This window comes from Pseudomonas sp. SDO52101_S400 (assembly GCF_054071635.1).
The window spans coordinates 1-43,471 of record NZ_JBSVWF010000055.1 but is presented as its reverse complement, the minus strand read 5'-3'; the positions used below and the strand labels follow the sequence as shown (position 1 = coordinate 43,471).

42 protein-coding genes and 1 pseudogene are annotated in these 43,471 nt (G+C 60.8%); 25 read left to right on the top strand and 18 right to left on the bottom strand.

Annotation, left to right across the window (positions count from 1 at the left end; genetic code table 11):
* Positions 1-116: 116 nt before the first annotated feature.
* The 6 genes from ACW9HX_RS23435 to ACW9HX_RS23410 form a co-directional block, all read right to left on the bottom strand.
* Positions 117-857 carry a hypothetical protein gene (locus tag ACW9HX_RS23435; RefSeq protein WP_457382422.1) on the bottom strand — a complete coding sequence of 247 codons (741 nt, stop codon included), beginning with the start codon at positions 855-857 and terminating at the stop codon, positions 117-119.
* Between the two features lie 72 nt (positions 858-929).
* The gene (locus ACW9HX_RS23430) at positions 930-1,310 is read right to left on the bottom strand and encodes a RidA family protein (protein WP_457382421.1); all 381 of its coding nucleotides are present in this window, start codon (positions 1,308-1,310) and stop codon (positions 930-932) included.
* Between the two features lie 24 nt (positions 1,311-1,334).
* On the bottom strand, positions 1,335-3,440 hold the full coding sequence (gene spoT, locus ACW9HX_RS23425) for a bifunctional GTP diphosphokinase/guanosine-3',5'-bis pyrophosphate 3'-pyrophosphohydrolase (RefSeq protein ID WP_007954439.1): 2,106 nt from the start codon (positions 3,438-3,440) through the stop codon (positions 1,335-1,337).
* A 57-nt stretch (positions 3,441-3,497) separates the two neighbouring features.
* On the bottom strand, positions 3,498-3,761 hold the full coding sequence (rpoZ, locus tag ACW9HX_RS23420; protein WP_003229503.1) for a DNA-directed RNA polymerase subunit omega: 264 nt from the start codon (positions 3,759-3,761) through the stop codon (positions 3,498-3,500).
* A gap of 168 nt (positions 3,762-3,929) precedes the next feature.
* Positions 3,930-4,550, bottom strand: a complete 621-nt coding sequence (gene gmk / locus ACW9HX_RS23415; protein WP_003229498.1) for a guanylate kinase — start codon at positions 4,548-4,550, stop codon at positions 3,930-3,932.
* A 10-nt stretch (positions 4,551-4,560) separates the two neighbouring features.
* On the bottom strand, positions 4,561-5,424 hold the full coding sequence (locus ACW9HX_RS23410; protein ID WP_457382420.1) for a YicC/YloC family endoribonuclease: 864 nt from the start codon (positions 5,422-5,424) through the stop codon (positions 4,561-4,563).
* Positions 5,425-5,694: 270 nt separating this feature from the next.
* Between ACW9HX_RS23410 and rph the strand changes: the two genes are divergently transcribed.
* The 3 genes from rph to gltS all read left to right on the top strand — a co-directional run bounded on the left by rph (position 5,695) and on the right by gltS (position 8,409).
* Positions 5,695-6,417, top strand: coding sequence for a ribonuclease PH (gene rph, locus ACW9HX_RS23405; protein ID WP_457382419.1), 723 nt, complete (start codon positions 5,695-5,697; stop codon positions 6,415-6,417).
* 28 nt (positions 6,418-6,445) lie between these two features.
* Positions 6,446-6,814 (top strand): DUF4870 domain-containing protein, encoded by a 369-nt coding sequence (locus tag ACW9HX_RS23400; protein WP_085731380.1) that lies wholly within the window; start codon positions 6,446-6,448, stop codon positions 6,812-6,814.
* 386 nt (positions 6,815-7,200) lie between these two features.
* Complete coding sequence (gene gltS, locus ACW9HX_RS23395) at positions 7,201-8,409, top strand: sodium/glutamate symporter (protein ID WP_457382418.1); 1,209 nt, start codon at positions 7,201-7,203, stop codon at positions 8,407-8,409.
* A gap of 65 nt (positions 8,410-8,474) precedes the next feature.
* Here gltS and ACW9HX_RS23390 read toward each other — a convergent pair whose 3' ends face one another.
* Complete coding sequence (locus tag ACW9HX_RS23390) at positions 8,475-9,254, bottom strand: exodeoxyribonuclease III (RefSeq protein ID WP_007920349.1); 780 nt, start codon at positions 9,252-9,254, stop codon at positions 8,475-8,477.
* 82 nt (positions 9,255-9,336) lie between these two features.
* Here ACW9HX_RS23390 and pyrE point away from each other — a divergent pair, with 82 nt between their 5' ends.
* Positions 9,337-9,981, top strand: a complete 645-nt coding sequence (pyrE, locus tag ACW9HX_RS23385; protein WP_008047079.1) for an orotate phosphoribosyltransferase — start codon at positions 9,337-9,339, stop codon at positions 9,979-9,981.
* A 70-nt stretch (positions 9,982-10,051) separates the two neighbouring features.
* On the opposite strand, the gene argB is transcribed toward pyrE, so the two are convergent.
* From argB to coaBC, 4 genes and pseudogenes are all read right to left on the bottom strand, one after another.
* The gene (gene argB / locus ACW9HX_RS23380) at positions 10,052-10,957 is read right to left on the bottom strand and encodes an acetylglutamate kinase (protein WP_003229488.1); all 906 of its coding nucleotides are present in this window, start codon (positions 10,955-10,957) and stop codon (positions 10,052-10,054) included.
* Positions 10,958-10,981: 24 nt separating this feature from the next.
* A pseudogene (locus tag ACW9HX_RS23375) lies at positions 10,982-12,358 on the bottom strand (phosphomannomutase/phosphoglucomutase); the annotation flags it as partial.
* Between the two features lie 263 nt (positions 12,359-12,621).
* Positions 12,622-13,077 (bottom strand): dUTP diphosphatase, encoded by a 456-nt coding sequence (gene dut, locus ACW9HX_RS23370; RefSeq protein WP_065258173.1) that lies wholly within the window; start codon positions 13,075-13,077, stop codon positions 12,622-12,624.
* Between the two features lie 5 nt (positions 13,078-13,082).
* Positions 13,083-14,291 (bottom strand): bifunctional phosphopantothenoylcysteine decarboxylase/phosphopantothenate--cysteine ligase CoaBC, encoded by a 1,209-nt coding sequence (gene coaBC, locus ACW9HX_RS23365; RefSeq protein ID WP_085708873.1) that lies wholly within the window; start codon positions 14,289-14,291, stop codon positions 13,083-13,085.
* A 135-nt stretch (positions 14,292-14,426) separates the two neighbouring features.
* Here coaBC and radC point away from each other — a divergent pair, with 135 nt between their 5' ends.
* Positions 14,427-15,101, top strand: coding sequence for a RadC family protein (radC, locus tag ACW9HX_RS23360; protein ID WP_457382417.1), 675 nt, complete (start codon positions 14,427-14,429; stop codon positions 15,099-15,101).
* Positions 15,102-15,231: 130 nt separating this feature from the next.
* Here radC and ACW9HX_RS23355 read toward each other — a convergent pair whose 3' ends face one another.
* Positions 15,232-16,818, bottom strand: a complete 1,587-nt coding sequence (locus tag ACW9HX_RS23355; protein ID WP_457382416.1) for an ABC transporter substrate-binding protein — start codon at positions 16,816-16,818, stop codon at positions 15,232-15,234.
* Between the two features lie 446 nt (positions 16,819-17,264).
* On the opposite strand from ACW9HX_RS23355, the gene rpmB reads away from it, so the two are divergent.
* Both rpmB and rpmG read left to right on the top strand, forming a co-directional pair.
* The gene (gene rpmB, locus ACW9HX_RS23350) at positions 17,265-17,498 is read left to right on the top strand and encodes a 50S ribosomal protein L28 (protein ID WP_003177273.1); all 234 of its coding nucleotides are present in this window, start codon (positions 17,265-17,267) and stop codon (positions 17,496-17,498) included.
* 11 nt (positions 17,499-17,509) lie between these two features.
* A complete protein-coding gene (gene rpmG, locus ACW9HX_RS23345; protein WP_003177274.1) occupies positions 17,510-17,665 on the top strand; it encodes a 50S ribosomal protein L33 in 156 nt (51 codons plus the stop codon).
* A 157-nt stretch (positions 17,666-17,822) separates the two neighbouring features.
* Here the strand turns inward: rpmG and ACW9HX_RS23340 are convergent, their stop codons facing one another.
* Both ACW9HX_RS23340 and ACW9HX_RS23335 read right to left on the bottom strand, forming a co-directional pair.
* Positions 17,823-18,029, bottom strand: coding sequence for a hypothetical protein (locus tag ACW9HX_RS23340; protein ID WP_457382415.1), 207 nt, complete (start codon positions 18,027-18,029; stop codon positions 17,823-17,825).
* Between the two features lie 84 nt (positions 18,030-18,113).
* Positions 18,114-18,473 (bottom strand): cupin domain-containing protein, encoded by a 360-nt coding sequence (locus tag ACW9HX_RS23335; RefSeq protein ID WP_457382414.1) that lies wholly within the window; start codon positions 18,471-18,473, stop codon positions 18,114-18,116.
* Between the two features lie 234 nt (positions 18,474-18,707).
* On the opposite strand from ACW9HX_RS23335, the gene ACW9HX_RS23330 reads away from it, so the two are divergent.
* Both ACW9HX_RS23330 and ACW9HX_RS23325 read left to right on the top strand, forming a co-directional pair.
* Complete coding sequence (locus tag ACW9HX_RS23330; RefSeq protein ID WP_085708877.1) at positions 18,708-20,201, top strand: aldehyde dehydrogenase; 1,494 nt, start codon at positions 18,708-18,710, stop codon at positions 20,199-20,201.
* A gap of 187 nt (positions 20,202-20,388) precedes the next feature.
* The gene (locus tag ACW9HX_RS23325; RefSeq protein WP_457382413.1) at positions 20,389-21,534 is read left to right on the top strand and encodes an MFS transporter; all 1,146 of its coding nucleotides are present in this window, start codon (positions 20,389-20,391) and stop codon (positions 21,532-21,534) included.
* A 21-nt stretch (positions 21,535-21,555) separates the two neighbouring features.
* Here ACW9HX_RS23325 and ACW9HX_RS23320 read toward each other — a convergent pair whose 3' ends face one another.
* Complete coding sequence (locus ACW9HX_RS23320; protein ID WP_457382412.1) at positions 21,556-23,124, bottom strand: phospholipase D family protein; 1,569 nt, start codon at positions 23,122-23,124, stop codon at positions 21,556-21,558.
* Between the two features lie 344 nt (positions 23,125-23,468).
* Here ACW9HX_RS23320 and ACW9HX_RS23315 point away from each other — a divergent pair, with 344 nt between their 5' ends.
* The 8 genes from ACW9HX_RS23315 (at position 23,469) to ACW9HX_RS23280 (ending at position 32,624) form a co-directional block, all read left to right on the top strand.
* Entirely contained in the window at positions 23,469-24,131 is a 663-nt protein-coding gene (locus tag ACW9HX_RS23315) for a DUF1120 domain-containing protein (protein WP_457382411.1), read from the top strand.
* A gap of 158 nt (positions 24,132-24,289) precedes the next feature.
* Positions 24,290-24,997 (top strand): fimbria/pilus chaperone family protein, encoded by a 708-nt coding sequence (locus tag ACW9HX_RS23310; protein ID WP_457382410.1) that lies wholly within the window; start codon positions 24,290-24,292, stop codon positions 24,995-24,997.
* A complete protein-coding gene (locus tag ACW9HX_RS23305; protein WP_457382409.1) occupies positions 24,997-27,420 on the top strand; it encodes a fimbria/pilus outer membrane usher protein in 2,424 nt (807 codons plus the stop codon). The genes ACW9HX_RS23310 and ACW9HX_RS23305 overlap by 1 nt, the downstream gene beginning before the upstream one ends.
* 13 nt (positions 27,421-27,433) lie before the next feature.
* Positions 27,434-27,976 carry a hypothetical protein gene (locus ACW9HX_RS23300; RefSeq protein WP_457382408.1) on the top strand — a complete coding sequence of 181 codons (543 nt, stop codon included), beginning with the start codon at positions 27,434-27,436 and terminating at the stop codon, positions 27,974-27,976.
* A 220-nt stretch (positions 27,977-28,196) separates the two neighbouring features.
* Positions 28,197-28,847, top strand: a complete 651-nt coding sequence (locus ACW9HX_RS23295; RefSeq protein WP_457382407.1) for a DUF1120 domain-containing protein — start codon at positions 28,197-28,199, stop codon at positions 28,845-28,847.
* A 102-nt stretch (positions 28,848-28,949) separates the two neighbouring features.
* A complete protein-coding gene (locus ACW9HX_RS23290) occupies positions 28,950-29,660 on the top strand; it encodes a fimbria/pilus chaperone family protein (protein ID WP_457382406.1) in 711 nt (236 codons plus the stop codon).
* Positions 29,660-32,083, top strand: coding sequence for a fimbria/pilus outer membrane usher protein (locus ACW9HX_RS23285; RefSeq protein WP_457382405.1), 2,424 nt, complete (start codon positions 29,660-29,662; stop codon positions 32,081-32,083). The genes ACW9HX_RS23290 and ACW9HX_RS23285 overlap by 1 nt, the downstream gene beginning before the upstream one ends.
* A 13-nt stretch (positions 32,084-32,096) precedes the next feature.
* Entirely contained in the window at positions 32,097-32,624 is a 528-nt protein-coding gene (locus ACW9HX_RS23280) for a hypothetical protein (RefSeq protein ID WP_457382404.1), read from the top strand.
* Here the strand turns inward: ACW9HX_RS23280 and ACW9HX_RS23275 are convergent.
* Positions 32,621-34,042 (bottom strand): aminotransferase-like domain-containing protein, encoded by a 1,422-nt coding sequence (locus ACW9HX_RS23275; protein WP_457382403.1) that lies wholly within the window; start codon positions 34,040-34,042, stop codon positions 32,621-32,623. The two genes, ACW9HX_RS23280 and ACW9HX_RS23275, sit on opposite strands and share 4 nt — an antisense overlap.
* Before the next feature lie 179 nt (positions 34,043-34,221).
* Between ACW9HX_RS23275 and ACW9HX_RS23270 the strand changes: the two genes are divergently transcribed.
* The gene (locus ACW9HX_RS23270; RefSeq protein ID WP_457382402.1) at positions 34,222-34,467 is read left to right on the top strand and encodes a DUF1127 domain-containing protein; all 246 of its coding nucleotides are present in this window, start codon (positions 34,222-34,224) and stop codon (positions 34,465-34,467) included.
* 134 nt (positions 34,468-34,601) lie between these two features.
* Here ACW9HX_RS23270 and ACW9HX_RS23265 read toward each other — a convergent pair whose 3' ends face one another.
* Positions 34,602-35,912, bottom strand: a complete 1,311-nt coding sequence (locus tag ACW9HX_RS23265) for an NAD(P)/FAD-dependent oxidoreductase (protein WP_457382401.1) — start codon at positions 35,910-35,912, stop codon at positions 34,602-34,604.
* Positions 35,913-36,057: 145 nt separating this feature from the next.
* Between ACW9HX_RS23265 and ACW9HX_RS23260 the strand changes: the two genes are divergently transcribed.
* Positions 36,058-36,411: a YkgJ family cysteine cluster protein gene (locus ACW9HX_RS23260; protein WP_457382400.1), complete on the top strand. Its 354-nt coding sequence runs from the start codon at positions 36,058-36,060 to the stop codon at positions 36,409-36,411.
* Between the two features lie 4 nt (positions 36,412-36,415).
* Here the strand turns inward: ACW9HX_RS23260 and ACW9HX_RS23255 are convergent, their stop codons facing one another.
* Positions 36,416-36,904 (bottom strand): Lrp/AsnC ligand binding domain-containing protein, encoded by a 489-nt coding sequence (locus ACW9HX_RS23255; RefSeq protein ID WP_003177284.1) that lies wholly within the window; start codon positions 36,902-36,904, stop codon positions 36,416-36,418.
* A 154-nt stretch (positions 36,905-37,058) separates the two neighbouring features.
* Between ACW9HX_RS23255 and dadA the strand changes: the two genes are divergently transcribed.
* From dadA to ACW9HX_RS23225, 6 genes are all read left to right on the top strand, one after another.
* Positions 37,059-38,363, top strand: a complete 1,305-nt coding sequence (gene dadA / locus ACW9HX_RS23250) for a D-amino acid dehydrogenase (RefSeq protein WP_085731396.1) — start codon at positions 37,059-37,061, stop codon at positions 38,361-38,363.
* The gene (locus ACW9HX_RS23245) at positions 38,335-38,688 is read left to right on the top strand and encodes a RidA family protein (RefSeq protein ID WP_457382399.1); all 354 of its coding nucleotides are present in this window, start codon (positions 38,335-38,337) and stop codon (positions 38,686-38,688) included. Before dadA ends, ACW9HX_RS23245 begins: the two co-directional genes overlap by 29 nt.
* Before the next feature lie 95 nt (positions 38,689-38,783).
* On the top strand, positions 38,784-39,857 hold the full coding sequence (alr, locus tag ACW9HX_RS23240; protein WP_457382424.1) for an alanine racemase: 1,074 nt from the start codon (positions 38,784-38,786) through the stop codon (positions 39,855-39,857).
* Positions 39,858-39,946: 89 nt separating this feature from the next.
* Positions 39,947-40,495 carry a cupin domain-containing protein gene (locus tag ACW9HX_RS23235; protein ID WP_166221791.1) on the top strand — a complete coding sequence of 183 codons (549 nt, stop codon included), beginning with the start codon at positions 39,947-39,949 and terminating at the stop codon, positions 40,493-40,495.
* A gap of 182 nt (positions 40,496-40,677) precedes the next feature.
* Positions 40,678-41,091 carry a c-type cytochrome gene (locus tag ACW9HX_RS23230; protein WP_457382423.1) on the top strand — a complete coding sequence of 138 codons (414 nt, stop codon included), beginning with the start codon at positions 40,678-40,680 and terminating at the stop codon, positions 41,089-41,091.
* 363 nt (positions 41,092-41,454) lie between these two features.
* On the top strand, positions 41,455-43,377 hold the full coding sequence (locus ACW9HX_RS23225) for an acetyl-CoA hydrolase/transferase C-terminal domain-containing protein (RefSeq protein WP_457382398.1): 1,923 nt from the start codon (positions 41,455-41,457) through the stop codon (positions 43,375-43,377).
* The last annotated feature ends 94 nt before the right edge of the window (positions 43,378-43,471 follow it).

Sequence of the window (43,471 nt, the reverse complement as noted above, 5' to 3'; positions counted from 1 at the left end):
GGGGAGCGTTTTTGCTCGCGAGGGTGGTGTTGAAGGATACCTTTGGGTTCCCGAACAGCCCTTATTCACGAAAAACCCCGCTCCCACCTTCGATCTACTGTAGTTTCAACGGTGGGTTACTGCTTTTCGAGTAGCCACTTGCGTTCGCCGGGGCTGAACTGCGGTTGTTCATCCGCCAGCGCTGTGTTCACGGCCTGCAGAATTTCCAGTTCCTTGCCCTTGCGCACAAAGATCCAGTTGTTGCCCTGGCCGTTCTGCTGCAGCCACATGCTGTCGTTGCCGCTGCTCATCGAGGCGCAGTCGCCCGCCAGACACAAGGCATAACGGTCGGCGCCAGGCAGGCCGGAGACTTGTCCGTCAGCCTGGAACTGTACGGTGGCACCTTCACCCTGGCCGCTGGCGATCTTCCAGTTGCCGCCCAGGTAGGCCGCGTACAGGGCGCGTTCGAAGCTGGCGCCGATCGGAGCGCCTTCCGGCACGGGGATCTGGGCGCGGTCGAAGACCTGCTGCGGTTCGTTTTCGCTCGCAGCCTGGTGCAACTGGCTGCCGTCGCGCTTCAGTTCGCTGCCGGAACTGCCGTAGAAATCGACTTTCCAGGCGCCGGACTGTTCGCCCAGCAGTCGTCCTTCGACGTTCTCAAAGCCGTTGGTGAAGCGGGCCTGACTGGCCTTGGTGTTGATGTCCCATTCCAGGTTCGGGCCATAGGCCTGAAGCGCTTCGCGCAGTGGGCCGCCCTTGGCGGCGGCATCGATGGCGACCTGATTGATCCAGGTGCCGCTGATGTCACGGTCGGCAGGGTTGCTGGCGCAACCGCCGAGGAAAATGGCGAGCAGCGAGAGAGCAAGCGCTTTGCGCATGGTGGAATCCTTTCAAAACCTTTTCTTTACCGCAGAGCAGTCGGCGCAGCTTTGAAAGCTGCGCCGTGCGCATTACTCGATGACCAGAATGGCATCCATTTCAACCAGCGAACCCTTTGGCAGGGCAGCAACGCCGATGGCGGCGCGGGCCGGATACGGCTGGTCGAAATACTTGCCCATGATCTCGTTGACCTTGGCGAAGTGGCTCAGGTCGGTGAGGAAGATGTTCAGCTTGACGATGTCCTTGAACGAACCGCCAGCGGCTTCGGCTACGGCTTTCAGGTTTTCGAACACCTGAACGGTCTGGGCTTCGAAGCCTTCGACCAGTTCCATGGTTTTCGGATCCAGCGGGATCTGGCCCGACATGTAGACAGTGTTGCCAGCCTTGATCGCCTGGGAGTAAGTGCCGATGGCGGCCGGGGCCTTGTCGCTGGTGATAACAGTCTTGGTCATGTATGACTCCTTGTAATGGGGTGGTTATGCACGCATACGGGTGATGCGGATCACCCCGGTCAGGGCGCGCAGTTTCTTGATCACGCGGGCCAGGTGCACACGGTCGTGGACGCTGACCACCAGTTGGACGACGCTGATGCGGCCATCGCGTTCGTCCATGCTGATTTTCTCGATATTGCCGTCGGCTGCGTTGACGCTGCTGGCCAGCAGGGCGATCAGGCCGCGCTGGTGTTCCAGCTCGACGCGCAGTTCGACGTTGAATTCGCCGGTGACATCCTTGGCCCACGAGAGCTGGATGCATTTTTCCGGGTTGTGGCGGATTTCGCTGATGTTGCGGCAGTTGTCCAGGTGCACGACCATGCCTTTGCCCGCCGACAGGTGACCGACAATCGGGTCGCCCGGAATCGGCGTACAGCATTTGGCGTAACTGAGAACCAGGCCTTCGGTGCCGCGAATCGCCAGCGGGCCTTCCGGGCTTGGCAGTTGTTCGCCTTCGCCGAGCAGGCGGCGCGCCACGACGTAGGCCATGCGGTTGCCCAAACCGATGTCTTCGAGCAGGTCTTCGATCAGTTCGAGGCGGTACTCGGTGAGCATCGCCTTCACGCGTTCGGCCGGAATCTGTTCCAGGGCACTGTCGAAACCGTTGAGCACCTTGTTCAGCAGGCGCTCGCCGAGGCTGATGGATTCGGAGCGGCGCTGCAGTTTCAGCGCATGGCGGATGTGGGTCCGCGCCTTGCCGGTGACCACGAAGTTGAGCCACGCCGGGTTCGGCCGTGCGCCGGGAGCGCTGACGATCTCGACCGTGGAGCCGCTTTGCAGCGGTTCGGACAGCGGCGCGAGACGACGGTTGATCCGGCAGGCGATGCAGCTGTTGCCGACGTCAGTGTGCACCGCGTAGGCAAAGTCGACCGCCGTGGAGCCTTTGGGCAGCTCCATGATCCGGCCTTTGGGCGTGAACACGTAGACCTCGTCCGGGAACAGGTCGATCTTCACGCTCTCGATGAATTCCAGCGAGTTGCCGGCACGTTGCTGCATTTCCAGCACGCCCTTGACCCACTGACGGGCGCGGGCGTGAGTGCCTTTCGGCTGCTCGTCGCCGCTGGATTTGTACAGCCAATGGGCGGCGATGCCGTTGTTGGCCATCTCTTCCATTTCACGGGTGCGGATCTGGATCTCGATCGGTACACCGTGCATGCCGAACAGCGTGGTGTGCAGCGACTGATAGCCGTTGGCCTTGGGGATCGCGATGTAATCCTTGAAGCGCCCCGGCAACGGTTTGTACAAATTATGCACAGCACCCAGCACGCGGTAGCAGGTATCGACCTTGTCGACGATGATCCGGAACGCGTAGACGTCCATGATCTCGTTGAAGGCCCGACGCTTGCCGCGCATTTTCTTGTAGATGCCGTAGAGGTGTTTCTGGCGACCGCTGACTTCGCCCTGGATGCCGTCGATGGCGAGGCAATGGCCAAGGGACTCTTCGATCTTGTTGACGATTTCCTTGCGGTTGCCCCGGGCGCGCTTGACCGCCTGGTAGATCCGCGCGGAGCGCATCGGATGCATGGCCTTGAAGCCGAGGTCTTCGAACTCGATGCGGATCGCGTGCATGCCCAAGCGGTTGGCGATGGGTGCGTAGATCTCGAGGGTTTCCTTGGCGATGCGCCGGCGTTTCTCGCCGGACAGCACTTCCAGCGTGCGCATGTTGTGCAGGCGGTCGGCGAGTTTGACCAGGATCACGCGAATGTCGCGTGCCATGGCCATGGCCATTTTCTGGAAGTTTTCAGCCTGGGCTTCGGCCTTGGTCTCGAAGTTCATCTGGGTCAGTTTGCTGACCCCGTCGACCAGTTCGGCCACGGTTTCACCGAACTGCGCTTGCAGCGCTTCCTTGGCGATACCGGTGTCTTCGATCACGTCATGCAGCATCGCGGCCATCAGGCTCTGATGGTCCATGTGCATGTCGGCAAGAATATTGGCCACGGCAAGAGGATGCGTGACGTACGCCTCGCCGCTGCGGCGGCGTTGGCCGTCGTGGGCTTGTTCGGCGTAGAAATACGCTCGGCGGACCAGGTTGACCTGGTCGTTGCCGAGGTAGGTCGATAAGCGATCGGCGAGGGCGTCTATGCTCGGCATGATGACTCCTGCCGTAAGCTGTGATCCCGCGCCGTGCTACGTCGACCAGGCATAGGCTTAGACGGCCTCGTTGGACTCGTCCTCGAACGCAGCGAAGACAGGGTCTTCGTGGACGATTTCCTGCTCGGCGATGAACTCGTAGCTCATCAGGCCTTCAGCGATTTCACGCAGCGCAACTACGGTCGGTTTGTCGTTTTCCCACTGTACCAGGGGCTCTTTGCCGCCGGTGGCCAGTTGACGGGCACGCTTGGTAGAGAGCATGACCAGCTCAAAGCGGTTTTCCACGTGTTCTAGGCAGTCTTCAACGGTTACGCGGGCCATGGTATTCCTCGGAGCGAATGCAATATGCGCGCTGCCCGGTTGGGCGAGCGGACTCAACAGTTTAAAAAATCACCAGCGATTAGGGAAGCGCTGATTTTTTGACCAGACTCTTCAACGCGCTGCGAGTACCAATGTAAAGCCCTTGCAGCGGTTTTGGGAAGTGCTGTTTCAGCCCAGCAATTCAGCCAGCAATTTGCCGAAACGCACCTGTTGGCGTTTCTGTTGCAACTGATTGGCGCGGAAAATCGCTTTCAGATCATCCAGTGCATGAGCGAAATCGTCATTGATGATCAGGTAGTCGTACTCGACGTAGTGGCTCATCTCGCTGACGGCTTCGCGCATCCGGCCGTCGATGATCTCGTCGCTGTCCTGACCGCGGTTGGTCAGGCGCTGGTGCAGGGCCTGCAGCGATGGCGGCAGAATGAAGATCGAGCGGGCCTGCGGCATCAGCTTGCGTACCTGCTCGGCGCCTTGCCAGTCGATTTCCAGAATCAGGTCATGACCTTCGTCCAGCGTCTGTTGCAGGCGGCTTTGCGAGGTGCCGTAGAAGTTGCCGAAGACTTCGGCACGTTCGAGGAAGTCGCCGTGCTCGCCCATCTTCACGAACTCTTCGCGGGTCACGAAGTGATAGTTCACGCCGTCCACTTCGCCCGGGCGCATGGCGCGGGTGGTGTGGGAAATCGAGACGCGGATTTCCGGGTTGGCGTCGGTCAGGGCCTTGACCAGACTGCTCTTGCCCGCGCCCGAAGGGGCGGAAATGATGTACAGGGTGCCGGTGCTGTGGGTCATGTCTGTTGCCTTACTCAATATTCTGCACTTGTTCGCGCATCTGCTCGATCAACACCTTGAGGTTGACCGCCGCCTGGGTGCTGCGCGGGTCGAAGGCCTTGGAGCCCAGTGTGTTGGCTTCGCGGTTGAGTTCCTGCATCAGGAAGTCCAGGCGCCGGCCGGCGGCACCGCCGGATTTGAGCACCCGGCGAACTTCGATGATGTGAGTGCTCAGGCGATCCAGTTCTTCGGCCACGTCGCTCTTTTGCGCGAGCATGACCATTTCCTGTTCCAGGCGCTGCGGGTCCATCTCGGCCTTCATGTCGGCGAAGCGGTCGAGGACTTTCTGGCGCTGGGTGGCGAGCATCTGCGGAACCAGTTCGCGCAGGGTCACCACATCTTCTTCGATGGAAGTCAGGCGATCGTTGATCAGCCGCGCCAGCTCCGCGCCTTCGCGCTCGCGGCCAGCCTTGAGTTCGCTAAGGCCTTGATTGAACAGGGCCAGGGCCTCGGCATTGAGGGCCTGCGGATCGCTGGCGTCGGCGACCAGTACGCCGGGCCAGGCCAGCACTTCCAGCGGGTTCAGCGCGGCCGGGTTCTGGATCAGGCCTGCGACGGTTTCAGCGGCGGCGACCAGTTGCGCGGCGCGTTCGCGGTCCACTTGCAGCGGCTTGCCGGTGCTTTCTTCGGTAAAACGCAGGGTGCATTCCAGTTTGCCTCGGGACAGGCCCTGGCGCAGCGCTTCACGGATGGCGCCTTCGAGGTCGCGGAACGACTCCGGCAAGCGCAGGTGGGGTTCCAGGTAACGGCTGTTGACCGAGCGCAGTTCCCAGCTCAGGGTGCCCTGAACGCCGGCTTTTTCGACGCGGGCGAAGGCGGTCATGCTGTGCACCATGGCGGTGACCTCGCAATGCAGATCGGCGCGCCGCAGCAGTTCCGCGGGCGCGATATGAATGAATTTAAGCCGACTGGCAGCAAAGGCGCAGGATTGTAGCGCAGTGCGGCGGATGCGCCCAAACACACGGTGTGGCAAAGGGCTGCAACCCGTCGGTAATGCGTGGTTCAGGGGCTTCGGTCGTCGGCGCGGATTTTTAACAAGTGCCCAGTGACGGTGCAGCGCTCTATAATGCTCGGCAGTTTTCCGTCCCCAGTACAGGTATCTCCTATGAAACGTCCAAGTGGTCGCGCTGCCGATCAGCTCCGCTCGATCCGCATTACCCGCAACTACACCAAGCACGCCGAAGGATCGGTACTGGTCGAATTCGGTGATACCAAAGTCATCTGCACCGTCAGCGTCGAAAACGGCGTGCCGCGTTTTCTGAAAGGTCAGGGTCAAGGCTGGCTGACCGCCGAGTACGGCATGCTGCCGCGTGCCACTGGCGAGCGTAACCAGCGTGAAGCAAGCCGTGGCAAGCAGGGCGGTCGTACCCTTGAAATCCAGCGTCTGATCGGCCGCTCCCTGCGCGCCGCGCTGGACATGTCCAAGCTGGGCGACGTCACCCTGTACGTTGATTGCGACGTGATCCAGGCTGACGGCGGCACCCGCACCGCCTCGATCACCGGCGCCATGGTTGCGCTGGTCGATGCCTTGAAAGTGATCAAGAAGCGCGGCGGCCTGAAAGGCGGCGACCCGCTCAAGCAAATGATCGCTGCTGTCTCCGTGGGTATGTACCAGGGCGAGCCGGTGCTGGATCTGGACTATCTTGAAGATTCCGCCGCCGAGACCGACCTCAACGTGGTCATGACCAGCACCGGTGGTTTCATCGAAGTGCAGGGCACCGCCGAAGGCGCACCGTTCCAGCCTGAAGACCTGAATGCCATGCTGGAACTGGCCAAGAAAGGCATGAACGAAATCTTCGAACTGCAAACGGCTGCACTGGCCGACTGAGCAGTTTCGTAACCGCAAGGAGGACGCGATGAGTGATGAGCAAGAGTTGCTGCCCAAGCCGAGCCAGGAGGTTCGTCAGTGGGCGATGTTTTGTCACTTGTCCGCCTTGCTGGGGATCTGGATTCCGTTCGGCACGCTGATCGGGCCGCTGGTCCTGTGGCAGATGAAGCGCGAGACGGATCCGTTTATCGATGCGCAGGGTAAAGAGGCGCTGAATTTTCAGATCACCGTAGCGATTGCTTCGATGATCTGCTTCGTCCTGATGTTACTGATTATCGGCTTCGTATTGTTCGGTCTGCTGGCCATTGCTGCGTTGGTGCTGACGATCATCGGTGGGGTGAAAGCCAACGAAGGCTTTCCCTACCGCTACCCGTTCACTTGGCGTTTGATCAAATAGTCTTCAGTCGAAGCATTCATGTTGGAATATATAATTCAACATGTTTTAAAGGCCCTGACTTGTCAGGGCCTTTTCGCAACTAAATAAAGCTCTATTGCTTGTAGGATTAGTCTGTCTGCGATGAGCGGTAGAAAAGGTTTGATATATATTTGGCCTTACATTTTTAGTCACAACTGTAATGCCTTAATAGTGATCAAGGTTATTGGCAGCATGACTTTTCGCTTGTTAAGGTTGCCGCACGTAATATTCCTTCAGAAATATTTCGATATGTTCAAGCCATCGAAGGCTCTTGAATTCCAGTGTTGTCGGTGTTGAGTAAGTCCGCCGGCTCATGAGGCGTTTCCAGGGAAAGTTCGCCTCTGAATATATAGCCAAGAATAACTCAGATGATTCAGCTCGATTTTTACGGAACGCTCGTGGCCGCCTCCCTCGTACTTCTACTGGGACGTGGTCTTGTCGCGCGGGTTGGTTTACTGCGCAATTTCAATATTCCCGAGCCGGTAGCGGGTGGCCTGTTGGTTGCTCTGGCTCTTTTGGTGTTGCGAACGTTTGATATGGAAGTTCGCTTCGATACCTCGCTGCAAACACCGCTGATGCTGGCGTTTTTTGCCACAATCGGTCTGAGTGCAGACTTCGCCAGCCTCAAGAAGGGCGGTCGTGTTGTCGGGATCTTTCTATTGGCGGTCACCGGGCTTCTGGTGCTGCAGAACGCCATGGGGATCGGCCTTGCCACAATGCTGGGGCTCGACCCGCTGATGGGGCTGTTGACGGGCTCTATTACACTGGCGGGTGGTCACGGGACCGGCGCAGCCTGGGGAGCGGTATTCAATGAGAAATACGGTCTGGCTTCCGCCTCTGAACTGGCGATTGCCTCCGCAACTTTCGGTCTGGTGCTGGGTGGTTTGATCGGTGGGCCGGTTGCGCGCTTGCTCATCAAGCGTGTTCAGGTGCCTGGCTGCGACTTGCAAGAGGTGCCGCGCCTGCCAAAGGGTTTTGAACAGCCGAACAAAGAACGCTCGATAACTCCATTTTCGTTTATCGAGACCCTTGCCCTGATCGCTGTCAGCCTGTTGGCCGGTAATCTTCTGAATGGCCTGTTGCACGGGACGGCATTCGAATTGCCGACATTCGTTTGTGTGCTGTTCGTGGGGGTGGTGTTGCGCAACGGCCTTTCGGCGCTTGGTTTGTATCAGGTGTTTGAGCGCGAGGTCTCGGTGCTGGGCAACGTCAGTCTGTCGCTGTTTCTGGCGATTGCGCTGATGTCCCTCAAGCTGTGGGATCTGGCGGCGTTGGCGTTGCCGATTTTCATCATTCTGGCGGTGCAGGCGCTGGTCATGGCGCTGTTCGCGATCTTCGTGACGTTCAGGGTGATGGGGCGCAACTATGATGCGGCTGTGCTGGCGGCAGGGCACTGTGGGTTCGGGCTGGGTGCGACACCAACAGCCATTGCCAACATGCAGGCAGTGACACAGCGCTACGGGCCTTCGCAGATAGCATTTCTGGTGGTACCGATGGTTGGGGCGTTTTTCATCGACATCATCAATGTCATTGTGATCAAACTGTACCTGGCCCTGCCGTTTTTCGCCGTGGTCTGAGGTCTTTTCCAACAAAAATGCCCGTATCTTGCGATACGGGCATTTTTTCAACCGCGATAGGACGCTTAGATGGTCAGCGTCCAGTCATAGTCGACGATCAGCGGCGCGTGCTGCGAGAACCGTGGCTGACGCGGCAGGCGTGCGCTGCGCACGAAGCGCCGCAGGCCCGGGGTCAGGATCTGGTAGTCGAAGCGCCAGCCCAGATTCAGCATCTCGGCCTGTTCGTTGTCCGGCCACCAGCTGTACTGGTCGCCTTCACGACTGACTTCGCGCAGGGCATCGACGTAGCCCATGTTGCCGACAATCTCGTCCATCCAGGCGCGTTCTGGCGCCAGGAAGCCCGGGGATTGCTGGCTGTCACGCCAGTTCTTGATGTCGAGCTTCTGCTGCGCGACGTACAGCGAGCCACAATAAATGTACTCGCGACGTTTGCGCCGCTGTTTGTCCAGGTACTTGCCGAAGTCGTCCATGAGCTTGAACTTCTGGTTCAAGTCCTCATCGCCGTTCATCCCCGAAGGAAGCAGCAAGGTGGCAATACTGACTTTGTCGAAATCTGCTTGCAGGTAGCGCCCGTAGCGGTCGGCCGTCTCGAAACCGAGACCGCTGATGACAGCCTTCGGTTGCAACCGCGAATACAAAGCCACGCCGCCTTGGGCAGGGACTTCAGCATCGCAGGCATAAAGGAAGTAGCCGTCCAGTTGGAAGGCTGGGTCATCCAGTTCAAAGGCGGAGGCACGGGTGTCCTGCAGGCAGATGACGTCGGCATTCTGTGCCTGCAGCCAACTGAGCAAACCTCGCTCGACTGCAGCCTGAATACCATTGACGTTCACACTGATGATCCGCATAAATGGCCCCAAAAATCGCGTGCGTGTATGATACACGGCGTCAAGCTAATTAGCTAAATCCGTGGTATTTGGGGTTTTTTTCATGCAAGCGTATCAGCGCGATTTCATTCGCTTTGCCATCGATCGCGGCGTTTTGCGCTTCGGTGAGTTCACCCTGAAGTCCGGGCGCACCAGTCCTTACTTCTTCAATGCCGGCCTGTTCAACTCGGGTTCCGCGCTGGCGCAGCTGGGGCGTTTCTACGCCGCAGCTATCGCTGAGAGCGGTATTGCGTTCGACGTGCTGTTCGGTCCGGCCTACAAAGGCATCCCGCTGGCAGCGACCACTGCCGTGGCGCTGGCCGAACACCACAACCGTGACCTGCCTTGGTGCTTCAACCGCAAGGAAGCCAAGGCCCACGGCGAAGGCGGCAGTCTGGTCGGCGCGCCGCTGACCGGCGACGTGTTGATCATCGACGACGTGATCACCGCCGGCACCGCGATCCGTGAAGTGATGCAGATCATCGCTTCCCAGGACGGCGCCAAGGCCGCCGGCGTGCTGATCGCCCTGAACCGTCAGGAGCGCGGCAACGGCGAGCTGTCGGCGATTCAGGAAGTCGAGCGTGATTTCGGCATTCCGGTCATCAGCATCGTGTCGCTGAACCAGGTGCTGGAATTCCTGGCAGACGACCCGCAGCTCAAGCAGCACCTGCCAGCCGTTGAAGCCTATCGCGCCCAGTTCGGCGTCTGATCGCTTCTTCAGGGCAAAAAAAGACCCCGCTCAGTCTGACTGAGCGGGGTCTTTTTGTTTGCGCTACGGCTTACGGACGCTTGCGATTGCTGATCAGCGTGCCCACACCGGTGTCGGTGAAGATTTCCAGCAGGATCGCGTTCGGTACGCGGCCGTCGATGATCAGCGAGCTGCCCACGCCGCCCTGAACCGCCTCCAGTGCGCAGCGGATCTTCGGCAGCATGCCGCCGTAGATCGTGCCGTCGGCGATCAGGTCGTCGACCTGCTGGGTGCTCAGGCCGGTCAGCACGGTGCCCGACTTGTCCATCAGGCCGGCGATGTTGGTCAGCAGCATCAGCTTCTCGGCTTTCAGCGCTTCGGCGACTTTACCAGCCACCAGGTCAGCGTTGATGTTGTACGACTCGCCGTTCTCACCTACGCCAATCGGCGCGATCACCGGGATGAAGTTGCCTTTGACCAGCAGGTTCAGCAGTTCGGTGTTGATCCCGACCACTTCGCCTACCTGACCGATGTCGATGATTTCCGGCTGAGTCATCTCCGGGGTCTGGCGGGTAACAGTGAGCTTCTTCGCACGAATCAGCCCGGCGTCTTTACCGGTCAGGCCGATGGCGCTGCCGCCGTGACGGTTGATCAGGTTGACGATGCTTTTGTTGACCTGGCCGCCGAGGACCATTTCCACCACGTCCATGGTCGCCGCGTCTGTAACGCGCATGCCATCGACGAAGTGGCTTTCGATCGACAGGCGCTTGAGCAGATCACCGATCTGCGGGCCGCCGCCGTGTACCACCACCGGGTTGATGCCCACGGCTTTCATCAAGACGATGTCGCGGGCGAAGCCGGTTTTCAGCTCCTCGCTTTCCATCGCGTTGCCGCCGTATTTGATCACCAGGGTCTTGCCGACATAACGTCGGATGTAAGGCAGCGCTTCGGACAGGACCTGGGCGGTGTGGGCGGCGGCTTCGCGTTCGAGGGTCATTCAGGGCTCCGGGTGAATCAGAAATCAGAACGGTAGTTGGAGATCAGGTGCAACGCGTTTCAGTTGGGCATGGAACACAGTCTTGATGCGTTGCAATTCAGCCTCGTCATCGGCCTCGAAGCGCAGCACCAGCACCGGTGTGGTGTTGGAGGCGCGCACCAGGCCCCAGCCTTTGGCGTAATCGACCCGCACGCCGTCAATGGTGGTCAGGTCGGCGCCTGGGCCCCACTGCGCATCGTGCAGTGCATCAATGATGCTGAATTTGCTCTCTTCGGTCACATGGATATTGATTTCCGGCGTAGAAATATCGTTCGGGAAGGTCGCGAACAGCGTTTCCGCATCGGATTTTTCCTTGCTGAGGATCTCCAGCAGCCGTGCAGCGCTGTAAATGCCGTCGTCGAAACCGAACCAGCGCTCCTTGAAGAAGATGTGCCCGCTCATTTCACCGGCCAACAACGCGCCGGACTGTTTCATTTTCTTTTTGATCAACGAGTGACCGGTCTTCCACATTAGCGACTGGCCGCCATATTCCTTGATCAGCGGGATCAGGCGGCGGGTGCATTTGACGTCGAAGATGATTTCCGCGCCCGGGTTGCGGGCCAGCACGTCGCGGGCAAACAGCATCAGCAGACGGTCCGGGAAAACGATGGTGCCGGTGTTGGTCACCACGCCGACGCGGTCGCCGTCACCGTCGAAGGCCAGGCCGATGTCAGCCTTGGTTTCCTTGACCTTGGCGATCAGGTCGACGAGGTTCTCAGGTTTGCCCGGGTCCGGGTGATGGTTCGGGAAGTTGCCGTCGACTTCGCAGAACAGCGGGATGACCTCGCAGTTCAGTGCTTCGATCAGTTGCGGGGCGATCACGCCGGCCGCGCCGTTGCCGCAGTCGACCACGACTTTCAGGCGTCGGGCCAGCTTGATGTCCTGGACGATTTCGGTGGTATAGCGGTCGAGGATCTCGACTTGGGTCACGCTGCCCTGGCCACTGCTGAGGTTGCCGGTCTTGAGGCGCTCATGCAGGGCCTGGATCTGTTCGTTGGCGAGGGTGTCGCCGGCGATCACAATCTTGAAGCCGTTGTAGTTCGACGGGTTGTGGCTGCCAGTGAGCATCACGCCGGATTTGCCGGCCAGCACGTTGGCGGCGTAATACAGCGCCGGGGTCGGCACCAGGCCGACGTCGCTGACATGGCAGCCGCTTTCGGCGATACCGCGAATCAGTTCAGCGACCAGCTCCGGGCCAGACAGGCGGCCATCACGGCCGACGGAAACATTCGGTTCACCCTGGGCCAGGCTCTGGGAACCGATGGCGCGGCCGATCCAGTAAGCGGTTTCGGCATTGAGGAATTCCGGCACGGTGCCGCGAATGTCATAGGCGCGGAAGATGCTGTCGGGAAGCTTCGGGGCGACTTGGGCGGGGGGGCTCATCTGCAGAAATGCTCCATCTCGAAAGTGGCGGGACACACCGACGAATCATCTCGACGGCAGGCTCAAACTGAAGGGTATGACGGCGGTTTTCACAGAGAGTTCGTGGTGTGAAAGGGCCATGACGCCTTGACCGGCGTGGCTTCGGCCTGCCAATGCCTTGATTTCCGGCGCTAAACCTAGCAGATGACAATTTGAAATTCGTGGCGAGAAATACTGCCTCGCCACGACGATTTTCTAGCCGATCACTTGGTGCCGGAATGGCCAAAACCACCAGCGCCGCGCTCGGTTTCGACGAACTCTTCAACCATTTCGAAATGCGCCTGCACCACCGGCACCAGCACCAGCTGCGCCAGGCGCTCGCCGACCGGCATGGTGAATTCGGTCTGGCCACGGTTCCAGCAGGACACCATCAGCGGGCCCTGGTAGTCGGAGTCGATCAGGCCGACCAGATTGCCCAGCACGATGCCGTGCTTATGGCCCATGCCCGAACGCGGCAGGATCAGCGCGGCGAGGTTCGGGTCGCCGATATAGACCGACAGACCGGTAGGAATCAGCACGGTTTCACCCGGTTTGATCACGATGTCCTGTTCCAGCATGGCGCGCAGGTCGAGGCCGGCGGAGCCCGGTGTGGCGTATTGCGGCAGCGGGAATTCGGTGCCGATGCGTGGGTCGAGGATCTTGGCTTGCAAAGCGTGCATGTAAATTAAACCTGGTTCAGACGTTCGGCGATAAAAGTGACCAGCTGGCGAGCGATCTTGCTCTTGCTGGTCTGGGCGAAAACCGTGGCGTGCAGCCCACGGTCGATGACGCTGCAGGCGTTTTCTTCGCTGTTGAAACCGATGCTCGGGTTGGCGACGTCGTTGGCGACGATCAGATCGAGATTCTTGTCCTTCAGCTTGCGCGCAGCGTAGTCGAGCAGGTGTTCGGTCTCGGCGGCGAAACCGACACTGAACGGACGGTCGGGACGGGTCGCAATGGTGGCCAGGATGTCCGGGTTGCGCACCATTTGCAGGACGAAGCCGTCACCGCTCGTAGGGTCTTTCTTCAATTTTTGCGGGGCGACGACTTCCGGGCGGTAGTCCGCGACCGCTGCCGAGGCGATAAAGATGTCGCAAGGAATCGCGGCTTCACACGCGGCGAGCATGTCGCGGGCGCTGACCACGTCGATGCGGGTCACGCGGTCCGGCGTCGGCAAATGCACCGGGCCGCTGATCAGGGTCACGCGGGCGCCGGCTTCCACCGCCGCTTCCGCAAGGGCGAAGCCCATTTTGCCGGAGCTGTGGTTGGTGATGTAGCGCACCGGGTCGATGTTTTCCTGGGTCGGACCGGCGGTGATCACCACGTGCTTGCCGGTCAGCGCCTGGCGCTGGAAGCAGTCCGCCGCGAGCTGGGCCAGGTCGGTGGCTTCCATCATGCGGCCCATGCCGACGTCACCGCAGGCCTGGCTGCCGGAGGCCGGGCCGAAGGTCTTCAGGCCACGGCTTTCAAGGAGTTGCAGGTTGGCCTGGGTCGCCGGATCGCGCCACATGGCCTGGTTCATGGCCGGGGCGACAGCGACGATGGCGTCGGTGGCCAGCACCAGCGTGGTCAGCAGATCGTTGGCGATGCCTTGGGCCAAGCGGGCGAGCAGGTCGGCGGTGGCCGGGGCGATCAGCACCAGATCGGCCCATTTGGCCAGTTCGATGTGGCCCATCGCCGCTTCGGCGGCCGGGTCGAGCAGGTCCAGGTGAACCGGGTGGCCAGACAGGGCCTGCATGGTCAGCGGGGTGATGAATTCGCTGCCGCCACGGGTCATGACCACGCGCACTTCGGCGCCCTGATCGATCAGGCGGCGCACAAGGTCGGCGCTCTTGTAGGCAGCAATGCCGCCGCCGACGCCCAGAACGATGCGTTTCCGATACAGCCGCTGCATAGGTCTGCCTTTCATTTCGTTGGTGACATACGTGGCGAAACCCCCTCCCCAGGGTGAATTCGCCCGCAAAAAAGATGGGCTACGATATCACAGCGACCGCTACGGAACAGCGGTGCCCACAGACAAGGAACGTGTATGAGTATTCGCGATTGGCCGGCGGCGGAAAGGCCGCGGGAGAAGCTGCTTGAACAGGGTTCGGGAAGTCTTTCCGATGCCGAATTGCTGGCGATTTTTCTACGAACCGGCGTATCCGGTAAAAGCGCGGTGGATCTGGCGCGACACTTGCTGAATCAGTTCGGCAGCCTGCGGGCGTTGCTGGAGGCTGATCTCGGGGCGTTCAGCGAGCAATTGGGCCTGGGGCCGGCGAAGTTTGCTCAACTGCAGGCTGTACTGGAGATGGGGCGGCGACATTTGGCCGAGCGCATGCGGCAGAAAACGGCGCTGGAGAATCCACAGGTGGTCCGCGATTATCTCAAGGCCATGTTGCGCCACGAGCCGCACGAAGTGTTTGGCTGTCTGTTTCTGGACTCCAAACATCAAGTGTTGACCTTTGAAACGCTGTTTCGGGGCTCGATCGACAATACGGCGGTGCATCCCCGGGAGGTGGTGAAGCGCTCGTTGGCCAATAACGCGGCGGCCGTGATCCTGTGCCATAACCATCCGTCGGGAAACACCGACCCCAGTCAGGCTGATCGATTATTGACCAAGCGATTGCAGAAGGCTTTGGAGTTCATCGATGTGCGGGTGCTCGATCACTTCATTGTTGGTGATGGGGAGCCGTTGTCGATGGCGGAGTGTGGCTGGATGTAACTCTCAGGAAAACGCCGATCCCTGTGGGAGCTGGCTTGCCAGCGATAGCGGACTGACAGGCAACATTTGTGCTGAATGTGCCGCCGTCATCGCTGGCAAGCCAGCTCCCACAGGTTTCAGGGTGTGGCAGTTATTTCAGGTTGACCCTGGAGTAGTCCTGCCGCCCGAACGGGCTCACCGAGTAACCCTGCACGTCTTTACGCGTCAGCGCATACGCCGTCGGATGCGCCAGCGGCAGCCACAAGGCCTGCTGCTGGATCTGCGCCTGCGCCTGCTCATACAGCTTGGTACGCACACCTTGCTCGCTGGTGGTCTTGCCGGCGCTGATCAGCTTGTCCAGATCAGCGTTGCAGTAGCGGGCGAAGTTGGTGCCGGACTTCACCGCCGCGCAGGAAAACTGCGGCGTGAGGAAGTTGTCCGGGTCGCCGTTGTCACCGGCCCAGCCCATGAACAGCAGGTCATGCTCGCCAGCCTTGGCGCGGCGAATCAGCTCGCCCCATTCGATCACGCGGATTTCCGCCTGAATGCCGATCTCCGCCAGGTCCGATTGCAGCAGTTGTGCGCCGAGGCTCGGGTTCGGGTTGAGCAGGCTGCCGGACGGGCGCGTCCAGATAGTGGTCTGGAAGCCGTCCTTCAATCCGGCCTTGGCCAGCAACGCCTTGGCTTTTTCCACGTCGTGCGGGTAGCCCGGCAGGTTCTTCGCGTAGCTCCACGTGTTTGGTGGGTATGGGCCGTTGGCAGCTTCGGCGGTGTCTTCGAACACAGCTTTCAGGTAGTTGGCCTTGTCGAAGGCGAGGTTGATCGCCTGACGCACTTCCGGCTTGTCCAACGGTGGATGCTGGCTGTTGATCCCAACGAAAGCAGTCATGAACGCGTCAGTCTTTTCGACTTTCAGCGTCGGTTCTTCTTTCGCGGCCTGTACGTCCAATGGTTTCGGCGACAGGGCAATCTGGCACTCATTACGCCGCAGCTTTTGCAGGCGCACGTTGGCGTCCGGGGTGATGGCGAAGATCAGAGGGTCCACCGAAGGTTTTCCGCCGAAGTAGTCAGGGTTGGCCTTGTAGCGGATCGACGCGTCTTTCTGGAATCGGGTGAAGACAAACGGGCCGGTGCCGACCGGTTGGCTATTGAGCTTGTCGGTCGCGCCGGCCTTCAGCAGTTTGTCGGCGTATTCGGCGGAATAGATCGAAGCAAAACCCATGCTCAGGGTCGCGAGGAACGTCGAGTCTGGGTGATCAAGAGTGAAGCGCACGGTCAGCGGGTCCAGTGCGTCGATTTTCTTGATCAGGCTCGGCAACTGCATCGACTGGGCGTGCGGGAAGCCGCTCTGGGCGACCTTGTGCCACGGGTTGGCCGGGTCGAGCATGCGGTCGAAGCTGAATTTGACGTCTTCGGCGGTCAGCTCGCGGGTCGGCTTGAAGTAATCAGTCGTGTGAAACTTCACCTGCGGGTGCAGCTTGAACACGTAGCTCAGGCCGTCGGTGCTGACTTCCCAGCTGTCGGCCAGGCTCGGGACCACCTTGCCGCTGGCGGTGTCGAAGTCCACCAGGCGATTCATCAGCACGTCGGCTGAGGCGTTGGTGGTGGTCAGCGAGTTGTATTGCACCACGTCGAACCCTTCAGGGCTGGCCTCGGTGCACACGCTCAGGGCGGCGGCATGGGCCAGGGGGCTCAGCAATAGCGGGGCAAGCAGCAGGGGGAGGGCAGCGAGGCGCATGGTCGGCTTCCTTTACAGATCGAAGGCCCATCTGCAAGTGCAGTCTGGAAAAGGCCTACCCTAGTGGTCGCGATTGCAAATGACTATCCCCTTTTTGCATTTTCGGGGCTGCGTGGCTGATGATTTGTCGGAAGTGGCGGCGGGAAAAGTCTCGATTGCGGGTATGATCGGTTTTCTTCGACGAATGGTAAAAATTGCCGCCAGCCTTTGCCCAAGCCGCTTGCGGGCGGGAAAAGCGGCTTTTTAGCCATTCTTTGCACACGGAAAGTTGTTGCTCCGTGGTCTTTCTGGTATAAAGCAGCGCTCTTTTCTAGGGGCCCGGTTCCTTCGCTTGTAGGTGTAGCCGGTAAGACCTCTAAAGAATCGCGGCGCCTGGCGCCACAATGACTAGAGATTAAGCGGCCAACCCATGCCGGGTTGGGCATGTGGTTTTAGAGGGCTGAGGCATGTCTAGAGTATGTCAAGTTACCGGTAAGGGTCCGGTGACTGGGAACAACATTTCCCACGCAAACAACAAAACCCGTCGTCGTTTCCTGCCGAACCTGCAGCATCACCGCTTCTGGGTTGAAGAAGAGAAACGTTTCGTACGCCTGCGCGTTTCCGCCAAAGGCATGCGTATCATCGACAAGCGTGGCATCAGCGTTGTGCTGGCCGAGCTGCGTCGCGACGGCAAGGTTTAAGGGAGCTAATCATGCGTGAATTGATTCGTTTGATCTCGAGCGCCGGTACTGGTCACTTCTACACTACCGACAAGAACAAGCGTACTACCCCGGACAAAATCGAGATCAAGAAATATGATCCGGTTGTTCGCAAGCACGTGATCTACAAGGAAGGCAAAATCAAGTAATTGATTTTTCCCGACTTACGAAAAAGGCCCGTATCTCACGATACGGGCCTTTTTTGTTGCCCGGCGATTGTGGTGGCCGGGGGGGGGGATCGTGACAAAAAAGGCCTGCATCTCGCGATGCAGGCCTTCGAAAGGTAAGCCTTTCAGTGGGCGCCAATTATTCGTGGATCTGGAACGACAGGATCTTGCCTTCGTTGCAGGTGAAGATGTCCACGGTCCTATACCTGGCCCGGAGGTTATCTGGTCCTTGAATTGGCCCGCTGGCGGTGAAACCGGTCAGTTCGTTGATGTAGGCCTTTACGGTCTCTACATACGGGGTGCCGATCAAGTGCTGAATCTTGTTGAAAGCTTCTATTTTGGTCATGCCGCACTTCCTTATACGTGACGGGAATGTCCTTATGGACGACCCGATTTTCAACCCGTCAGCATTCGGTCGTGCGTTACATAGTTATTTTTCTTCGAAGATCACATAGATCTTGCGGCAAGCCTCCAGCACTTCCCAGGTGCCGCGGAAACCGGCCGGAATCACGAAGCGGTCGCCAACACGCAGGGTCTTGGCATTGCCTTCACTGTCGCGCAGTACTGAAACGCCCTGGAGGATTTCGCAGTATTCGTGTTCGGTGTAATTCACCGTCCACTGCCCGACTGCACCTTCCCACACGCCGACGCCCATTTGCCCGCAAGGGCTGTCGTACTGATTGAACACCGCTTGTTCGGGATCGCCTTTGAGCACTTTGGCCGGGTCCGGGCGGTAGCGTTCGGCCTGATCCATGGTCAGGCTGATGTCGACGACGTTCTGGATGTTCATTGTTGTTTTCTCCCGTGATGACGGCGCGGTGGCTTGAAAGGGCCAAAGTCTATGTTGATTAAATTGAACGCCGCAAGGCTGTATAAGCGCCTTATGTCAAATATATTGAAACAACCCCGGCCGCTGGTTTAGGGTGGCGGATGCCTTGGGCCGAAAACAGGCTGGCCGGGCAGTATTCTTGAGGACGACCGCGACGATCGCGGCGCTCGTATTGAACAAGAGGAGGACACTCGAATGACCACCCTGACTCGTGCCGACTGGGAACAACGCGCCCGCGACCTGAAGATCGAAGGCCGCGCCTACCTTAATGGCGAGTACACCGATGCCGTCTCCGGCGAGACCTTCGAGTGCATCAGCCCGGTCGATGGCCGTCTGCTGGGCAAGATTGCCAGCTGTGACGCCGCCGACGCCCAGCGTGCCGTGGAAAACGCTCGCGCCACCTTCAATTCCGGCGTCTGGTCGCGCCTGGCGCCGACCAAACGCAAAGCCACCATGATCCGTTTCGCCGGCTTGCTGAAACAGCATGCCGAAGAACTGGCCCTGCTCGAAACCCTCGACATGGGCAAGCCGATCAGCGATTCGCTGTACATCGACGTTCCGGGCGCGGCGCAAGCGCTGAGCTGGAGCGGTGAGGCGATCGACAAGATCTACGACGAAGTCGCCGCTACCCCTCACGACCAACTGGGTCTGGTAACCCGCGAGCCAGTGGGCGTAGTCGGCGCCATCGTGCCTTGGAACTTCCCGCTGATGATGGCCTGCTGGAAACTCGGTCCGGCGCTGTCGACCGGTAACTCGGTGATCCTCAAACCGTCGGAAAAATCCCCGCTGACCGCCATCCGTATCGCCGAGCTGGCAGTCGAGGCCGGGATTCCGAAAGGTGTGCTGAACGTGCTGCCGGGCTACGGCCACACCGTCGGCAAGGCGCTGGCGCTGCACAATGATGTCGACACTTTGGTATTCACCGGTTCGACCAAGATCGCCAAGCAATTGATGATCTATTCCGGCGAATCGAACATGAAACGCGTCTGGCTGGAAGCCGGTGGCAAGAGCCCGAACATCGTGTTTGCCGATGCGCCGGATCTGCAAGCGGCGGCTGAATCCGCCGCCAGCGCCATCGCCTTCAACCAGGGCGAAGTCTGCACCGCCGGTTCGCGCCTGCTGGTCGAGCGTTCGATCAAGGACAAATTCCTGCCGATGGTGATCGAGGCCTTGAAAGCCTGGAAACCGGGCAATCCGCTGGACCCGGCCACCAATGTCGGTGCGCTGGTCGACACCCAGCAGATGAACACCGTGCTGTCCTACATCGAGTCGGGCCACACCGACGGCGCCAAACTGGTGGCCGGCGGCAAGCGCATCCTTCAGGAAACCGGCGGCACTTACGTCGAGCCGACAATTTTCGACGGTGTGAGCAACGCGATGAAGATCGCCCAGGAAGAGATCTTCGGCCCGGTGCTGTCGGTCATTGCCTTCGACACGGCCGAAGAAGCGATCAACATCGCCAACGACACGCCTTACGGTCTGGCGGCAGCGGTCTGGACTCAGGACATCTCCAAGGCGCACCTGACCGCCAAGGCATTGCGTGCCGGCAGCGTGTGGGTCAATCAGTACGATGGCGGCGACATGACCGCGCCGTTCGGCGGCTTCAAGCAGTCGGGCAACGGCCGTGACAAATCGCTGCATGCTTTCGACAAGTACACCGAGCTGAAGGCGACCTGGATCAAGCTGTAATCCGTTGACGGGAGCCCGGACACCCCGGGCTCCCTGACGAAACAGAGATCCCATGTGGGAGCGGGCTTGCTCGCGAAAGCGGTGTGTCAGTCAGCAACAATGTCGACTGTCAGACTGCATTCGCGAGCAAGCCCGCTCCCACATTGGTTTTGTGTGAATACAAAAAATATCCACAGGAGCGTGGACCATGCGTTGGGCGACGTATTTCGCCGTTTTGGCGTCTGTCTTGAGTGTTGGCCTGGCCCTCGGTGTCAGCATGCCGCTGGTGTCGTTGCGTCTGGAAGGCTGGGGTTATGGCGCCTTCGCCATCGGCGTGATGGCGGCGATGCCGGCCATTGGCGTGTTGCTGGGGGCGAAGATTTCCAGCCATCTGGCGGCGCGCTTCGGCACGGCGAACCTGATGCGTCTTTGTCTGTGGGGCGGGGCATTGTCCATCGGCCTGCTGGCACTGTTGCCGAGTTACCCGATCTGGCTGGTGCTGCGGCTGATGATCGGGGTAATCCTGACCATCGTGTTCATCCTCGGTGAGAGCTGGATCAATCAACTGGTGGTCGAGCACTGGCGCGGGCGGCTGGTGGCGCTGTATGGCAGCAGTTACGCGTTGAGCCAACTGTCCGGCCCGCTGCTGTTGGGCGCGCTTGGCACTGATCACGATTATGGTTTCTGGGTGGGTGTGGGTCTGTTGATGGTGTCTCCGCTTCTGCTGCTGGGTCGCAGCGGGGCGCCGAGCAGTGAAGCCAGCAGCGTGACCTTCGGCGATCTGTGGGGCTTCGCTCGCGAGCTGCCGGCAATCGCCTGGGCGGTGTCGCTGTTCGCCGCATTCGAGGCAATGATCCTGACCCTGTTGCCGGTGTACTGCCTGCAACAGGGTTTTACCGCGGAAATCGCGCTGGCGATGGTCAGCACCGTGGTGGTGGGCGATGCGCTGCTGCAGTTGCCCATCGGTGCGCTGGCCGACTACCTGTCGCGGCGGACCTTGTTCACCGGTTGCGCCGTGGTGCTGATGCTGTCGAGTCTGGCGATCCCGATGCTGATCGACACCTTGTTGATCTGGCCGCTGTGGGTGCTGTTCGGCGCCAGTGCCGGTGGCCTGTTCACCCTGTCGCTGATCCTGATTGGTGAGCGCTACCGCGATGATGCGCTGGTGCGAGCCAATGCGCATGTTGCGCAACTGTGGGGTGTCGGTTGTCTGATCGGACCTTTGATGGCGGGAGCGGGCAGTCAGTGGATCAGTGGGCACGCGTTGCCGTGGCTGATGGCGGCTGGGGCGTTCGGTCTGGTGATTCTGCTGTCGCGGCAAGGGGCGTTCGGCAAGGTGCCGGAGCCTGCCTGATGATCGGGGTGGAGCGGGCTGCTAGAGCATCCGCTCCAGTCCCACCGTGGTGCTGAACCACGCATTGAACCTTCGCCACCAGCTGCCGGGCTCCTTGGTCAGCGTGTGCATCTGGCCGTTGTCTTCGGTAACCCAGACGACTTTTCCATCCTGCAATTTCGCCTCGTAACTCAGCGCCGGCGCCATGCCCTGCAAGGCGAGCTCCCGAACATGGGCAGCCAGTTCCGGGCTGTCCACCAGCACCCCGACTTCGGTGTTCCACAGCACCGAACGCGGGTCGAAATTGAACGAGCCGATGAACGCTTTTTTTCCGTCGAAGATCATCGCCTTGCTGTGCAGGCTGGAATCCGAGCCGCGAAACGATTTGCTGTAAAACAGGTGCGGGCCGCTACCGAAGTTATCCCCAGGCTGACGCCGCAGCTCAAACAGTTTCACGCCATGTTCCAGCAGCGCCTTGCGATACGGCGCGTAACCACCGTGCACCGCCGGCACGTCTGTGGCTTCCAGCGAGTTGGTCAGCAGGCTCACCGACACGCCCGCATCGGCACGGCCGGTCAGGTAAACCAGCCCCGGCTGGCCCGGCACGAAGTAGGCGGAAATCATCATCAGTTCCTTGCTCACACCCCGCAGCTCCGGTGCCAGTTGCGTGGTCAGCAGCAACTGCGGATCGGGTTTGCCGTCGGCCAGGACCTTGCTCGGTGCATCCCACAACGCCTGGTTCCAGGCCCAGATCAGTTCCCGGCGCCAAATGTCCATGCGTGGGTGGGTGGTGAAGGTCATCAGCTGTTGGTACAGCGCGTGATTCTGTTTGCGGGTTTCATCCAGGGATTCTTCCAGGCGAGTGCGGGTGTTCTGCAGGTCCTTGGCCGATGGCTTGCTGGAGAGGAATTCCTCGATCGGTTTGCTCAGGGCGCTGTTCCAGTACTGGTCGAAACTGTGTCCCAACTGCTCGGCCACCGGCCCGACGCTGAGCATGTCGATGTCGGTGAAGTTCAGGTTGGGCTCGGCATCGAAGTACTCGTCACCCAGATTGCGTCCGCCGACGATGGCGGCGCTGTTGTCTGCCAGCCACAGTTTGTTGTGCATCCGACGGTGTTGCAGTGACAGGTTGAACAGCCGCCCGGCCGCACGGGTTACGCCGGTGCTGCGCCCCAGGTGCAGTGGATTGAACAGGCGAATCTGGATGTTCGGATGCGCCGCCAGCGTGGCGATGATCAGGTCGAGGCCGTCGCTGGTGGTGTCGTCCAGCAGGATACGTACCCGCACGCCACGGTCGGCGGCCTTGAGCACTTCTTCCACCAGCATTCGTGTGCTGATGCCGTCGTGGACGATGTAGTACTGCAGGTCGAGGCTGCTTTGGGCGTTGCGGATCAACTCGGCGCGAGCGGTGAAGGCTTCGGTGCTGTTGGACAGCAGACGAAAGCCGGACTGACCTCTGTAGGGCGCCGCCTGGGCCTGGATCGAGCGTCCGAACGCCGATCCGCTCGCCGGCAAGGCCTGGCTTGGTTCCCGGGGAACATCCAGCGAAGCGCAGCCGCTGATCAACAGGATGAGCAACAGGGCAAACGGCAATGAGTGTCTGGAGCTCAAGTCGGATCGTTCCGGGTCGGTGGCGAGGTCAGGAGTATGGCACGGCAGGCGTCGAGTGTTATCCGTGCGGCGCCCGGAAAATCCGACCCCCGGCGCAGAGCCGTGTGTAGCTTGAGACTGTCGGCAGCGCGAGAGTTCTTAAACAGATCGGCGATTTTTCCGGCTTACATCAGCTACGCCCGGCAGCGATTTTTCCAGTGTGAATTGCGCCTTCGCCTTACATCACTGCCAGGGAGCAATTGGAATAATGACAACGCTGATTTTGAAACAGGAATTCTCCTGTTTTTCAGTAGAAGACGCGCAGCTGGCTGTCATCTTTCGGTTCTTATGGAGTGAGAATTTTCATGAACAAGACTTTTCATGCAATTGCTGTCGCAGCCGCCCTGTCACCGGCATTGGTCATGGCCGATAGTGCGGACCTGACAATCACGGGCACCATTATTCCGACCTCGTGTACACCGGCCTTCACCGGCGGCAATACGGTCGACCTTGGAGACATTCCTGCCGGTTCACTGAACCGTGATCGGCAGACCGAGCTGCAAAACCGCAACATAACGTTGAGCGTCAGTTGCTCCGCCGCCGCGCCCATGGCGATCAAAGTGCACGACAACCAGACTCATACACGGCTGCCCGGGATTGTCATCGATGGCTACGACTGGGCCATGTACATCTACGGGATCGGTGAAGTCGCGGGGGCGAAAATCGGTGGTTACGGTCTGCGATTCGGCACACCGACCGTCGACGGCCAGCCGTCGATGATCCTCTACAAACAGGGAGACATGGCCAACTGGGACACCCCCGATACGGCAACGCTGGTCGGGAAAAACACCGAGGGTGGCAACCTTCGGTACTCGTGGGGAGCGTCGCTGGCTGCAGGCCCTACACCGGGCACCGTGCATACGTTTCCCATGACGCTGGTCCCCGTCATCGGCCCGTCGGCGAGTCTGCCGATCACATCCGAGTTCGCACTGAACGGTTCGGCAACGTTCGAGTTGCTTTACCTCTGAAGGGACGCGTGATTGTGCCGGGCTTGAGGCACAACAAGGCTTTGCAGTGACTCTCGACAGGTGCGGCCTTTGCGTGGCCTGTCATTTCCAATCAACCTGATCGGCTGGCTCGTGGCCCGGCGTTGTTGCCGGCTGCGCGCTCGCCTGTGGACAAAGACATGAACGCGTTCACACGCAACGCCATCACCCGTGTACTGCTGGTGTTCTTATTGTGGCCGGGGTCGATCCGGGCGGCGGGGATGGTTCCCGAAACGCCGGTCCTGGTGCTCGATGAAGGGCTGGGCGAGGCGGGGATCAATGTGTTCAACAGCGAGCCGCATCCGGCGCTGCTGCACACCTCTGTCGAAGATGTGCCGCAAGACACGGAGTCATTGCTGCTGCTGACGCCTCCGGTCGCCCGGGTGGAGCCTGGCGCCACACAGCGTGTGCGATTCATCCTGCGCAGCGCTGAACCGCTGAAAACCGAGCGCCTCAAGCGTGTGGTGTTCGAAGGGATCGCGCCGCAGGATTCGACGGGCAAGGCGCAGGTCAGCCTGAGTGTGCGCCAGAACATCCCGGCGATCCTGCGGCCGGCAAAGCTGCCGGTCGACCGTGAGCCCTGGAAGCATCTGGTCTGGTCACGTCAGGGCACTGAGGTAAAGGTACGCAATCCCAGCCCGTATGTTGTGCGACTGGGCCATTCGGTGATGTTGTTGCCGGGTGGCAAGGAGATGGATCTGGGGCGCACCTATGTATTGCCCGGCGAACAGCTGACCTTGAGCGGGATGGCCGAGCCGGGTCATTCGCCGCTCCAGGTACGACTGTTTCCAGTGACCACTTACGGTTTCGCCATTGCGCATTTCGACGCACCGCTGGTGACGGATTGATGTATCGACGTTATCTGGCCGGCGCCGCGCTGATGATCGCTGTGGGCGCCGCTCCTGCCACCAATGGCGCCGAGCTTGTGTCCGTGCTGTTCAATCAGGATGTACTGAAATCACGCGGACTCGATCCACGTCTGGCCGACTACTTCAGCCGGGCGCCGCGCTTTCGCGAGGGCGAACAGGCTGTAAACCTGTCGGTCAACGGAGTCCCCAAGGGGCGGGTGCAGGTCACGTTCGATGCCGAAGGCCAACTGTGCTTCACGCCGACACTGCTGGAGAGGGGCGGTATCAGGGCTGCGGATCATGTCGAGTCGAGGGATGGATCGGGATGCGACCTGTTCGCCCGGTACTTTCCTGACGCTGTGGTGCAAGCCGATCCGTCGCAGGAACACATTGCCCTGCTGCTGCCCACCGACGCGCTGTCGCCCGATCGCCCGGCCCGTCGCAGCTTCCTGAACGGTGGTACGGCAGGCCTGTTCAACTACGATGCCTTATTGCTTGGCAGCCGTTTCGCCGGCCAGTCATCGCAGTACCGGAACTTGAACGCTGAACTGGGCCTGAATGCAGCGGACTGGTCGTTTCGCAGTCGTCAGGTGTACAGCGAGTTCGCCGGTCAGGATCGTCTCGAGCACCTGTATGCCTATGCCTCGCACACCTCGGAACGTTATCAGGCCAACCTGCAACTGGGTCAGTTGAATATGGTTTCGCCGCTGTTTTCCGGTGAGGCCTTCAACGGCTTTCAGGTGCAGCCGGAACTTGCCTTGATGGCGCTGGACGATGACAGCTCAGGTGCGCGGGTAGAAGGCATTGCCTATTCCACCGCGCGAATCGAAGTCACACAGAATGGTGCGCTGATCTACACCACGGTGGTGCCCGCTGGCCCGTTCACCCTGGTCGGTTTGCCGTTGCTCAGTCAGAGCGTGGATCTGGAAGTGACGGTGCATGAAGAGGACGGGCAGCAGCGGCGCTTCATCGTGCCGGCGACGCAGTTGCGTGGGGGGATGACGGGGCGGCCGGCCGGTTATGGGCTGGCGGTCGGCCAGGTAAGACGCTACGCCGGTGATGACCGTGATACGCCGTCCTTCGCCGCTGCCAGCAAGGACTGGCGGCTGGGGCAGCGCGGGCAGGTCACGGCCGGCGCCATGCTCGGCACAGGTTATGAGTCGATGGGCTGGGCGATGCAGGGCAACGTCGGCGATCGGCTGGTGCTCGGTGGCCGACAGGTGATTTCCCGGGCGCAGGATCAAGGCGTATCCGGCACACAGTTGCAGTGGACGGCCAGCGGTCTGTTGAGTGAAAGGTTGTCGGGGAGTGTCGCGCTGACCCAACAGACTCAGGGGTTCCGCACACTGTCGGACACCACCTGGGACTCGCACCATGATCAGCCGTTTCAGCGGGTGCGCAATCAACTGACGGCCAATCTCAGCACCAGCAGTCCGATGTTTGGTGGCTTATCGGCCAGCTACTCGCGGTTCTCCCTGTTTGACAGGACGACCACTTCAAGAGTCGCCCTGGCCTGGTCGCAGAACATTCGGCGGGCCAATGTGACATTGTCGGTTGAACGCGATGTTGCCGGTACGCCGGACGATGCGCGCGGCACGGCAGCCTATCTGAGTGTCAGTCTGCCGTTGGGTGCGCGGCAGACGATGCGCGGCTATGTGCGCAACGACAACGTGGGCGGCACCCGCAGCGGTCTGCGATTCAATGAACAGATCAGCGATACCCTGGCCTACAGTATCGGCGCCGAACGGCCGGATAACGGTAGTGCCGGGTTCAACGGGCGGGTCAACCTGTTGCCCCGCTACAGTCAGATGGACATGGGCTATTCCCGCAGCGGTGCCGGTAACCAGAACTATGACATCGGCTTTCGCGGCGGTGCGCTGATCCATGGTGAGGGCGTGACCCTGTCGCCCTATCCGCTGCGCGAAACCTTTGCCTTGCTCAAGGCCGGCGACAGTGCTGGCGTCAAGCTGAACACCTCGCGCGGCCCGGTCTGGACCGACTATTCCGGGCACGCCGTGGCGGCGAGTCTGCCGGCGTACAGCAAAGGACGGGTTGAACTCGACACGGCCAGCCTGGGGCGCAATGTCGATGTGCACAACGCTTACCAGGAAGTCGAAGCCGGGCGTGGTGCGGTAGCGCACCTTGCATTCGACATGGTCACCGCGCGGCGCCTGCTGTTACAGGCGCGCACCGCCGACAACGTTCTTCTGCGCAAGGGTGGAGCCGTTGTCGATGCGCAGGGGCAGTACATCACCAACGTACTGGAAGCCGGCACGATCTTTTTGCCCGATGTCCGGCCGGACACGATTTTGCACGTGGTGCTACCCGATGGCAGTCGCTGTCGGCTGTCCTACGACATCAGCGAACACCCCGACACGCAATCGCTGTACGAAACGGCGCATGCCACCTGCCACGCGGTTTAAGGAGTCAGTCACCATGCATCGTTTGAATACCGGCATGATCGGTCTGGCATTGCTCGGCAGCATGTTTGTCGCCGATCAGTCACAGGCGCAATCGGACTGTGCCGTCAGGCTGGGGCAGCCTTCCGTCGATTTTGGAGCGATGACGCGCGGTCAGTTGCTGCAACAGCCCGTAGAGAATGACCAGTTGAGTTTCGGGCGCCGACGGGTACAGATCACCGTTCAGTGTGACCGGGCAGGACCACTGCGACTTGACCTGGCGGCGCCGGCAGCGGATGCCGTGGACTATCGGTTTGGCGCAGGGGCGTTGAGGGTCCATGTGATGGCTGTCCGGGTGGATGGCAAGGCTGTGCAGTGGCTTGCATTTGAACCGGGTGTCGCATCCGGTGCGGATGTCTGGCCCGCCGGGCAAAGCCTGATTCCTGCGCGGGCGGGGGGCGCTCTGGAGGGGCAGCGCATGGACGTCGAGGTAGAGCTTGAAGGACGGGTCGGGTCAGCGCAGACCCGGGTGGCCGATCTGACCCGGTTCGAGATCGATATGCGCTTTCACGCGTACTGAAACCCGGACTCTGCGGTATGACGGTTCAAAGCATCCAGCCACGGCAGCGTAGGATCCAGCCGCCGAAGATAAATTACCTATTCAACCAGTCGTGATTTCACTGTTTAAGCGCCCCCGTTTCCTACAGATTTATCTCTCATAAGCCGCAATCATCAGCCCGCTTACTTACAGACCAGGTTTGTAGGGACTGAACTGTCAATCAAATGGAAGATTACGGCTTATGAAAAAGACATACCGTCTTGCAGTACTGGCGGCGGCGCTGCTGCCAACAATGGCAATGGCAGAAAGCGTTGACCTGAATGTCATCGGCACCATCATTCCGACCTCCTGCATTCCGGCTTTTGCCGGTGGCAGCACAGTGGATTTGCGCAAGATTTCGGCGGCGACGCTGAATCCGACCACCCAGACCCTGTTGGCCGGTCGCGATGTGTCGCTGCACATCAATTGCGATGCACCGGCTCCGGTGGAAGTGTCGGTACGCGACAACCGCGCCGGCACCAAGCTGCCGGGTATCAGTGATGGTGCCGGCCAGAGCGATCCGACGCTGTTTTACGGCCTGGGCGAAATCGGCGGTACGCGTATTGGTGGTTTCGCCTTGCGCCACGGGATCCCGGAGACCGACGGCAATGCCCAGACGCTGCTGACCCGGACGCTGGCAGCCCCGGCGTGGCGTGAGCCGACCAGCACGCTGGTCGGCAATGCGCCGCAGTTGTACTCGTGGGGCGCCAGCGCCGCGACCGGCCCGGTTGCCGCCCGCCACCACGGTTTCCCGATGCACCTGCTGCCGATCATCGGCCCAAGCAACGCTCTGCCTATTGCCAACGAAATCCCGCTGGATGGCTCCGTGACGTTCGACATGTTCTACCTCTGACGGCAGCGTCCCGGTGCCCGTCAAGGCGCCGGGACTCGCTGACGCATGCGAGCGCGGTCCGGCATCTGCCGGATCGCATCCCGGATTCCACGGATTATCCCGATGCTCATTTCTTTCAAGTCTGCTTTCAAGACGGCACTGCTGTGCCTGTTCGCATGGTTTTCAATGCCGCTGGCCCACGCCGCCGGAATGGTTCCGCAGACGCCGGTATTGTTGGTGGAGGAGGGCATGGGTGAAGCAGTGATGAACGTGCGCAATACCGACACGCAACCCGCACTGCTGCACACCACCATTGAGAACATCGAGGACAGCGACGATGTTCTGCTGGTCTTCACCCCGCCCATTGCCCGTGTCGAGCCGGGCGGCATTCAGCAAGTGCGATTCATTCTGCAAAACCGGCAACCGTTGAAGACCGAACGTCTGAAGCGGGTGATCTTCGAGGGAATCAGCCCGAGCAGTGATGCCGCCGGAGCGCGGGTCGCCCTCGGTGTACGCCAGAACCTGCCGGTGATATTGCGTCCTGCCGGATTGCCGGTCGAACGCGAGCCGTGGAAACGCCTGACCTGGTCAATCGATGCCGGTGGTGTGCAGGTCGTCAATCCGAGCCCCTATGTGGTTCGGCTGGCGAAAACCGTTGTGCCTCTGCCGGGCACCCGTTCGGTGAATCTGCCAAAGACCTACATCTTGCCCGGCGAGCGCCTGCACGCCGATTTACCCTTGCACGATTCGGTGCAGACAATGGCGGTGAGGATTTTCCCGGCTACCACCTACGGCTTTGCGGTCGATCATTACGATGCGCCGGTTACTCGTTGATGAAAGTCTGCGTTCGTTGGGGCGTGTTGCTGCTCGCGGTCAAAGGCACCTCGCTGGCGGCCGAGTCACTGGAGTTCGACGCCCACGTGTTGAGAGACCGAGGCATCGATCCTGCTTTGGCGGCGTACTTTCGTGAGGCGCCGCGCTTCACCCAAGGCGAGCATTCCGTGTCGCTTGAGGTCAACGGACAGGCCAGAGGCCGTGTGCGGGTGTCGTTCAACGAGCGCGGCGAATTGTGTCTGCACCCCCAATGGCTGAAGGCTGCCGGAGTGCGTCCGCCACCCTCGATAGACAGGTTGCGGCCGGAACAGTGCATGACGCTGGTGGAGGGATTTCCCGAAGCCGTCGTACAACTGGATCCGGGACGCGAACTGATAGACCTGCTGGTACCGACCGATAGTCTGATGTTGCCGGAGCGTGCGCCAAACAACTTCGCTCATGGCGGTACGGCCGGCGTTTTCAACTACGACGCGCTGATGGTTGGCAGTCAGCATGAAGGCCGGCACGACAGTTTTCAAAGCCTGGGCTCGGAGCTCGGTCTGAATGCCGGGGACTGGGTGCTGCGCAGCCGGCAGTCCTACACGTCGACCTCCGGCAACTCGCGGTTCGAGCACCTGTATGCCTACGGTGCGCGAACCCTGGAGGACGCCGAAGCCAGTCTGCAGGTCGGGCAATTGAATCTCGCGTCGACCTTGTTTGCCGGTGAGCCATTCAACGGTGTGCAGATCCTGCCGGAAGCGGCATTCACGCAATTACGAGCGGCGCAGGACGGCGCACGCGGGCAGGTGGAGGGTATCGCGTATTCGCCGGCCCGCATTGAAGTGCGACAGAACGGCGTGATGATCTATACCACCATGGTGCCGAGTGGGCCGTTCACGTTGCGGGCGCTACCGTTGCTGAGTAATCAGATTGATCTGGACGTGACCGTCCACGAACAGGATGGACAGGCGCGGCGCTTGCGGGTGCCGGCGGCCAGTCTCCACGAAGCGCAATGGGCAGGACCGAGCGGGTTCAACTTTGCGCTGGGCACCGTGCGACGGCTGGGCTCGGACGACCGACAGACACCTTCTTTCACCGCGTTCAGCAAGGATTGGGATTGGGGACAGGCCACCCGAATGAGCGCCGGTGTGCTCGCGGCAACCGACTACCTTTCGACAGGCTGGGGTCTGCAGCGTCAGTGGGCCGGTGGCTACGCACTGGGCTTGAAGCAGGTGCTGTCCGACGACCGCTCCCGTGGCGAGGGGGGCAGCCAGACGCAACTGACGCTCAGTGCGCCGCTGTCCGAGCAGCTGTCGACGAGCCTGGTTGCGGTGCGCCAGAGTCGGAATTTTCGTCCGCTGTCGGACACTGGCTGGAATCGGGAGCTCCAACGGGCCGAATCCCCCGGTCGCGATCACCTGGTGTTTTCGCTCACCGGCTCGGCCGATCAATGGGGCGTATTCGGGGCGACCTGGTCGCGCTATTCGACCCAGGGTGAACCGTCGCACTCGCGTCTTGGCCTGTCGTGGTCTCGCACATTGCCTGAGCGCATCAGCCTGTCATTGAACCTGGAGCGTGCTATCGGCGACACGGCGCCCGATCACCTGGGCAACACTGCTTACCTGACGCTGGGAATGGCGCTGGGTGGCCAACGAAGGTTGCGCGGCTATTTGCGCCGTGATGATCGATCCGGCCTGCGCCGGGGCGTTGCGGTCAGCGATGTGCTGAATGAAAACCTGGCTTACAACGCCAACGCCGAATACCGGGATGAGGCAGCGGCAAGTTACGGCGTGCGCTTCAATGCACTGCCGCGCTATACCAGCCTGGACGTTGGCGTCGCTCAGCGATCCGGCGCGACCGATTACGACGTGGGGCTGCGCGGCGGTGTGGCGCTGCATCGCGAGGGCGCAACGCTGTCGCCCTATCCCTTGCGCGACACTTTCGGCGTACTCAAGGCCGGTGAACGATCGGGCGTGAAACTGAACACGCCTCAAGGACCGGTCTGGACCGATGGCTCGGGCCGCGCAGTCGCGGCGAGTCTGCCCGCCTGGTCGACGGCACGGCTGGAAGTCGACCCGCTCAGTCTGTCGCGCAACGTCGAAGTACTCGACGGGGTGAAGGAAGTGTGGCCGGCACGCGGGTCGGTGCAGCATCTGGACTTCTCGCTCGTCACGGTCCGGCGATTGTTGCTCAACGTCATGACCGTCGACCGGCAATGGCTGGCCAAGGGGCTGAGCGTTCACGACGAACAGGGGCGCTACCTGACGACGGTCCAGGACGCCGGGACGATTTTTCTGCCCGACGCAAAAACGGGTCAGCGCCTGCATGTGCAGCTCCCTGACAACACGCAGTGCGTGTTGCGTTTCCCGCTTTCCGAATACCCTGAAGACAGCGCGCTCATCGAGCGGGTCGATGCCACCTGCGCCCCGGCCGAGCTGTCCTGAACGAGTGCATCTGATGAAATTTCTGCCGGTCTGGATCGTGTTGCTGTGCCTGGTATTTCAACCGGCGTCAGGCGCCGAAACGTGTCAGTCGAGCCTGTCGCCCGCGAGCGTGAACCTGGGTAGCGCAACGCGCGCCGATCTGCTGCAACGCACGGCGCTTGATGGCCGGGGGCCGGGCTTTGGCCTGCGCAGCGTGCACTTGCGGGTGCAGTGTCCCGATGTGCGCTTGATGCGTTGGGCATTTGTCGCGCCCTCCGCTGATCCGCAGCGATTCCGTTGGGCGGCGGGCACGTTGCAACTGCGCATCGTGGCCGTGCGTCTCGACGGTGCGGCGGTGCACTGGCGCCTGGACAGCGGCCAACCGCTCGAAGGTGATTTTCTGCGCCCGGGCATCCACGTCGTTCCATGGCGGGCGGACGCCGCTGCCCGGGGCAGTCTGCTGGAAGTGGAGATGGAGCTCGATGCGCGGGTCGATGACGCCTCAAGCCGCCCCGTCGATCCGGTGCGGTTTGAAGGTCAGGGCGCATTTACGGTGGATTAGTCGGCTTCGGCCAACAGCTTGATGGCGGCTGCGCCGACCTTGCGCACCGCGTCTTCGATCAGCGGTGTCGGTTTGGCCGCGTAGTTCATGCGCAGACAATTGCGGTACTTGCCCGAGGCGGAAAAAATGCTGCCGACGGCAATCTGTACGCCTTGATCGTGCAGCGCACGATTCAGTTTCAGTGTGTCGAAACCCTCCGGCAGTTCGACCCAGAGCATGAAGCTGCCCTGTGGGCGGCTGGCGCGGGTGCCGGCCGGAAAATAACGGGTTACCCAGTCGATCATCACGTCGCGATTGCGCTGGTATTGCGTGCGCATCCGCCGCAAATGCGGTTCGAAGTGGCCGGCCTTGAGGAATTCGGCGATGGCGATCTGCGGTTGCGGCGCGGTGGAGCCGGTGCTGATGTATTTCATGTGCAGCACGCGTTCGAGATACCGACCCGGGGCAACCCAGCCGATGCGCAGCCCCGGCGCGAGGGTCTTGGAGAACGAACTGCACAGCAAGACGCGGCCGTCTTCGTCAAAGGATTTGATCGTGCGCGGGCGCGGGTAGGTGTAGGCCAGTTCGCCATACACATCGTCTTCGATGATCGCCACGTCGAAACGCTGGGCCAGGTTCAGCAGGGCGCGTTTACGCGACTCCGGCATGATGTAGCCGAGGGGGTTGTTGCAGTTCGGTGTGAGCTGGATGACCTTGATCGGCCATTGCTCCAGCGCCAGTTCCAGCGCTTCGAGGCTGATGCCGGTGAGCGGGTCGGTAGGAATTTCCAGGGCTTTCATGCCCAGTCCCTTGAGGGTCTGCATGGCGCCGTGGAAGCTCGGCGAGTCCACCGCGACGATGTCGCCGGGCTCACAGATCGCGTGGATGCTGGTGGACAGCGCTTCATGGCAACCGGTGGTGACGACGAGGTCGCCGGCACTCAACTGGCAGCCTGAGTCGAGCATCAGCCGGGCAATCTGCTCACGCAGTTCGAGGGTGCCGTGGATGTTGTCGTAATACAGACCGGGCATGTCCTGACGGCGGCTGATACGGGCCAGCCCGCGCAGCAGCGGCTTCATCGTCGGCGAGGAGATGTCCGGCATGCCGCGACCCAGTTGCACCACGTCTTTGCGTGGCACTGCGCGAATCAGCTCCAGCACCTGATCCCATTGGGAAATCTCTACCGGCCGTTGCGCAGGGCGCCCGACTGCCGGGAGTTCCGGCAGCTCGCGACCGACCGGCACGAAGTAGCCGGATTTTGGCTTGGGTGTGGCCAGGCCGCTGTCTTCCAGCATTCGATAGGCCTGCTGCACCGTGCTCAGGCTGACCCCGTGTTCTACGCTCAAGGCGCGCACCGACGGCAGGCGATCACCAGGACGGTAGAAACCTTGTTCGATGCGCGTGCCGAGCAATTCGGCGAGGTTCACATAGAGCGTCATGGCACTGCCTCGATGCAGGTGATTCGTTAAACCAGTACAGATGCGGCGTAAATCGACAATTCAGTCTCAGGAACAGCAAATCTGTATGGAATTAATACGGATGTGTTGAATCTGTAATGCTTTTGTCGACCCGCGCATCATGGAATCTCTGGCTACCCAAGTAAACAGGAGCATTGAAAATGAACGGCTTGAGCGATGTGCGGCTGACGTTACACAGTCGGGAACTGGAGGCAGGGCAACAGGACAGCGCGCGCAACGAGATCATGCGCAACGCACCGTCCGGGCTGAGTCGCTGGAACCTGTTCTGGCATCGTCTGCACACGCGCAGGGCGTTGCTGAATCTGACGCCGGAGCAACTCAAGGATGTCGGCTTGACCCGGGAGCAGGCGCTGGAGGAGGGGCTGACGCCGTTCTGGCGGATCTGAACTCTTTAGCGCCTGTTTCGGCCTCTTCGCGAGCAAGCCCGCTCTCACATTTGACCGTGTTCTCCAGGCGGAGCGCGGTCACCTGTGGGAGCGGGCTTGCTCGCGAAGGCGTATTCAGGGCCTCAACAAAAACATCAGACCAGTTCTTTAAGGCGATGCCACAACATCCCCAACGCCAGCAGCGGCGAGCGCAGATGCTTGCCGCCGGGGAAGGTGATGTGTGGCACTTTGGCGAACAGATCGAAACCACCGCTGTGCTGGCCGCTGATGGCCTCGGCCAGCAACTTGCCCGCCAGGTGTGTGGCATTCACGCCGTGACCGGAATAAGCCTGGGCGTAATACACGTTCGGCTGGTCGGTGAGCCGGCCAATCTGTGGCAAACGGTTGGCGCCGATGCCGATCATTCCGCCCCACTGATACTCGATCTTCGCTGAGGCGAGCTGCGGGAACACCTCCAGCATTTTCGGTCGCATGTACGCAGCGATGTCCTTCGGATCACGTCCCGAGTAATGGCAGGCACCGCCGAACAGCAGGCGCCGGTCGGCGGAAAGCCGGTAGTAATCCAGCGCCACCCGCTGGTCGCAGACCGCCATGTTCTGCGGCAGCAGGGCGTGGGCCTGTTCTTCGCTCAGGGGTTCGGTGGCGATGATGTAGCTGCCGGCCGGAAGCACTTTGCCACTGAGTTGTGGGTTCAGATTGTTGAGATAGGCGTTGCAGCCGAGCACCAGCGTTTTCGCCCGCACCGAACCTTGTGCCGTATGCACCCGGACTTCCGGGCCGTAGTCGATACGGATGACCGCCGATTGTTCGAACAGCTTCACCCCCAATTGCTGCGCCGCCGCAGCTTCGCCCAATGCCAGGTTCAACGGGTGCAGGTGACCGGAGCCCATGTCGATCAAGCCGCCGACGTAGCGTTTGGAACCGACCACGGTGTGCATCTCGTTCGCTTGCAGCAGGCGGGTTTCGTAGCGATAACCGAGGCTGCGCAGTTCCTCGGCATCTTCGGCGAAGTCTTCCAGATCGCGGGGTTTGTTGGCGAGGTCGCAGTAACCCCAGGTCAGGTCGCAGGGAATCTGAAAACGCTCGACGCGCTGTCGGACGATTTCCACCGCTTCCAGGCCCATGAGTTTCATCTGACGCACGCCGTCGATGCCGATCACGTTGGCGAACTGGTCGAGACCGTGACCGACCCCGCGAATCAATTGCCCGCCGTTGCGGCCGCTGGCGCCCCAGCCAATCCGGTGTGCTTCCAGCAGTACAACGCTCAAGCCGCGTTCAGCCAGTTCCAGTGCGGTGTTCAGCCCGGAGAAGCCGCCGCCGACCACGCACACATCAGCAATCAGCTCACCTTGCAGCACCGGATAGTCGGGTTGCGGCAGGCGGCTGGCGGCGTAATAAGAGGCAACATGGGGCTGGCTCGCGAAGGCTTGGGCGCGGGCATTCATGGGCGTCATCCTGAGCGGGTGTCGAGAAAATTTGACGGAGCATAAGCCGCAGGCCCGAGGCCGGGCAACATTGGTCGGCCGATGGTGTCTGGATCACGGCTTTTGCGGCACAATTACCGCCTATTTCACGCCGGTTATCGCTGCAATGAGCTGCAACAGTCAGAAAATCCGCACCTTGCGTCAGCAGATTCCCACATTCGAGTGTGTGCCGGGCTGTCACGACTGCTGTGGGCCGGTGACCACCTCGCCCGAAGAAATGGCCCGGCTACCGCGCAAGACTCGCGCCGAGCAGGACGCGGCCATGGAAGAACTCAACTGTGTGCACCTGGGGCCGAACGGCTGCACGGTGTATGACGAGCGGCCGCTGATCTGTCGGTTGTTCGGGACCACCAAAACCTTGCCATGCCCCAACGGCCGGCGGCCGGTAGAGCTGATTCATCCGCGGGTCGAGAAACAGGTGTTCGAGTACATGGCCGAGCATCGGCAGGTGCTGGTCTGAGCGTTCAGTCTGGAATCGGCAGGCTCAGGCTCTCTTTCACTTCTTCCATCACGATGTAGCTCTTGGACTCGCGCACATGCGGCAGCTTGAGCAGGATGTCGCCCAGCAGTTTGCGGTACGAGGCCATCTCGGAAATCCGCGCCTTCACCAGATAGTCGAAATCCCCTGACACCAGGTGACATTCCAGCACGTGGGGCAATTTCAGCACCGCACGTCGGAACTCTTCGAAAGTATCGCCGGATTTGTAGTCGAGGCTGATCTCGACGAACACCAGCAGACTACCCTTCAAGTGCTGCGGATTCAGGCGGGCGTTGTAGCCCATGATGATCCCCTCGCGCTCCAGGCGCCGCACCCGCTCGGTGCAAGGCGTGGTGGAGAGCCCGACCTTCTCGCCCAGTTCGGTGAATGAAATCCGCCCGTCCGCCTGCAGGATCCGCAAGATGTTGCGGTCGATCTTGTCCAGCTCACGTTTGGTCTGAGTGTTGGTACGCATAGGGGATGCGCCTCCGTGAAAAGGGTTTTTGCCGAGAATTGTCGCCAAATATAGGCGCTTATACAGTGAAAAGCACTGGCGAATCTTTTTTACACTGCGCGCATCATTGCTCTAACAACAGACGTACGCGGCACGCCGCGAGAGGGATACAAAAATGCGCGTTATGGTCTTGGGTAGCGGCGTCATCGGTACCGCCAGTGCTTACTATCTGGCCCGTGCCGGGTTTGAAGTGGTGGTGGTGGACCGGCAGCCAGCCGCGGCCATGGAGACCAGTTTCGCCAACGCAGGCCAGGTCTCGCCGGGTTATGCCTCGCCGTGGGCCGCGCCGGGCGTGCCGCTCAAGGCCATCAAATGGCTGCTGCAACGCCACGCGCCTTTGGCGATCAAGGCCACCGCCGACATCGACCAATACCTGTGGATGGCGCAGATGCTGCGCAACTGCACTGCCAACCGTTACGCGGTGAACAAGGAGCGCATGGTGCGTCTGTCCGAATACAGCCGCGACTGCCTCGACGAATTGCGCGCCGAAACCGGCATCGCCTACGAAGGCCGCAGCCTGGGCACCACCCAGCTGTTCCGCACTCAGGCGCAGCTGGATGGCGCTGCCAAGGACATCGCCGTCCTGAAAGAGTCCGGCGTACCGTTCGAAGTCCTCGATCGCGCCGGCATTGCCCGTGTCGAGCCGGCCCTTGCCAGCGTCACCGACATCCTCGCCGGTGCCCTGCGCCTGCCGAACGACCAGACCGGCGACTGCCAGATCTTCACCACCCGCCTCGCCGAAATGGCCGTAAACCTGGGCGTGGAATTCCGTTTTGGCCAGGACATCCAGCGCCTCGACTTCGCTGGCGACCGGATCAACGGCGTGTGGATCGACGGCAAGCTGGAAACCGCCGACCGCTACGTACTGGCCCTCGGCAGCTACTCGCCGCAACTGCTTAAGCCGCTGGGCATCAAGGCTCCGGTGTATCCGTTGAAGGGTTACTCGCTGACCGTGCCGATCACCAACCCGGCCATGGCGCCAACTTCGACCATTCTCGACGAGACCTACAAGGTCGCGATCACCCGTTTCGACAACCGCATCCGCGTCGGCGGCATGGCGGAGATCGCCGGTTTTGACCTGTCGCTGAACCCGCGCCGGCGCGAAACCCTGGAGATGATCGTCAACGACCTTTATCCTCAGGGCGGCAATCTGGCCGAAGCGAGTTTCTGGACCGGCCTGCGCCCAACCACGCCGGACGGCACCCCGATCGTCGGCGCCACTCCGTTCAAGAACCTGTTCCTGAACACCGGTCACGGCACCCTCGGCTGGACCATGGCGTGCGGCTCCGGTCGTTTGCTGGCTGACCTGATGGCGAAGAAAAAGCCGCAGATCAGCGCCGAAGGCCTCGATATTTCCCGTTATGGCAACAAGACCCAGGAGTCCGCAAAGCATGGCAATCCAGCGCCAGCTCACCAATGAGCGCATGAGTCAGATCGTCAGCCACAACGGTACGGTGTATCTGTCCGGGCAGGTCGGCGATGACTTCAACGCCGGGGTGGAACAGCAGACCCGCGACGTCCTCGCCAATATCGAGCGTCTGCTGGATCTGGCCGGGACTGACAAGCAGCATCTGCTGTCGGCGACGATCTACCTGAACGACATCGAGGTGCACTTCGCCGGGATGAACTCGGTGTGGGACCAGTGGCTGCCCAAAGGCGCCGCACCGGCCCGTGCCACCGTTGAAGCGAAGATGGCCAAGCCAAGCATTCTGGTCGAGATCTCCATCGTCGCCGCGTTGCCGTAACCCGTTGTAAAGATCCCTCTCCCGGTGCTGTTGGCGGTTCACGTCGTCAGCCAGCGCCGGTTTTTATTCCCATGACCGCCAAGAAGTCTGCTGCCATGCGTCCTGCCCGTGCCCTGATCGATCTAGAAGCCCTGCGTCACAACTACCGTATCGCCCGTGAAGTCACCGGTGCCAAGGCACTGGCGGTGATCAAGGCCGATGCCTATGGCCACGGCGCAGTGCGTTGCGCCCAGGCGCTGGAGGCTGAAGCGGACGGCTTCGCGGTGGCGTGCATCGAAGAAGCCCTGGAGCTGCGTGCTGCCGGCATTCGTGCGCCGGTGCTGTTGCTCGAAGGCTTTTTCGAGGCCGATGAGCTGGCGTTGATCGTCGAGTACGACTTCTGGTGCGTAGTGCATTCGCTGTGGCAGCTCGAAGCCATCGAGCAGGCGGCGTTGAGCAAACCGATCACCGTGTGGCTGAAGCTCGATTCGGGCATGCACCGCGTCGGGCTGCATCCGAAAGATTACCCGGCGGCTTACCAGCGTCTGCTGGCCAGCGGCAACGTGGCGAAAGTCGTGCTGATGAGCCACTTCGCCCGTGCCGATGAACTGCACGAGCAGAGCAGCGCCGATCAGGTTGCAGTGTTTGAAGCCGCCCGTCAGGGGCTGGCAGCCGAAGTCAGCCTGCGCAATTCGCCAGCGGTGCTTGGCTGGCCACAGATTCACAGTGACTGGGTGCGCCCGGGCATCATGCTCTACGGCGCCACCCCGTTCGAAGAAGCCAACGCTTTGGCCGAGCGCCTGCAACCGGTGATGACGCTTGAATCGAAAGTCATCAGCGTACGCGAACTGCCGGCCGGCGAGCCGGTGGGCTATGGCGCGAAATTCATCACCGACAAACCGATGCGCATCGGCGTGGTCGCCATGGGTTATGCCGACGGTTATCCGCGTCAGGCGCCGACCGGCACCCCGGTGCTGGTGGCCGGCCAGCGCAGTCGCATTCTTGGCCGGGTGTCGATGGACATGCTGTGCATCGACCTGACTGACGTGCCGCAAGCCGGCCTGGGTTCGACCGTCGAGTTGTGGGGCAAGAACATCCTCGCCAGCGACGTGGCGAAGTGGGCGGACACCATTCCGTACCAGATCTTCTGCAACCTGCGTCGGGTGCCAAGGCTCTATTCCGAGGGTTGAAGCTCAAGCGGGGCCCAAGTGTTGTAAATACTGAACGCTGTCGCCATGATAACGCTCAATATTTCTACAACACTCAGGAGGCCCAAGCCTTGGACGTCGGTGAACGACTGCAATCGATCCGCAAGCTCAAAGGGCTTTCCCAGCGTGAACTCGCCAAGCGCGCGGGCGTCACCAACAGCACCATTTCGATGATCGAAAAGAACAGCGTCAGCCCTTCGATCAGTTCTTTGAGAAAGGTTCTGGGCGGGATTCCCATGTCCATGGTCGAGTTCTTTTCCGAAGAAATCCTGCAGGAAAAACCGACCCAGATCGTCTACAAGGCCAACGAGCTGATCGACATTTCCGACGGCGCCGTGACCATGAAACTGGTCGGCCGCGCGCACCCGAGCCGGGCCATCGCGTTCCTCAATGAAATCTACCCGCCGGGCGCCGATACCGGCGAAGAAATGCTTACCCACGAAGGCGAGGAAACCGGGATTCTGGTGGAGGGTCGTCTGGAGCTGGTGGTGGGCCTTGAAACTTTTATTCTCGAAGCCGGCGACAGCTACTACTTTGAAAGTACCAAACCGCATCGTTTTCGTAATCCGTTCGACTTGCCTGCGCGACTAATCAGCGCAGCCACGCCGGCGAATTTTTAAATCGAGAGACGCCAGGCCATTGTGGCCAAGGTGTCCGCACTGTTTGACCGATGCGCAACAAGACCCCTTTAACTTTGGGGTTGTTTCAGTGTGGCGGGCTACCCGCTATACTTGCGCCCGCCTGCGAACCGTGGCCGCAGGCGTGAATAGCCACCATTGAGGGTGAACGCGTGAATCTAATTATGAAAATGCTGGCTGCACCAGCAACCGTACTGGCCCTCTGGGCTGTCAGCGCTCAAGCTGCGACGAATGACGAGATTGCCAAACGCCTCGAGCCCGTCGGCCAGGTCTGTGTTCAAGGGCAAGAGTGCAAGGGTATGGAAGTCGCTGCCAGCGCAGGCGGCGGTGATGCCAAGACCCCTGACTCAATCATTGCCGGTCATTGCGGCGCTTGTCACACAGCGGGTCTGTTGGGCGCGCCGAAAATCGGTGACACGGCCGCCTGGAAAGACCGTGCCGATCACCAGGGTGGTCTCGATGGCCTGCTGGCCAAAGCGATTTCCGGCTTGAACGCTATGCCACCGAAAGGCACCTGTTCCGATTGCACCGATGCCGATCTGAAAGGCGCGATCCAGAAGATGTCCGGCCTGAAATAAGCCGCGCTTCTGATGAAAAAAACCGTCTTCGGACGGTTTTTTTGTGCTCGAAATTCAAGAGTCCCCCTCACCCCAGCCCTCTCCCCCAGGAGAGGGAGCCGACCGAGGTGTCTGGCGTCCGACATCGACCTGAAAGACCTTGTCGATTATGGATTCGGCAAAGATGTGTCAGGTCGGCGTTTTCCTTCAGCATCCCCCAATCAGTCCCCTCTCCCTCGGGGAGAGGGCCAGGGTGAGGGCAGCGATCTCAATCCGTAAACAAATCCGGAATCAAACGCCAATCCGATCCCCAAGCTGTTCATTGCAGCAAACTCAAGGCAAGCTCGGTCTACCCCTATTCACGGAACGGGCAGGAGGCTTCAGATGGTGCAGTTGTGTTCGATCGAACAGGCAGTGGACGACGTACTGGCAAGGTTGCCGGCGCACATCCACATGGGCCTGCCGTTGGGACTGGGCAAACCCAATCTCTTCGTCAATGCGCTGTACCGGCGGATTGCCGGATTGCCTGAACGGCAACTGACGATCTACACCGCCCTGTGCCTTGGCCGACCTTCGCTGGGCGACGGCTTGCAGAAGCGCTTCATCGAACCTTTCGTCGAGCGGGTATTTGGCGATTACCCGGAACTGGAGTTTCTCGCCGACCTGCACCGCGACAGCCTGCCGGCCAACATCCGCATCGAGCAGTTCTTCATGCAGCCCGGCAGCCTGCTCAACAGTGCGTCGGCCCAGCAGGACTACGTCAGCAGCAACTACAGCCACGCGGCCCGTGACATCAACGCGGCTGGTCTGAATCTGGTGGCGCAGTTGCTCGCCAGCAGCAGTGAGCATCCCGATCGCCTGAGCCTGAGCTGCAACCCGGACATCACCCTCGACCTGTTCCCGATGATCGCCAAACGCCGGGCGGCGGGGGAGACCATTCTGCTGGTCGGCCAGGTGCACACCGAGCTGCCGTACATGCCGGGTGACGCCGAAGTCGATATCGACACCTTCGACCTGCTAATCGACGAGAAGGACAGCAGCACGCTGTTTTCCACGCCGAACATGCCCGTCGGGCTTCAGGATCACTTCATCGGCCTGCACGCCAGCACGCTGGTGCGCGATGGCGGCTCCTTGCAGATCGGCATCGGCTCGATGGGTGATGCGCTGACCGCTGCGTTGCTGGCGCGTCAGGCCGACAATGCCGGCTACCGGGGTTTGCTGGCCGATGTGAACCTCAGCCAGTGGGCACAGTTGATAGAACGCGAGGGCGGTATCGAGCCGTTCGCCAAGGGCCTTTACGGTTGCAGCGAAATGTTCGTCAACGGCTTGCTGGTGCTGGCGGACGCCGGGATCATCCGGCGCAAGGTCTACCCGGACGTGCAGACTCAGGAGCAGGCCAATGCCGACACCCTCGACGAGGCGGCGCAAACCGACGGCATTTCAGTGCATGGCGGCTTCTTCCTCGGGCCACGCAGTTTCTACGAGCGTCTGCGCGAGCTGCCCCACAGCAAACGTCTTGAATTCAACATGACCCGCATCAGCTACATCAACGAGCTGTACGGTCAGGAAGAGCTCAAACGCCTGCAGCGTATTGATGCGCGATTCATCAACACCGCGTTCACCATGACGTTGCTCGGTGCCGGAGTGTCCGATCAACTGGAGGATGGCCGGGTGCTCAGTGGCGTCGGCGGGCAGTACAACTTCGTTGCCCAGGGTCATGCGCTACACGATGCGCGTTCGATTCTGCTGCTGCGCAGCTGGCGCGAATCCGGCGGTGACGTCAGTTCGAACATCGTCTGGGAGTACGGCCACTGCACGATCCCACGGCACCTGCGTGACATCGTGGTGACCGAGTACGGCATTGCCGATTTGCGTGGCAAGACGGACGCGGTGGTGATCGAGGCGCTGTTGAACATCAGTGACTCGCGCTTCCAGCAGGGCCTGATCGAGCAGGCGCAAAAGGTCGGCAAGTTGCCGAAGGACTTCCGCCTCGATCCACGCTTTACCGACAACACCCCGCAACGCTTGCAGGCGATTGCCGCACGGCATCCGAACCTGTTTCCGGAGTATCCACTGGGTTGCGATTTCAATGAGGTCGAAAAGGATCTGTTGCGGGCGCTGAACTGGCTCAAGAGCAAGTTCAAGCTGACGGAGATTCTTGAGCTGGGCAAGGCCGCGCTGGATGCGCCGGAGGCTTCGCTGTATCCGGAGCATCTGGCGCGCATGCAGCTCACCGATCCGGAAGGTCTGAAGGAAGACCTGTTTCAGCGGCTGTTGCTCACTGGCCTCAAAGCCACCGCGCAATAATCCCCGGCACAAAACCACTGTGGGAGCGGGTTTGCTCCGGGCGGCGTTCCGACGAAAGCGGTTAGTCAGACACCGAAGATGGAGACTGAACTGA

Coding starts and splice junctions, on each gene's coding strand:
- spoT (WP_007954439.1), bottom strand. CDS start 3,440: ATGCCGAGCATAGACGCCCTCGCCGATCGCTTATCGACCTACCTCGGC.
- ACW9HX_RS23410 (WP_457382420.1), bottom strand. CDS start 5,424: ATGGTGCACAGCATGACCGCCTTCGCCCGCGTCGAAAAAGCCGGCGTT.
- ACW9HX_RS23280 (WP_457382404.1), top strand. CDS start 32,097: ATGAAATTTCTGCCGGTCTGGATCGTGTTGCTGTGCCTGGTATTTCAA.
- ACW9HX_RS23290 (WP_457382406.1), top strand. CDS start 28,950: ATGCTCATTTCTTTCAAGTCTGCTTTCAAGACGGCACTGCTGTGCCTG.
- ACW9HX_RS23230 (WP_457382423.1), top strand. CDS start 40,678: ATGAAAATGCTGGCTGCACCAGCAACCGTACTGGCCCTCTGGGCTGTC.
- ACW9HX_RS23435 (WP_457382422.1), bottom strand. CDS start 857: ATGCGCAAAGCGCTTGCTCTCTCGCTGCTCGCCATTTTCCTCGGCGGT.
- ACW9HX_RS23265 (WP_457382401.1), bottom strand. CDS start 35,912: ATGAATGCCCGCGCCCAAGCCTTCGCGAGCCAGCCCCATGTTGCCTCT.
- ACW9HX_RS23330 (WP_085708877.1), top strand. CDS start 18,708: ATGACCACCCTGACTCGTGCCGACTGGGAACAACGCGCCCGCGACCTG.
- ACW9HX_RS23355 (WP_457382416.1), bottom strand. CDS start 16,818: ATGCGCCTCGCTGCCCTCCCCCTGCTGCTTGCCCCGCTATTGCTGAGC.
- ACW9HX_RS23430 (WP_457382421.1), bottom strand. CDS start 1,310: ATGACCAAGACTGTTATCACCAGCGACAAGGCCCCGGCCGCCATCGGC.
- ACW9HX_RS23300 (WP_457382408.1), top strand. CDS start 27,434: ATGCATCGTTTGAATACCGGCATGATCGGTCTGGCATTGCTCGGCAGC.
- ACW9HX_RS23270 (WP_457382402.1), top strand. CDS start 34,222: ATGAACGGCTTGAGCGATGTGCGGCTGACGTTACACAGTCGGGAACTG.
- ACW9HX_RS23255 (WP_003177284.1), bottom strand. CDS start 36,904: ATGCGTACCAACACTCAGACCAAACGTGAGCTGGACAAGATCGACCGC.
- alr (WP_457382424.1), top strand. CDS start 38,784: ATGCGTCCTGCCCGTGCCCTGATCGATCTAGAAGCCCTGCGTCACAAC.
- ACW9HX_RS23295 (WP_457382407.1), top strand. CDS start 28,197: ATGAAAAAGACATACCGTCTTGCAGTACTGGCGGCGGCGCTGCTGCCA.
- ACW9HX_RS23305 (WP_457382409.1), top strand. CDS start 24,997: ATGTATCGACGTTATCTGGCCGGCGCCGCGCTGATGATCGCTGTGGGC.
- rpmB (WP_003177273.1), top strand. CDS start 17,265: ATGTCTAGAGTATGTCAAGTTACCGGTAAGGGTCCGGTGACTGGGAAC.
- dadA (WP_085731396.1), top strand. CDS start 37,059: ATGCGCGTTATGGTCTTGGGTAGCGGCGTCATCGGTACCGCCAGTGCT.
- gmk (WP_003229498.1), bottom strand. CDS start 4,550: ATGACCCACAGCACCGGCACCCTGTACATCATTTCCGCCCCTTCGGGC.
- pyrE (WP_008047079.1), top strand. CDS start 9,337: ATGCAAGCGTATCAGCGCGATTTCATTCGCTTTGCCATCGATCGCGGC.
- gltS (WP_457382418.1), top strand. CDS start 7,201: ATGATTCAGCTCGATTTTTACGGAACGCTCGTGGCCGCCTCCCTCGTA.
- argB (WP_003229488.1), bottom strand. CDS start 10,957: ATGACCCTCGAACGCGAAGCCGCCGCCCACACCGCCCAGGTCCTGTCC.
- ACW9HX_RS23340 (WP_457382415.1), bottom strand. CDS start 18,029: ATGACCAAAATAGAAGCTTTCAACAAGATTCAGCACTTGATCGGCACC.
- ACW9HX_RS23225 (WP_457382398.1), top strand. CDS start 41,455: ATGGTGCAGTTGTGTTCGATCGAACAGGCAGTGGACGACGTACTGGCA.
- ACW9HX_RS23325 (WP_457382413.1), top strand. CDS start 20,389: ATGCGTTGGGCGACGTATTTCGCCGTTTTGGCGTCTGTCTTGAGTGTT.
- ACW9HX_RS23315 (WP_457382411.1), top strand. CDS start 23,469: ATGAACAAGACTTTTCATGCAATTGCTGTCGCAGCCGCCCTGTCACCG.
- ACW9HX_RS23285 (WP_457382405.1), top strand. CDS start 29,660: ATGAAAGTCTGCGTTCGTTGGGGCGTGTTGCTGCTCGCGGTCAAAGGC.
- ACW9HX_RS23275 (WP_457382403.1), bottom strand. CDS start 34,042: ATGACGCTCTATGTGAACCTCGCCGAATTGCTCGGCACGCGCATCGAA.
- ACW9HX_RS23390 (WP_007920349.1), bottom strand. CDS start 9,254: ATGCGGATCATCAGTGTGAACGTCAATGGTATTCAGGCTGCAGTCGAG.
- rpmG (WP_003177274.1), top strand. CDS start 17,510: ATGCGTGAATTGATTCGTTTGATCTCGAGCGCCGGTACTGGTCACTTC.
- ACW9HX_RS23335 (WP_457382414.1), bottom strand. CDS start 18,473: ATGAACATCCAGAACGTCGTCGACATCAGCCTGACCATGGATCAGGCC.
- radC (WP_457382417.1), top strand. CDS start 14,427: ATGAGTATTCGCGATTGGCCGGCGGCGGAAAGGCCGCGGGAGAAGCTG.
- rpoZ (WP_003229503.1), bottom strand. CDS start 3,761: ATGGCCCGCGTAACCGTTGAAGACTGCCTAGAACACGTGGAAAACCGC.
- dut (WP_065258173.1), bottom strand. CDS start 13,077: ATGCACGCTTTGCAAGCCAAGATCCTCGACCCACGCATCGGCACCGAA.
- ACW9HX_RS23400 (WP_085731380.1), top strand. CDS start 6,446: ATGAGTGATGAGCAAGAGTTGCTGCCCAAGCCGAGCCAGGAGGTTCGT.
- ACW9HX_RS23260 (WP_457382400.1), top strand. CDS start 36,058: ATGAGCTGCAACAGTCAGAAAATCCGCACCTTGCGTCAGCAGATTCCC.
- ACW9HX_RS23245 (WP_457382399.1), top strand. CDS start 38,335: ATGGCAATCCAGCGCCAGCTCACCAATGAGCGCATGAGTCAGATCGTC.
- rph (WP_457382419.1), top strand. CDS start 5,695: ATGAAACGTCCAAGTGGTCGCGCTGCCGATCAGCTCCGCTCGATCCGC.
- coaBC (WP_085708873.1), bottom strand. CDS start 14,291: ATGCAGCGGCTGTATCGGAAACGCATCGTTCTGGGCGTCGGCGGCGGC.
- ACW9HX_RS23310 (WP_457382410.1), top strand. CDS start 24,290: ATGAACGCGTTCACACGCAACGCCATCACCCGTGTACTGCTGGTGTTC.